Raw genomic sequence first — 57671 nt, 5'->3', positions numbered from 1 at the left:
GGCCTGGTTGCAGCGCCGTGGATCGGGGCCGGCGTCGCCAGCGGCATGGCACTCGGTTTCGTCAAGGCTGACCGGGTGGCGACGTCGTGGTCGCTCGGCGGCAAACCCAACCACTACATGAGCGGTGTGGCAGCAGCCCTGACGACTACCGGAATTACCACGGCGGCAGCCCTCTACCCGCGCTGGGTCGGGAAAGAGGACGGCGCTGACATCGCCGCGACGGCCCAGGCCCTGGGCATCCTGACCGTCATCGGTATGGCAAATCGGGCTGCCCGCAAGGAAATTCGTCGCCCCGCAAGCCGTCAGCCCCTCGCAGTGGCCGGAGCGGTACTCGCGCCGGTCGTCATGGGTGGAGTGCTGATCGGAACCGTCAAGGTCGCCCTCGACGGCGTCGCACAGTCACTCGCGCATGGCGGCAAGGCGGGTCAGTCTGGGGAGCGAGGCCGCAACATAGGATTCCACTCATGAAGTACCTCCGATCCGCGGCCGTGATCTCAGCGGTCCTGCTCATCGCTGTCGCGGTCGCGAGGTCCTTCAACCGGTTCATCCCGGCTGTCAACAACACCACGATCGCCATCGTCGATCTGTGTCTGGTCGCTCTGGCCGTCGAGGTCATCGCCGAGTGTGCACGCATGCCCGGACGCACGAAGGGGTGGCGCATCGGGCGGGCCATCGCGATCATCGCGGCGGTGGTGGTGAGCGGAGTCATAGGGTTCCTGGCCCTGCTGTGGAGCGCCTTCGAAGGTGACGGAGGCGGGTCGTTCACCAAGGACGGCGAGACCTACTACGTCATGAGGACGTTCCCCGACAACGTCGTCATGTACCGAAAGACGTCGCCGGTGACCATGGCGGAGTCTGCGTTCGCCGACGACTCCGGCCACGCCCTCGGATTCGTGCCGATGCCGGTCGCCCTGTCAATCAGTCTGGATGAGTACGGCGGGGAGTACTCACAGATCCTGGCTGATGTACGTCGTGATCATCCCGATTGGCTCACCGACCGGTAGCTCATGGTCCGGCGAACGGTTCATCTCGCATCCATCAGACCGCCCGTCGGTGGCCGTGTGGGCCGGATTCGTGGCCGGAATTCTCTTCCTCCTGGCGGCCGTCGCAACGTTGAGGAAACCCTCGACCGACGAGTAGCGATCATAGAGGACCCGGAAAAGGGCATGAAGAGAGCGGGCGACGGGAATCGAACCCGCGTGTCCAGCTTGGGAAGCTGGCGCTCTACCATTGAGCTACGCCCGCATGTCTTTCTGGAAGACTCGCCACAGTTTAGCGCACCTTGTCAGATCGGTGCGACTCATTCCACCGAGCCGGTCAGTAATGTTGCGGAACGCGGCCGTAGACGACCGGGGCATCGAGGCGGCGCGTCTCGGGCGGCTTCGGACGTTGCGAATCCATCCACCGGCGCACCGGCGGCAACCAGACGATGATTCCGGCGGCGATGAGGAATGGCATTCCGACCCACGCCACCCAGTTCAGGGTGACGGCGGCACATCCGACCACGACGCCACCGATGGCGCCCCGGCGCACCCAGGGACGTCCCAGCCAGGTATTGACCGCGAGGATCCCCGGCATGGCCACCATGGTCCCGGCGATGCACATCATCGCGGTCGCCAGCAGTACCGACGCCAACGATCCCGGCCTGGGATGGGTCCACGTCAGGAGGTGGGTCGCCTGGATGAAGGTGCGCATGTGAATGGACTGCCACCAAGCAACGAGGAGCGCGACGGTGGCACTGATCGCCGCGGCAAGGTAGAGCCCGGCGGCGCTCCTCCCCACCCTTGCCGACGATGCGACATGGACCTGAGGATCCTCGGGCGGGGGGAGCGTGGCGATGGTCTCGGCGCTGGCACGTGGTGGCGTGCTCGGTGAGACTCGTCGTGCCTCCGCATGGCGGGGTTGTGGGTGGGTGGGTTGCTCGGTCACGATCCTCCTGGCGACGTGTTGTTCCAGCCTAGACGTAACTGCTGACCAGGGGGCCCCAGGTGGGCAGGTTGTTGTGCCACCGCCGGGACATGTGCGCATGAATGCAGGACCGGCATGGCGCGACCCCGAAGGTGGTAGGACCATGACCATGACCATGAACCCATTGACCGCCCTGGAAACCTCCACCCGCATCGCCGCTGGTGACGTCGAGATCGTTGAGGTCGTCGACGCTGCCCTGGAAGCGGCACACGCCGATGAGTGCCATGCCTGGACCTGGATCGACGATGATGGCGCCCGACTCGCCGCGCGTGAGCTCCAGCGTCAACGTGATGCTGGACACATCCGTCCTGGTCCGCTGTTCGGCGTCCCCTGTCCGATCAAGGACCTCAACGCGTTAGCTGGCGCGCCCCGAGCCATCGGTAGTCGGGCCGTGGGTGGGGCTCTGCCAGACCACGAAGACGGCATTGTCACGCGGCTCAGGGCTGCCGGAGCCATCCCGATCGGGACGACCGCCGCTCCCGAGTTCGGACTTCCTTGCTACACCGAACCGGACGGACGCGAACCCACCGTCACCCCATGGGACCACACCCGAATGGCGGGAGGGTCCTCTGGCGGCGCCGCGGCTGCGGTTGGGGCTGGTGAGGTACCCATCGCCCAAGGATCCGATGGTGGCGGCTCGATTCGTATTCCGGCTTCTTGCTGCGGGGTCGTTGGTCTCAAGCCCAGCCGAGGCCGGGTCTCGGCCGGGCCTTACGGGATTGACGGTCCTGGGCTGGTGAGCGGCGGGGTACTGACCCGCACGGTCCGTGACACCGCTGCTGCCCTCGACGCACTGTCCGGACCGTGGCCCGGAGATCCCTACCATGCCCCCGCTCCGACTGAGTCTTATCTGTCGGCCTGCGACCGGGGCCTGAGACGGCTACACGTCGGGATCCTGCGCGAACCCGTCATTGCTGATACCGAGGTTGCCCCGGACATCCTGGCGGCGCTGGACCGGACGGCCGCCACCCTGGAGTCGATGGGTCACATCGTCGAACAGACAGGTGCCCCTTTCGGCCCCGAGGAGTGGGAATCCTTCCAGTGTGTGTGGGAGGTGGGCGCAGCTGCGATCCCGGTGCCTCCGGAACGTGAGGAATTGTGCACCCCGATGTCCAGGTGGTTACGTGCGCAGGGGCGAAGGCGCACCGGAGTCGAGCTGGCTGAGGCCTTGGCCGGCATCCAGATGGTGGCGCGTCACGTCGGGCAGCAGTGGCAGAGGTTTGACGTCATCGTCAGCCCCACGCTTGCTCAGCCACCCCTGCCGGTCGGAGCTTTGCGCAATGACAACGATCCATCGGCAGATTTCGACGCGCAATGCCGCTTCACCCCATGGACGAGCCTGTGGAATATCACTGGTCGTCCGGCGATGAGCTTGCCACTGCACACCACACACGTCGGCGGTGTCGAGCTGCCGGTCGGCATCATGATCGGCGGTCAGATGTACGACGAAGCCACTCTGCTGGCGCTCGGATGCGCCCTGGAAGCTGCGCGCGACGACAATCCTCGGTGAGCACACTCTCCGGGTGAACAAAACTCCCGCTTCACCCATGCTGTCAGCACCACGGTGCCTGCCCACCGGGTGAAGCGGGAGTTTTGTCACCGAGTTTGAGACGCTTGCTGCCGTACAGCGGCCTACGTGGTGGCGCCTGGCCCACACCTTGTCCGGCGTGACAAAATCGTCACCTGCTACACGCACCGCGCACAAAGATCGCCCCAGAACCACGATGGTCCCGGGGCGATCGTAGGGTCAGCGAGCTCAGCTCTCCTTCATAGTGCCGGTCTCGAGGAACCGGGTGTGCCACGAGTACGCCTCGCCGAGGAGGTGCGGGGTGTGCTTGAACTTGCAGTCACGCAGTGCACGCTCGTAGTAGTCCATCAGCATCGGACGGTAGTCCGGGTGGGCGCAGTTCTCGATGATCTTCGGGGCGCGCTGACGCGGTGCCAGACCACGCAGATCGGCGATGCCCTGCTCGGTGATGATGACCATGCCGTCGTGCTCAGTGTGGTCGACGTGAGAGACCATCGGCACGATCGCCGAGATGGCGCCGCCCTTGGCCGTCGACGGAGACACGAACGCCGAAATGTAGGCGTTGCGGGTGAAGTCGCCGGACCCACCGATGCCGTTCATCATGCGCGAGCCCATGACGTGGGTCGAGTTCACGTTGCCATAAATGTCGGCCTCGATCATGCCGTTGGCGCCGATGACACCCAGACGACGGATCACCTCGGGATGGTTCGAGATCTCCTGGGGGCGCAAGATGATGTGATCGCGGTAGAAGGCCGCGTTCTCGTTCATCTTGTGGGCGTAGTCCGGCGACAGTGAAAAGGCCGTCGCGGAGGCCACGTCGAGCTTGCCGGCGTCGATGAGGTCGATCATGCCGTCCTGAATCACCTCGGTGTAGGAGGTGAGGTGCTCCAGGTCGGAGTGCAGCAGACCGTCGAGCACGGCGTTGGGAATGTTGCCCACGCCCGACTGCAGCGGCAGCAAGTTCTTGGGCATACGTCCCTGCTTCACCTCGTTGCCGTAGAAGTCGAGCAGGAAGCCGGCAATCTTTCGGGAGTCGTCGTCGATCGGCTTGAACGGCGAGTTGCGGTCGGGGCCTTCGGTCTCGACGATCGCAACGACCTTGCTGGCGTCGATTTCCAGGAACGGGGTGCCGATGTGGTCGCCAGGATGGGTGATCGGGATGGGCTTGCGGTTGGGGGGCAGCGCGAAGCCCTGGTAGACGTCGTGCATGCCCTCGAGATCCTCGGACTGCCACGAGTTGACCTCGATGATGATCTTGTCGGCGACCTCGCAGTAGGCGGAGTTGTTGCCGACCGATGAGGTGGGGACGATCTTGCCGTCCTCGGTGATGCGGGTGGCCTCGATGACGGCGAAGTCAACCTTGCCGAAGAATCCCTGACGCACCATCATGCCGGACTCCGACAGGTGAATGTCGGTGTAGTAGCTGGTGCCGTCGTTGATCTTGCCTCGCATCTGGGGATCGGACTGGTAGGGCATGCGCCAGCCGATGCCATCAACGGCGGCAAGCTCGCCGTCGAGCTCAGGAGCGGTCGAGGCTCCGGTGAAGACGTTGACGGTGAACTTCTCGCCGCGATCGTGGGATTCCTTGATGCGCTTGGCCAGTGCACCTGGAAGTGCCTTGGGGTAGCCCGACCCAGTGAATCCACCGAAGCCGATCTGGTCACCGTTATGGATGAGGGCAGCCGCGTCGTCCGCGCTCATCACTTTCTGACGCAAGGTTGCGTTGGCAATCCGCTCTGACATCTGTCCTCCTGCCGCCGTGCGGCTGGTTGTCGGTGACGGCGCACAGCACTACCCGTGAGCCGTCGAAGAAACACTGCTTCGTTCCCGTTGAAGGCGATCCGAAACCTTGGCAACACCTTATATGGGGGTGCGTGACGGGGTACGCGACACCCCTACTTTTTCATGTTCATCAAGCACCGTTGCTCGCCCATGAATGAGGGCAGAGCACAGCTGTTCAACGTTGGGCGTCCGCATCCGTGGTCGCAAAGTCCTCAGCCAGCGGCTTACCCGATCATGATCGCAAGGACGTGACGGTGAGTGGCGCCGGCCACGACGAGGAGTGTGGGTTCCAGATCACCGTGCTGGGGATCCTGGTCATTGTTAGGGCCGCGACCACGCCACGGGGCACAGATCGGTATCCCTCCCCGGATTACCACGTCGGACTCGCCGGCGTGCTCGGTGTCGAACCAGATGCCGGTCTTGTCGTCTCCCTGCCACGTCAGCACCTGGCAGCCGTGCTCCACGACCTGTCATGCACCAGCGGTGTGGAGGGTTCGGGAGAGGTCGATCATGCCTCCATGATCGTGGTCATCGTGCCCACACCGCGCGAAGCGCGTCGATTCGCTGACAACGGATGGTGTTTCGTGCAGCCTCGACGGCGACCGGCTTGGCGCAGAAGGCGACCGCCAGCCCGGCAACGGCGAACATGTCGAGGTCGTTGGCCCCGTCTCCCACCGCGATCGTTCGCTCGAGTCCGACCCCGCATTCCTCGGCCCAGCGACGCAGCCAGGTCGCTTTGGCGGCCCGATCGACGATGTCCCCGATGACCCGACCGGTGAGGTGGTCGTCGACGATCTCGAGCTCATTGGAGGCTGAAAAATCGGCGTCGATCTGCGTGGCCAGCGGATCAACAAGAGCCGTGAACCCTCCTGACACCAACCCGACGGCTGCCCCGACCTGGTGCGCCGCAGCCATCAGTTCCGTCGCTCCCGGGGTGATGACAGTGGCCTTGCGGGCCTCCTCCAGGGCACCGACGTGCAGACCCTCCAGACACTTCACCCGCTCATGAAGGGACTCGGCGAAGTCGAGCTCCCCGGCCATCGCCCGGGCCGTCACCTCGCTGACCTCGTCGGCCTTCCCGGCGCACTCGGCGAGCAGGTCGATGGCCTCGGTGCGGGTGACCGTCGAGTCGACGTCACAGACGATGAGACCGGGCGGTTCGACGGCCAGGGCCCCGTGGGGATGCAGGACGCCCGCACCGGTCTGGGCGGCCAGCTCGCGCACCTGCGTCATGTTGCCCTCGAAGGACAGCGCGTACTCAAAGATGTGCGCGGCCCAATCACCCGTGTGTATGCCGCGCATGCAGGCGGCGGCAGGCCAGAGAGGAGTGCCGGGGGAGCGGAGACCGGAGCGATCGTCACTGACGAGGATGACGCGAGAGTTCATGACACCACGGTAGGTCGGTTTCGGCTCGTTGGGTGAGGGTCCCGCTCCTCGGCACGATCGACTATCCGCGGACGGTCCGCGTGACGGTGTACTGGCGGTTCCGCGTGACCTGGCGAGTCGTCCCGACCGTGCGCCGTAGATGGGATGCCCACGGCAGGTGATTGTTGTGGACGCACCAGAGGCTGCCGCCGGGGCGCACCACGCGAGCGGCGTCGGTCAACATGGCCAGGGTCGGGGCGTGGTCCTGGGCGGTTCCGCGATGGAAGGGCGGATTGGTGACGACGACGTCGACGCTTTGATCGGGCAGGTCCGACAGCCCGTCACACCAATGGGTGACGACATCGAGTCCATTCGCCGCGGTGGTCAGACGGGTGGAATCGACGGCTTGCCATGACACGTCGGTGGCGTGAACCCGGGCGTGGGGAAGCCGTTGCGCCAGATGGGCGGAGATGACGCCATTGCCGCACCCCAGATCGACGGCATCCGAGCTGACGTCGGCAGCAATGTCGTCGAGGTGATCGAGGAGCAAGGAGGTTCCGGCGTCGAGTCCGGTGGTATGGAAAACACCGCCGTGGGCTCGGATCGTCAGGCCGTTGACGGTGTTGGTGCGCGGCCACTCGCCGGTGATGGCAGGGCGCTTGCGAGGAGACGAGAAGTGCAGCACGCGAGCCTTGCGGACGCCAAGGCTGGCATGGACGTCATCGAACCAGCGGGCTGCGACATCGTTCATGGACCGGGTCATGTGCTTGATGCGTCCACCGGCGACGATGTGGGCCTCAGGCCCAAGGATGCGCCAGAGGTTTCCGAGCAGTTCGTCGAGCTCGTCGAGGCTGGTTGGCAGGCCCATCCACACCACGGGGTTGGTGGACACAGCGGGTGCGGCCAAGGGGTTGAGGCGGATGGCTCGGGGAATGGCGGTGAGATCGCGGCAGTCGTCGGTCCACGCCATGACCTTTCCCCCAGCCACTGGCACCAGGGACGGGCGCCCCAACACCCACACCGAGTCGGTGTGTGGTGACTCGGCGACGACAAGTTCGTCGACGGGGTCCCGGGTGGCAGCGTCCATGGCGGCAGTCTCTCAGATGAGGAGGAGTGCCTCGCACCGCAGTGGCCTTAGGATGGCGGTATGGCAGAGTCGCCCCTGGAAGTTCACGTCATCGCCGATTCGACGGGTGAGACCGCCGTTCGTCTGGCTCGGGCTGCCCGAAGCCAGTTCGAAGGGGTCCATTGGCACATCGTTCGCCATCCCATGATCGGCACCGTTCAGGACATGGTTGCGGCCTTGGAAGCCGTTTCCGAAACTCACGAGGCAGGGCAATGGGTGTGCGTTGTGCACACCTTGGTGTTGCCCGACATGCGCCGAATGGTCTCCGACGCGTGCGAGGAGATGGGCATCCGCGAGGTCAACCTCATGGGGCCGATGCTCGAGGCGATGGAGGAAGCATCTGGCCTGGACGCTGACGCGGTTCCGCGTCGCCCAGTGGGGGTCGAGGCCGACTACTTCACTCGGATTTCCGCGATGGAGTTCGCGGTCCGTAACGATGATGGTGCTATTCCCGACCGCCTCACCGAGGCTGACATCTGCCTGGTGGGTGTGAGCCGCTCAGGTAAGACCCCACTGTCGATCTATCTGGGGTACCTGGGCTACAAGACGGTCAATGTGCCGTTGGTCCCTGGAATCGCGCCACCCGCCGAACTCGATGCGGTGGATCGGTGGCGCATTGTCGGCCTGACGATCGACGCCCAGCGGCTGCTGGAGATTCGTGGACGTAGGGTGCGCGGACTCGGCGGCTTCGGTAATGAGGACGGATACGCTGACCTCGCCGCGATTTATGAGGAGCTTGACGAGGTTGGCAAGATTCAGCGCCGACTGGGATGCCCGATCATTGACACGACGGGCCTGGCCCTGGAGGAGTCGGCAACGAAAGTTATTGACGTCGTCGATCAGCGGGCCAAGACGGCCGGCACCAGACTCCGCAGGCCGGCAGGGTCATATCGCACACGTCCTTGACGACGAGCACCCCATGGTCGTGAGGTCAATTGAGTACTCTTGGATCGGGATCCGTCCTGTGACGAAACCGGGGTGACGAGACGGTCCGTCACCATCCCAGCTTGTCTGGATGCGTCACCCACGCCGTTGCGAAGCGGGAATCCTTGGTTTCGGTACTCGGTAGGTTCCTGCCGAGATTGCTGGTGCGCTCGGATGTGCTGTGCTTACGGGCGCCAGTACCATTCGTCGTGGTTGGTAGTCACTACGAGTGAAAATGCGCCGCGAGCGTGAAAGAATGGCCACACCGATCCAGTTGAGGGTTGGGCCTCGGACCCGCGGCGCAGTCGTACGGGTCCGAACGCCGTGAATCGCTGAACAGGCTGACACAGATCGAAGGAGATCCGTCATGACTGACCGTTACGTGTACGACTTGTCCGAGGGCAGCGCGCAGATGAAGTCGCTGCTCGGTGGCAAGGGCGCAGGAGTTGCCGAGATGATGCGTCTCGGCGTGCCGGTGCCTGACGGCTTCACCGTCACCACCGAAGCCTGCGTGGACACCATGACGAGGAAGGGAGAGTGGCCGGAGGGCCTCGACTCCCAGGTGTGGGATGGACTCAAGCGCCTGGAGGAGCGCACCGGCCGTGGCCTGGGCGACGTTGACAAGCCGCTTCTCATCTCGGTCCGCTCCGGCGCCGTCATCTCGATGCCCGGAATGATGGACACGATTCTCAACCTCGGTATCTCCGACGACACCGTCGAGGCCATCGCCGAGGAAGCCGGCAGCGAGCGTTTCGCATGGGACTGCTACCGCCGCTTCATCCAGATGTACGGCGAGGTCGTCGAGGGTATCGACGCTCACGTCTACGAGGATGCGCTGACCGCCCTCAAGGAGGGTAAGGGCGTCGAGGCCGACACCGACTTGACCGCCGATGACCTCAAGGGCTTGGTCGACACCTTCAAGAAGCTGTCCAACGAGCAACTTGGTGGCAACTGGACGACGGATCCGCGCGAGCAGCTGATGCGTGCTGTTGACGCTGTCTTCCGTTCCTGGCTCAATCCGCGTGCCTTCGTCTACCGCAAGGCCAACAAGATTCCGGACGACCTGGGCACCGCCGTCAACATCATGCAGATGGTGTTCGGCAACCGCGGCGACACCTCTGCCACCGGCGTCTGCTTCACCCGTAACCCCGCCACCGGCTCCAAGGAGCTCTACGGCGAGTTCCTCGTGAACGCTCAGGGTGAGGACGTCGTCGCTGGCATACGCACCCCGCGTTCCCTCGCTGAGATGGAGGAAGTGCTGCCGGACGCCTACCACGAACTCATTGACACCATGAAGAAGATGGAGGCGCACTACCGCGACATGCAGGACATGGAGTTCACCGTCGAGAACGGCAAGCTCTACCTGCTGCAGACCCGTAACGGCAAGCGCACCGCCGCTGCCGCACTCAAAGTGGCTCGCGACCTCGTCAACGAGGGTGTCATTACCAAGGAGGAGGCCCTCATGCGGATCGAGCCCGCTCAGCTCGATCAGCTGTTGCACGAGGCCATCGATCCGAGCCACACCGAGCAGCCGGTTGCCGAGGGCCTGCCCGCCTCCCCTGGTGCCGCCGTTGGTGAGGCCGTCTTCGACGCCGACGTCGCCGCCGAGTGTGGCGCCAAGGGTGAGAAGGTCGTTCTCGTCCGCTTCGAGACCACTCCTGATGACATTCACGGCGTCATCGTCAGCCAGGGCGTTCTCACCGCCCACGGGGGCATGACCTCCCATGCAGCCGTGGTCGCCCGTGGCATGGGCAAGCCCTGTGTCGCTGGTGCCCGTGGCATCAAGATTGACGCCAAGGCCGCCACCCTCACGATCGGCGACACTGTCATCCACGAGGGTGACATGATCACCCTCGATGGCTCAACCGGTGAAGTCTTCGGTGCCGGCCTGCCCCTCATCCCGCCGCAGATCAACGCTGACTTCGAGGAGGTCCTCTCCTGGGCCGACGAGATCCGCCGTCTGGGCGTCGAGGCCAACGCCGACAACGCCACCGACGCCGCCAAGGCTCGTGAGCTCGGTGCCGAGGGCATCGGTCTGTGCCGTACCGAGCACATGTTCTTCGGTGCTGATCGTCTGCCGGCCATGCACGAGATGATCACTGCGGACACCCCGGAAGAGCGCCAGGCTGCCATCGACAAGATCCTGCCCATGCAGCAGGACGACTTCGAGGGTATCTTCACCGCGATGAAGGGCCTGCCCGTCACCGTCCGTCTGCTCGACCCGCCGCTCCACGAGTTCCTGCCGAGTCTCGTCGAGCAGTCCGTCAAGGTGCAGAAGCTGGAGGATCAGGGTGCCGATCCGAACGAGCTCGACAAGGAGCGTCGTCTGCTGGCCCAGGTCAAGAAGCTGCACGAGCAGAACCCGATGCTCGGTACCCGTGGATGCCGTCTCGGCATGCTGTACCCGGAGATCCCCGACATGCAGGCCCGCGCCATCATTCGTGCCGTCCTGGCGGTGCTCAAGAAGGAGGGTGAGACCGTCCAGATCAATATCATGATTCCGCTGGTCTTCACCCCGGTCGAGCTCGCGACCCATCGTCGCATCGTCCAGCAGGCCATTGACGAGGAGTTCGAGGCCGCAGGCACCAAGGTGGACGTCAAGATCGGCACCATGATCGAGCTGCCGCGTGCCGCCCTGATCGCCGACAAGATCGCCGAGGTCGCCGACTTCTTCAGCTTCGGCACCAACGACCTGACCCAGACCACCCTGGGCATCTCCCGTGACGACGCCGAGAACGGCTTCCTCACCGAGTACCTGCGTACCAAGGTCCTCAAGGACAATCCGTTCGCGTCGATCGACCAGGAGGGTGTCGGCCAACTCGTCGCCGGAGCTGTCGAGAAGGGTCGCACGACCGACCCTCAGCTGAACCTGGGTGTCTGTGGTGAGCACGGTGGCGATCCGGAGTCGATCCACTTCTTCAACAAGACCGGGCTTGATTACGTGTCATGCTCGCCGTTCCGCGTGCCGATCGCGCGGTTCGCTGCCGCCCAGGCGGTCATCTCCCAGAAGGAGAACTGAGTCTGAGGACTCCACCACGTCACCGACGTGACTGTGCGGCCCCTCCATTGCAATGGAGGGGCCGCAGAACGTCTGTACATACTCCCCGATCCGCTTCCGATTGGGGAGTTTTGTCGACGTCAAGGCCTCGGGCGCGGAATAATGGCCGCAATCGTGCCTCGACTTCTGGAGGATCAATGTCCCAGACTTTCGGCGCCTGGCGTGCCACTTACACCCCTGGTTCCTGGGTGGTGCTGGCCGGGCCGAGTAGCCTTGTCGTGATGCAGCCAGCTGCCCCGCGTCATTCCGGATTGGTGTCGTCCATCTGGCGGCAGGTGGCCGAGGCTGATGATCCCCAGTCACTCGTGGAGACCCTGTCGATCATCGGGCTTGCGAAGATGCCGAGCCTGGGACTGTTCTTCTGGGTCGATGGCGAGATGTACTCCATGGCTCGCGGCCAGGTCGTCGTCAAGGATGCCTCCACCGGTGAGGTCGTCAACCATGGTGACGGTCTGCTGACATGGAGCGAGAAAAAGCTCGATCCTTCGACCGTCGTCGTCGAGATGGACCAGGCCGAACAGGGGCTGTCCATGCCGTTGCTGCTGGGCGTTGCCCAGGCGAGCAAGATCATCATCGACGCGACCGGCAAGGTTGAGCCTTTCGTCGTCCGGGAGGGCGGCGAGGCCCACCGTCCGCGGGTGTTGGCGAGTTCCGACGACGCCCTCGAGCCGTGGACCCCCAAGCCCCGGGAGCAGCAGGTCGACGACTCGGATACCGCCGAGGAGGCCCGCGAGCTCACTGATGAGGAACGGCGGCCAGCTGACGAGGGTGCCCCCGGATTCGTCGAGGTTCCGGCCCCGGGCGAGGTTTCTGACCCAGTTGTCGAACCGGAACTGGTTGCCGAGTCCGCGCCTACCGGAGTTCCGATTCCGACTGAATCGGTCGTGGTGGACGAGGACGTGGTGAGTGGTATTGACGGGGTCTCCCCTGATGCTGAGGAGCCTGTGAGTCCCGTTCCGGCCCGAGCTGCCGAGCCGGAATCCGTTGAGACCGTGGTCACTGATGAGGACATTGCGCCAGTGCGCGCTCGCGACGAAGACTTGAGTGGCTATCAGGTACCTGCTCGTGCTGACGGTGACGAAGCCCACACTGGTACTCAGCTGGAGGGAGTTCAGCCCGAGGCGGAAAACGTCGTGTCCGCCCTTGCCCCGGGGGCAGCGCCCCAGCAGACTCAGGGCGATTCGCGCTACGACGGGGGCTCCACATCGACGATCCGTGGACTTTCCTCGCCGTCAGATCCCGTGGCTGCGACCTTGGTCTCGACGACCGGAGAGGTCGCCCATCTCGGGGGTGCGGTCCTCGTCGGGCGTGCCCCGCGAGCCGATGATGGCGAGGACATCATGCGCGTGCCGTCGCCTGGGCAGGACATCAGCCGCACCCACGTAAAATTCGCTCCGGGCCAGTGGGGGATCGAGGTTACTGACATGCATTCCACGAACGGCACCGTCGTTCACCGCATTGGCCAGGACTCGCTGCGACTGGAGAGTGGTCAGACGATCGACCTGGCCATCGGTGATGCCGTGGACCTGGGTGACGGCGTGGTCATCACCATCGAGGCATACCAGGGTTGACGAACGAGTCCGTCAGACGGCAGGACCCCGGCGAGGAATCGTCGGGGCCCTTGCCATAGGTGTGAATGGTGATGTGCGTGACCGGGGGTCGAAAACACGAGACATCGTTGTGCTGAGGCTGGAGGCGATGTCGAAAAACAAGTCGTGACGTCACCGAGTTCGTCCTCGGCGGGTTGGTCTCCTAATGTGATCCTTTGGGTTCACCCAGGATCAGGAAGGACATCCGATGGGACACATTCTTGTTTTGTCGGGGGCTGGGCGTTATGCCGACGGCATCCACGACTTCGACGCGACCTCCGAGGCCGTCTCCCAGATCTTGACCGAGCGTGGTCATCAGGTGGAGGTGAGGCGTTCCGAGCCGGAGGCCTTGGATCACCTCGCTGACGCGGATTTGCTCATCGTCAACACCGGTGGTGGCGACCCGGAGGAAGAATGGGACTACATCCCCGAGTGGTCCCGTGCTCACAACAAGATCATCGAACACCACGAGGCTGGCAAGCCGATCCTCGGTCTACACACCGCATGCAACACCTTCTGCGACTGGGACCTGTGGCCGTCCATTCTCGGTGGCACGTGGCTGTTGGGGGTCAGCGGGCATCCAGAGCGGTCCTTCGCCGTCTTTGAGCCGGTGCCAGAGGCCGTTGACCATCCGATTCTGCGCGGCCTCGAGCAGGTGGTCGTCTACGACGAGCGCTACTCCGACTTGGACATCAACCCGCTCGCGACCCCGCTGCTCTTCCACGAGACCGGCGAGGAGTTCCACGTGATGTGCTGGGCGATGGGCAACAGCGTTGTCTACGACGGTCTGGGCCACTCGTCGAGGTCGTACTACTCGGAATCACGACGTCAGCTGCTGTGCAACGAGGTGTCCTGGTTGCTGAACTGGAAGCGTCGGGAGGACGCTGCCCAGGTGAACCCGGAGCTCCAGAAGGTCTGACGGGCTCAGATGTCGGCCCGGACGTGGCAGGGGCCGGATCCCACGGACCCGGCCCAGCCAGCAGCGCGAACACACCGCGCGTCGTCACTCCTTGGGAGCTCCGGCGATGATCGTGGCGGTCGACGAGACACCGAGACGAGTTGCACCGGCCTCGATCATGGCGCAGGCCGTCTCGTAGTCGCGGATTCCACCGGAGGCCTTGACCCCCAGACGATCACCGACGGTGTCGGCCATGAGCGTGACGGCTTCGGCACTTGCCCCACCCCTCGGATGGAATCCCGTCGAGGTCTTGACGAAGTCGGCGCCAGCCGCTTCTGCGGCCTTGCACGCACGAACGATCTCATCGGCGGTCAGCACGGCCGACTCGATGATGACCTTGAGGACCTTCGGATTCGCGACAGCCTGCTTGACGTCGGCGATGTCAGCGGTGACATCCTCCCAACGTCCCTCCTTCGCCATGCCGAGGTTGATGACCATGTCGACCTCGTCGGCACCGGCGGCAATGGCGTCACGAGCCTCGGCCACCTTCACAGCACTGGTGTGCGTGCCCGACGGGAACCCGCACACCACAGCCAGCTTCACGTCACCCATGTCGAGGTCCAGTGGCAGCATTGACGGTGAGACGCACACCGACCAGGTTCCGTACTCCTTGGCCTCGTCGACCAGCTTGGCGACGTCTTCGTGAGTGGCCTCCGGCGTGAGCAGGGTGTGGTCGATGATTCGTGCCAGGGCGGCAGCTGAGGGTTGTGCAGTCATGGTCGGTCCTTCCGGCGATGATGAGGCCAGGATACGGGGTTGCCGCTGATGCGTGTGGAGGGGTCACCATCGGCAGTGTTGACGTGATCGGCTCCCGCGCACCAGCAGATGGCCACTGTGCCCATCAAACCTATGCGGTGCTCACCCAGACGGTGGAGACGCCACAGAACACGGTGACCCACAAGGACGACAACTGAGCGGCCGCACAACCTTCGAGCACGTATTCCGTCTGGGGCGATGGATCACTGACCTGCGGCGGGCTGTTCCTCACCTGTCGTCACCCCTGTGACCATTGGTCTCGTGACTGTTCGCAACGTCACGAAGCGCACCAGGGTTGCCACGGCATTGGCCGCCAGCAGCCCACTGAGCTGGTCCCTGACCATGCCCTTCCTGGTGCGTACCCCAAAGGTGTGGCGCCGGTTCGCGCTTGTGTTCCACACCTGGGTGATGGGTAGCGACAACAGGTTGGAAGGTTGTGGGCCCATGATGAGTCGACACGCCAGGTAGAGGACGTAGTACGCGACCGTGCTCACCACTCCGACGACTCCGAAGCTCACGATCTGGTGCGACAGATCGCGAGGCGACGATGTCTGGAGTGGCCGGTCCCTGCTGGTGTCGGTGTCACGTTTCAACTCTTCACGGACGATGTCCACGGGGATCGATCCGGTGGCGAATCCCCCGAGAAGTCGGATGGTCCAGCCAGGTGGTGGGGTGATCGTCGGGTACGGCGTTGACGGGCGTGCTGATGCGGCGGGTGTGACGTCGGCGCATGGCGTCAGGCGGTGGGACGCAGCACGTAGCCGGCACCTCGCATGGTGTGGATCATCGGCTCACGATCCTTGTCGATCTTCTTGCGCAGGTAGGAGATGTAGAGCTCGACGACATTCGCCTGGCCGCCGAAGTCGTAGTTCCACACCCGGTCGAGGATCTGGGACTTCGACAGCACTCGCCTGGGGTTGCGCATGAGGTAGCGCAGCAGCTCGAACTCGGTGGCGGTCAGGTGGATCTCCTCCCCGGCGCGTCTGACCTCGTGGGAGTCCTCGTCAAGGATGAGGTCACCGACGGTCAGCGTTGAGTCGGACTGTGGTTCGGTGGCACCGGACCGTCGCATCAATGCCCGCAACCGGGCGATGAGCTCCTCTAGGGAGAAGGGTTTGGTGACGTAGTCGTCACCTCCGACGGTGAGCCCGTTGATGCGGTCCTCGACGGCATCCTTGGCGGTGAGGAAGACGACTGGCACGTCGGGTTGATCCATACGGATACGTCGCATGACCTCCAGACCGTCGAAATCCGGCAGCATCATGTCGAGGACGATGGCGTCGGGACGGGTCTGTCTGGCCGCGCGCACGGCCTGCATGCCGCTGTCGGCCGTGGTGACGTCCCAGCCCTCGTAGCGCATAGCCATCGACAGCAACTCGGTGAGATTCGGCTCGTCATCGACAGCGAGGACCCGCAATGGTGAGCCGTCGGCATGGGTGAGTCTGGGGACATGGGTTGAGGCTGTCATGGTCAAAGGATCCCACAGGAGAGTTCGTTGTCGCTGTGACTGTGCTGTGTGGACCTCGTGGGGTGGGGAAGGATCGGTGGACCGCGGCTAGCGTAGGGGCTCAGTAAACTCTTCGTGAACTTTGCTGGCACACGACATGTCGACGAGCTCCAGCTGCTGGCTGAAATGCCTGGTCAACTCCTTGTTTCTGGAGTCGAACCGGATCGTCCAAGGGGTCATGGACAGTGAGATCGTTCACCTCAACGTCACATGAGCCGGGGACGGCAAGCGAGCGGTGCCCGATGTGGCATAACGTGTCCCTTGGTCAGCAGCGCTCCCGAGCTCTGATCGTTTCCCTGCCCTTGCGTCCAGCGGTGAAGAACCAAGTTCTTCGCATCCGGAGGGGAACACCACGGTCCGCACGAAGGATCACGAAGGATTCTGCATGAGTTCAACACTGCTCATCGTCGTCATCGTCGTTGTCACGGCCCTGGCGTTCGACTTCACCAACGGCTTCCACGACTCGGCCAACGCGATGGCGACGTCAGTGGCAACCGGAGCACTCAAACCCAAGGTGGCCGTCATCATCGCTGCCGTCCTCAATGTCATTGGTGCCTGCCTGTCGACCGAGGTCGCCAAGACGATCTCCGGTGGCATCGTCAATGACCAACTCGTCACTGTTCCGATGGTCTTCGCCGGTCTGATGGGTGCGATCATCTGGAATCTTGCGACCTGGCTGTTCGGTCTGCCGTCCAGCTCTTCCCACGCTCTCTTCGGCGGTCTCATCGGTGCTGTCCTCGTCGAGGCTGGCATGAGCGGCATCCACGTCGGCAAAATCATGAGCAAGATCATCCTGCCAGCTCTCGTCGCCCCCTTCGTGGCGGGTGTTGCGGCCCTGCTGGCCACCTGGCTGGCCTACCGCATCACCGACCACACCGCCCATCACTCCTCGCGGATATTCCTCAATGGTCAACGGGTGTCGGCGTCGATGGTTGCTCTGGCTCACGGCACTTCTGACGGGCAGAAGACGATGGGCATCATCACGCTGGTTCTCATCGCTGCTGGCTACCAGGTCTCGGGTAGCGGCCCGTCATGGTGGGTGATCCTTGCCGCTGGCTGTGCCATCGGTCTGGGCACGTACTCCGGTGGCTGGCGCATCATGCGCACCATGGGCAAGGGCCTGTGTGACATCGAGTCCCCGCAGGGATTCGCTGCCGAGACGGCCTCGACGGCCGCCATCCTGGCTTCGTCCCACCTGGGCTTCGCACTGTCGACCACCCACGTCTGCTCTGGTTCGATCCTCGGTTCGGGAATCGGACGCCGCACCGAGGTGCGTTGGGCCACCGCCGGAAAGATGGTTATCGCGTGGTTGGTCACCTTGCCCGCTGCTGCCCTTGTCGGCGCCATCGCCTCGGCCATCGCCGGCGTGGGTACCTGGGGCGTCATCATCGACCTCGTCCTGCTGGGTGTGATGGCTGGCCTCATCGTCCGCCAGGGCAACCACCATAAGGTTGACCACAACAACGTAAACGACTCCACCCAGGTCGGCGTCCGCAAGGGCTCGGCCATTGCCGGAGGGACTGCAGCATGAGCATTGACTGGGCTTCACTCGGACTTGTGTCCATCGTCACCGTTGCGACCACCGTCCTCATTGTCTCTGTCGTCTCGGGTGGTGCGGTGATGCTCGATCGAGCTCATGCGCGCACTGAAGCGGGAAGCGACGGGGCTGCTGGGCTCGTCGCCCTGGGGTGGACGGCCATCGTCGTCGCAGGCCTCATCGTCTTGTATGGCCTCTACCTGCTCATTCCGTACTTCCATTGATCCTTGGCCTGCGCTGACAAATGCGGCGGAGGGTGCCGGACGGTTCCGCCGTCCGGTATTTGTCATGCCCGGACTGCTGTTCAGGGATGGTGTGCCCATGGGTGGCTGGTGTCGGGACAGTGTGGGGTGGTGGGAATAAATCCCTCCTGAGATGGGGTTGAGCCTGGTGAACTCAATCTCAGTGGACAAGGAACGAACCCCGACTTGAGCGATAGCGACTCAGGGTCTAAGGTTGAGTCGAACTCGCTCAAGGGGACGCTCTCCCAGAGTATTCATCCATCAGGAGGAAAAACCATGGCCCGTTCAGTCGGTATCGACCTGGGAACAACCAACTCGTGCGTCGCCGTCCTCGAGGGCGGCGAGCCTACCGTCATCCCGAACGCCGAGGGTGCCCGCACCACCCCTTCGGTGGTCGCGTTCACCAATTCCGGAGAGACCCTCGTTGGTGAGGTCGCCAAGCGTCAGGCCGTCACCAACGTTGATCGCACCGTCCGTTCCGTGAAGCGTCACATGGGCGAGTCCTGGACGATTGACGTCGACGACAAGACCTACAAGCCGCAGCAGATCAGTGCTTTCACCCTGCAGAAGCTGAAGAGGGATGCTGAGGCGTACCTCGGTGAGCCGGTCACCAACGCCGTCATCACCGTCCCGGCCTACTTCTCCGACGCCCAGCGTCAGGCTACCAAGGAGGCCGGTGAGATCGCCGGTCTGACCGTTGATCGCATCGTGAACGAGCCCACCGCTGCTGCCCTGGCCTACGGCCTCGACAAGGGCGACAAGGAGCAGACCGTCCTGGTCTTCGATCTCGGCGGCGGTACCTTCGACGTCTCCCTGCTCGACATCTCCGATGGTGTCTTCGAGGTGAAGGCCACCAACGGTGACAACCACCTCGGTGGTGACGACTGGGATCAGCGAATCGTCGACTGGCTGGTCACCCAGTTCAAGAACGCCAACGGCATCGACCTGTCTGCCGACAAGATGGCCAAGCAGCGTCTGCAGGAGGCCGCCGAGCGAGCCAAGATCGAGCTGTCTCAGGCTTCCGAGACGCACATCAACCTGCCGTACATCACCGCTGGCGCTGCTGGCCCGCTCCACCTCGACGAGAAGCTGACCCGCGGTGAGTTCCAGCGCCTCACGTCCGATCTTCTCGAGCGTTGCCGGACCCCGTTCAATGCCGTCATGAAGGACGCCGGCCTCAACGTCTCGCAGATCGACGAGGTCATCCTCGTCGGTGGCTCGACCCGTATGCCCGCCGTCTCCGAGCTTGTCAAGGAGCTCGCTGGCAAGGAGCCGCACAAGGGCGTCAACCCCGATGAGGTCGTGGCCCTCGGTGCCTCCCTGCAGGCTGGCGTGCTGAAGGGCGAGGTCAAGGACGTGCTACTGCTCGACGTCACCCCGCTGAGCCTTGGCATCGAGACCAAGGGTGGGGTCATGACGAAGATCATCGAGCGCAACACCACCATCCCGACCAAGCGTTCCGAGGTGTTCACCACCGCCGAGGACAACCAGCCGTCGGTCATGATCCAGGTCTTCCAGGGCGAGCGCGAGTTCGTTCGCGACAACAAGTCGCTGGGCAACTTCGAGCTGACCGGCCTGATGCCTGCACCACGCGGTATCCCGCAGATCGAGGTGTCGTTCGACATCGACGCCAACGGCATCGTCCACGTCCACGCCAAGGACATGGCGACCGGCAAGGAGCAGTCGATGACCGTCACCGGTGGCTCGGCCCTGGGCAAGGACGAGATCGACCGCATGGTCAAGGAGGCCGAGGCCAACGCCGAGGCTGACAAGAAGCGTCGCGAGGCTGTCGAGATGCGCAACGAGGCCGACGCGTTGGCCTTCCGTACCGAGAAGCTGCTCGACGAGAACTCCGACAAGATCCCCGAGGACACCAAGACCCCGGTGACCGAGGCCATCGCCAAGTTGAAGGAGACCCTCAAGGGCACCGACAACGACGACGAGGTCAAGGCGGCCATGGACGACCTGAACCAGAAGGCGTCGGCCATGGGTCAGGCGATCTACGCGGCCGCCCAGCAGGCCCAGGAGTCGCAGGGTGAGGGAGCTGAGTCGGCCAGCTCTGAGCCCGGCGACGACAACACCGTCGTGGACGCGGAGATCGTGGACGACGAGGACGACAAGCAGTGACCGGGGCCACGGCCTGATCCCAAGCCCCGCCCCGACCGCCGGGTCGCCAGTCATGACGGCCCGGCGGTCGGCATCCACGTGGAGGAAGACAGATGACTGACAAGAACGTCAATCCCGACGACAACCAGGGTGACGGGAACGCCGACGAGCGGTTCGCCGACATCGTCGATGGTTTCGACATCGACGCCGACCAGGCGACCGAGGACTCGCAGGATCCCGAGGAGATGTCCAGGCAGGCCCAGCTTGAGGCCATGCTGGCCGAGCGCACCGAGGACCTGCAGCGCCTTCAGGCCGAGTACGTCAACTACAAGAGGCGCGTCGACCGTGACCGTGCGTTGTCGCGTCAGTCCGGCGTCGACAAGGTCATCACCGATCTCATGCCGGTCCTGGACTCAATCGCAATCGCCCGGCAACACGGCGAGGTCGAGGGCGGTTTCAAGCTCGTCGTCGACGAGTTGCAGAAGGTGGCCAATACCCACGGCCTGACCAGCTTCGGTGAGGTGGGCGACGCCTTCGACCCCAACCTCCACGAGGCTCTCATGCAGATGCCGCTGGAGGGGGTCACCGTCACCTCCGTGAGCCAGGTGATGCAGCCGGGTTACAAGCTCGGTGACCGGGTCCTGCGCCCTGCCCGCGTGGCGGTCTCCGATCCGGATCCGAACGCCAAGCCCGCAAAGCCGGAGGATGAGGAGCTGGGGGAGAAGACCCCCGAGGCTGACGACGAGTGAGCCGACACCACCGACGAGGGCGGCCATGACCGCAGAGCCGAAGAATGCATGATGACCAGGGAGGGAGGAACACCATGAGCGCCAAGGACTGGGCCGAGAAGGACTACTACAAGGTTCTCGGTGTCTCGAAGGACGCGAAGCCCGAGGAGATCAAGAAGGCCTTCCGCAAGATCGCCCGGGACAACCATCCCGACTCCCACCCCGGTGACAAAGCTGCCGAAGCTCGCTTCAAGGAGGCCTCCGAGGCCAACGACGTGCTGTCGAGCCCCAAGAAGCGTAAAGAGTACGACCAGGCTCGCAGCCTGTTCGGAGCATCTGGCAGGTTCGGGTTCCCGCGCGGCGGTGCCCAGTCGAGCGTCAACGTCGAGGACGTCATCCGTACCGCCTCCAACGGGGATGGTTTCGGAGATCTCTTCGGCAACCTCTTCGGAGCCACTGGCGGACGCCGCACCACCACCAGGGCCGCCCGTCGCGGTGCTGACGTCGAGGCAGAGACCACGATCTCCTTCGATGACGCCGTTTCCGGGACGACCGTCACCATGGATATGGTCTCTCAAGCCCCCTGCCAGGCGTGCCGGGGGACCGGCGCCCGCGCCGGGACCGTGCCTCGAGTGTGCTCGACCTGTCAGGGGTCGGGAATGCACGCGACGTCTGCCGGCGGCGTCTTCGAGATGACCGAGCCGTGCCCGGATTGTCACGGGCGAGGCATGGTCGTCGAGGATCCCTGCCAGGTCTGCCACGGGTCAGGTCGCGCCAAGTCCACAAAATCCATGCAGATCCGCATCCCGGCTGGTGTGGAGGATGGCCAGCGTATCCGCATCAAGGGCAAGGGTTCCCCGGGAGAGAACGGTGGCCGCGCCGGCGACCTGTATGTCAAGGTGACCGTGCGTCCGCACAAGATCTTCGGGCGTGACGGCAACAATCTCACCCTCGATGTGCCGGTGACCTTCGCCGAGGCTGCACTCGGCGCTGAGGTTGACGTGCCAACCCTGACGGGAAGCACTGTTCGGCTTCGGATCCCCGCCGGTACCCCGAATGGCCGTACCTTCCGGGTGCGCGGCCGTGGTGTGCCGCGGTCCGACGGCAGCAAGGGAGACCTGCTCGCCACTGTCGAGATTGCCGTCCCCGAAAAGCTGGACGACGCCGCCCGACATGCCTTGGAGGGGTTCCGTGACGTTGCTCGGCAGCCCAGTCCGAGGCCGTGGGAGGTGAAGTGAGATGGCGCGGCGCAGCAGGACGCTTTCCGATGGTGTCGATGTGGCGGTGATCGACCAGGACGCCGCCATCTTCGCCATATCGGTGGCCGCTGAGCTTGCTGGGATGCATCCGCAGACCCTGCGCACCTACGATCGGCTTGGACTGGTCGTCCCGGAGCGCACCCGTGGGCGGGGCCGTCGGTACTCCATGCGTGACGTCGCTGCCCTGCGGATGGTTCAGCACCTGTCACAGGAAGAGGGAATCAACCTCAACGGGATTCGACGCATCCTCCAGATGGAGCGTCGCATCGAACAGCTGTCAGACCAGGTCGAGCAGCTCACCGGCACCGTGCGGGACATGCAGGCTGCCAGGTTCCAGGGCCGCGAGGATCCGCGGGTGTTCACCGCCGAGCCCACCGGGCGGGTCCACATGGGTAGGACGGTTGTCCACGCCCAGTTGGCATTGCCTGCACACCGCGGCTGAGGGTCCGGTCATGAGGGCAGCCGCCACCAGGCATTGTGAATCCACTGACTCAGACCAGGATTCCGCTGTGAGAGGCAGACAGTCCGGCATCGCCAAGGCATGATGAGATCGTGAAGAGAGTTCTCAGGATTCTCAGTGTCGGGATCGCCGCGGCCATCGTGGTCGGGGTCGCCCTCGGGCTGCAGCCTGAGGCGCACACTCATGGATGGGCCTTCGACCGACATCGCAAACCAAGCGTGGCCACCGCGCCAGCCCCGGCATCCTCCATCACGATGCGGTCCGCCCCAGGACCGACGGGGCATGGCGGAACCCTCGTCACCGCCGGTTTTGGTGACTCAGTGCCGCAGGGGAATGCCTGCAGCCAGTGCACCACCTTCATCGAGCGGGTCGGGACTGACGTGGCTCGCCGCGCCGGGGTACGAGCCTGTGTCGACAACGAGTCGGTGTCGGGCTACAAGACCACAGACGTCCTCACTCAACTCGAGGCTCGCAACACGAAGACACTGCTCCAGACCGTCGATCTGGCCATCGTGACGATCGGCGCCAACGATTTTGACGTCGACACGATCGTCGCCAGGTGTGCCCGCGCTGATCAGTCATGCGTCAAGGGCGACGTCGATGCGGTCACGCGACGGGTGCGCACCATCCTGCAACGCATCAAAGCCGGGATGCCGACGCCCGGGGCGACCGTCGTCGTCACCGGGTACTGGAATGTTGGGATGGACGGCAAGGTCGGACGTCAACAGGGCGACGACTACGTCCATGTCACTGACACGATCACCACGGTGTTCAACGCTCAGGTCGAGGACATCGCGGACGAGGTCGGGGCGGTCTACGTCGATGTGCGGACTCCGTTCAAGGGTGCCGACGGCACGCGCGACGACACCGGGCTCCTTGCCGACGACGGAGACCATCCGTCGCAGGAGGGGCATGCCGTGTTGGCCAAGGCCGTGGAGGCCGAGCTGTCCTGATGGCGGTGTCGCGTGCCGTCGTGATCTCTCGCGGGATGGTGACGAAATCTTAGAATGACACCGTGAACAGGCACGAGTTCTTTCAGACCAGTCTCATATCCTCTCTCATGGACGGGGTGTACGAGGACGAGCTGACGATTGGCGAGCTGTTGTCCCACGGGTCGTTTGGTCTGGGGACGTTCAACGCCCTCGACGGCGAGATGGTCATCCTTGACGGTCATTGCTACCAGTTGCGCGGTGACGGGGCGAGTCACCCTGCGCCGCTGGGGGCCAGGACCCCGTATGCGACGGTGACGAACTTCGTGCCCTCGCACCAGGTGGAGGTTGGCTCCCCGGTGACTCGCGCCGAGGTCTCCACGCTCGTCGACGAGGTGTTGCCCAGTGCGAATTACATGTATGCGCTGCGGATCACGGGGCACGTCGACTGGGTGACGACGAGGACCGTCGTCCAGCAGTCGAAGCCGTATCGGCCCATGGTGGAGGCCACTGACGGTGAGGAGGTCGTGCGAACCGAGGATGTCAGTGGGGTGTTTGCCGGGTTCCGGACGCCGGTGTACCAGCAGGGGATCTCGGTGCCGGGGTGCCACGTACACTTCATCACCGACTCGCGGGATCATGGCGGTCACGTCGTGGACTTCCAGCTCGGGAACGGACTCGTCGAGGTGTGCGTCGGGACGGACCTGCGACTGAGGCTTCCCACCAGTACCGAGTTCGCCCATGCCGAGTTGGCCCCGGAGAACCTTGCCGCTCAAGTTGCCAGGACCGAGCACGCGGTAGGGCAGTGACGGCGCACTGACATCGCTGAGCCGACACAACCACCGGCCCAGATTGCGCTCATGGCCAAACCCGTGACGTCATCACACTGATAGTGTGACATATGTCACATGATACCCCGATTTTCGGGTGCTTCCTCCTCTCATTCGTCATAGCCTGAACATCAGTAGCGTCGGCAACGAGGTCGACGCGCTGACAAGGGATCAAAGATGACAGAAACCATGCTTGCCGAACGTTTCCACGCCGCAGATCGGTCCATCACCCTCGAGGACATCCCGATCCCGCACCCAGGGCCCGGTGAGGTGCTCATCAAGGTTGCCTACTGTGGAATTTGCCATTCCGACCTGAGCCTCATCAGCGGCGCGTTCCCGGCGCAGCGTCCCGTTGTCACCCAGGGTCACGAGGCCTCCGGCACCATCGTTGAGCTCGGCGCCGGCGTCACTGGATGGAAGGAGGGTGACCGTGTGATCCCGTCCGCTGGTCGTCCCTGCCTCAAGTGCCGCAAGTGTCGCCGTGGCGCCTTCACCGACTGCCTGAGCGTGAACCTGATGGCCTTCGTCTACGACGGCGCATGGGCCGAGTACCATCTCGCCCAGGCCTCCGGAATGACGAAGATTCCGGACAACGTCCCGATGGACCAGGCCGCCCTTCTTGCTGACGCCGTCTCCACCCCGTACGCCGCCGTCGTCCGCACCGGCAAGGTACACATGGGCAATGCCGTCGCCGTCTGGGGTGTCGGTGGTGTCGGAACCCACTTGGTCCAGCTCGCCAAGCTGGCCGGTGGAGTCCCCGTCATCGCCATCGACCTCAACGATGCAGTCCTCGAGCGCGCCAAGCGACTCGGTGCCGACCACACCCTGCACAGCGACGACCCCGACCTCATGCAGAAAATCGAGGACATCACCAACGGCCGCATGATCGACGTCGCCTTCGACGCTGTCGGCATCAAGCCCACCCTGCGCGCCTGCGTTGATTCCCTCGACGTCGACGGCAAGGCGGTCTCCGTCGGTCTGTCCGCCCAGAACATCGACGCCGGCCCGTTCCTGGACTTCAACCTGCACCGTAAGCAGGTTCTCGGCCACCTCGGCTACAAGTCCCAGGACATCGCCATGCTGGCCGAGATGTTGTCGTACCACCGCCTTGACCTCTCGGAGTCGATCTCCAAGGTCATTCCGCTGACGGACGTCAAGAGCGGTATTGAGGAGCTGGAGTCCCATCAGGGCAACCCGATCCGCATCCTCGTCCAGCCCTGACGCCGTTCAGCCCTGAAATAAGGCCCCTGGACGCAGCTCACCGCACACGCTCAGCGCACGGGCTCGATACACGACTGGGTGTCGTCGTGATTTGTCGCAACGGCGGCCGTGCGTTTTCAGTGTGAGGCCACGGACGTGATCGTCCGTGTCCGAGCGAGGCCCTACAATCCAAGGGTTGAACCCCGGACCTCCCGGGACTGCTGCGCCGACGCATCCCGTCGTCGGGGCGGGATGCGTCGGCACGACGTCAGGAGTTTCATGACAGTACTGACCGACTTTCTCGCCACGCATCAGCTGCTGACGATCCTCATCGTCCTGGCCTCCGGTGCCCTGCTGGGTCAGATCAAGTTCGGCCCGCTGAGGTTCGGTGCCGCCGGAGCCCTCTTCATGGGGCTCGTCGTGGGTGCCCTCGACCCACGTTTCGGCCAGGATCTGGGCATGATCAAGGGCTTCGGCGTCGTGCTGTTCTGTTACACCGTCGGCCTGGCTGCGGGATCGACGTTCCTGTCCGACCTCAAACGTCAGTGGAGCCTCATGCTCGCAGGCGTCGTCGGGCTTGCTGCCATGGCAGCCGCTGGGCTCGGGTTGGGACGAGTGTTCGGACTGAGCCCGGCCCACGTTGCCGGCCTGTACGCCGGCGTCCTCACCTCACCGGCCATCGACGCCGCGTCGACCGCCACTCACGGTGCCGGGGACACCCTCGTCGGCTATGCGTTGTCGTACCCGGTCGGCGTCATCGTCGGACTCATCATGGTCGCCCTTGTTGCCAAGCGGCACTGGCCGTCCATCAAGGACAACACCTCCATGGCCGAGGCCGGGCTGACCTCGGTGTCGACGGTCGTCGATCGCGAGACCTCCATCCGCGAGACCCCCGGTTTCAGCGATGACCAGATCCGGATGTCCTACCTGCTGCGCGACGGCGAGATGCGGCTGGCCACCCCGGACGACGACCTCCATGTCGGCGATCAGGTTCTCGTCGTCGGCAACCCGGACGACGCCAACCGGGCCGTCGAGCACCTGGGCCACGTCTCGGATCGCGCCCTCACCGACGAGCGCCACGAGATCGACTTCCGCCGTTTCCTGGTGTCCAACCCTGCCTTGGTCGGGCACACCCTCGGCAGCATCGACGTGCGAGGCCGTACCAGTGGCAAGGTGACTCGGGTGCGTCGTGGCGACCTCGACATGCTGGCCCGCGATGACATCGTCCTGCAGGCGGGCGACCGGGTGCTGTGTGTGGTGCCGGCGAATCGACTGTCCGACGCAGCCGACCTCTTCGGTGACTCCGAGGCACGCGTCTCCCAGGTCGACGCCCTGTCCCTGGGGCTCGGCGCTGCCCTTGGTCTGCTGCTAGGAGCTCTCATGGTGGCCTTGCCCGGCGGCTTGCGCTTCGAGCTGGGAACCGCAGCCGGACCGCTCGTCATGGGCATGATCCTGGGGTCGGTGCATCGCACCGGTCCACTGCGGTGGCAGCTGCCGCGCGCCACCAACGCGATCCTGCGTCAGCTCGGTCTGATGATCTTCCTGGCCTGCGTCGGGCTGGCGTCCGGACCCGCTTTCCTGTCCCAGGCTGCCAGCTGGACGGGTCTGGCCGTCATCGGCGTCTCGGCCCTCACCCTGGTCCTCGGGGGAGCGATCGTCATTGCCTCGGCCTGGTTCATGAAACTGTCGGCCCAGCGCGCCACCGGTGCCTTCGCCGGTTTCGTGGGTCAGCCGGCCATCCTCAGCTACGCCAACTCCTTGGTCAACGACGAGCGCATCGAGTCGGCTTACGGCGCCCTGTTCGCGCTGGGAACCATCGTCAAGATCCTGCTGGTGCAGGTCATCGTCCTAGTTTGAGCGTACGGGGCCCTTCCAAGCCTGACGACGCCGTGACAGCCACCACCCGAGTGTCAGCACAGCCAGCCAGATCGGGCCGATGGCCACCGCAACCTGGTACGGCGGCATGATCGCCATGACGACGACCATGAGTGCCAGAAAGGCCAGCACGATCCAGTTGGTCACCAGTGCTCCCGGCATCTGGAACTTGAGGTGTGCGCGGATCTCGGGGTCCAGATGACGACGGAAGAGCATCTGGGTGATGATGATCGTCGCCCAGTTGATGATACCGGCGATCGTGGCGATCGACATGATGTACATGAACGCCTGTTCCGGAAGCAGCCCGACGATGACCACCGCGATGGCCGTCACCGCGCTGGAGACCAGCACGCCCACCCACGGGGATCCGGCCCTGTTGACCTTGCCGAGGATCTTGGGGGCGTCACCCTGGTGGGCCAGGGCGTGCAGCATCCGTCCGTTGGCGTAGAGGCCTGAGTTGTACGCCGATATTGCCGCGGTGAGCACGACGAGATTGAGGATGGCAGCCGCTCCCCGGATGCCGACGAGGTCGAAGATCTGGACGAAGGGGCTGGCGGTGCCGTCGATCTTGGTCCACGGGACGATGGCAAGCATGACGGCGAGGGCGCCGACGTAGAAGATGAGGATTCGCCCCACGACCCGGTTGATGGCCTTCGGGATCGAACGTTGCGGGTCCTCGGCCTCGCCGGCGGTGATGCCGATGAGCTCGGTGCCGCCGAAGGAGAACATGACGACGATGATGCCTGCGAGCATGCCGGCGACACCGTGAGGCATGAATCCACCGTTGCGCCACATGTTGCTGAATCCGGTCGCCGGGGTGGAGGGGGACCCGAAGACGATGATCCACAGTCCCAGGATGATCATCGCGACGATGGCGACGACCTTGATGATGGCGAACCAGAACTCCACCTCGCCGTAGGCGCGCACGTGGAGCAGATTGACGGTGGTGACGACGACGAGGAGGACAGCCGCCGATAGCCAGCGAGGTACGGCTGGAAACCAATAGTTGACGTAGATTCCGACCACCGACAGCTCGGCCATCGACACGAAGATGTAGTTGAACCAGTAGTTCCAGCCGGAGATGAAGCCGGGAAGGTCGCCCCACCATCGGTGCGCATACTCGCTGAAGGCACCCGAGGTCGGGTGGTGGACGCTCATCTCGCCCAGGGCACGCATGATGAGGTAGATCACCGCGCCACCCACGAGGTAACTGATGACGATGGCTGGGCCGGCGGCAGAGATCGAGTCGGCAGCTCCGTAGAACAGGCCGGTTCCGATGGCGCCACCCAGGGCGATGAGCTGGATGTGTCGGTTGCGCAGACTGCGGTGCAGTTGCTGGTTGGGTTCGGTCACGGCGGTGAGTTTAGGGGGTAGGCCGGGGGTATCGATACCTTGACCAGGTGATGTTCAACCTCTCCGCCGTGTGCCTGATGCGAAGCCGAACTTGTCTCAACGTGCGCAAGCGGGGAGCCGATCATGTCATCCTTCCCGGCGGCAAGATCGAGCCCGGCGAGACCGCTGTCGAGGCAGCCATCCGGGAGGCCAGGGAGGAGACCCGTCTCGTCCTCGACCCCGAAGACCTCACCCATCTGGGAACCTTCGACGCCCCTGCCGCCAACGGTGACGCCGACGGCATTCGCTGCGCGGTCTACGTGTGTGACTGGCAGGACTCCTGGCCCGAGCCCGTCCCCGACTCGGAGATCGTCGAGTACGAGTGGACCGACCTCGACCACTGCCACGATGACGCGAGACAGGCCCCGCTGCTGCTCGAGCGGGTCATCCCGGCTCTGCAACAGCGAGGCCTGCTGTGAACCTCGCGGTGTCGTCAGCCCTGCGAGCTCACTCCTCAGCCAGGGCGATGGCGGGTTTGATCCTCGCTCCCCGGCGACCGGGGATCACGGAGGCCAGCAATCCAGCCAGCACCGAGACGACGGCCACCACGAGCATTTGAACCCACGGCACGGACGCCTGAACGGTCATGATCGAACTGAAGAGGGCGTGGGACCCGGCGATGCCGTAACCGATACCCAGCGCGATGCCGAGGATTGCCGCGATGCCCGAGAGGATGAGCGCCTCCTTGCCGAACATCGACCGCACCTGGTTGCGCGTCAGTCCGAGGGCGCGCAGCAACCCGATCTCGCGGGTGCGCTCCACCACCGACAGGCCAAGGGTGTTGGCGACGCCGACCATTGCGATGATGACCGAAATCACCAGCAGACCGACGACCATACCGAGCAGGATGTTGATCACCTTGTCCATCTGGGCCTTCTTGTCAGCGGTCGAGGTAACCGTCACTCCTTGGTGGGCCGACATCGACGTGGACAGCGCCTGGGTGGCCTTGGACTGATCGGTGCCGTCTTTGTAGCGCACCAGCATTTGGGTGGGCTCGGCCTTAGGAGCCAGCTTGTGGACGACGCCTTGGGTGACGACGAGCCCCTCACCCTCCTCACCCTGGCGCACCAAGGTCAGCTCGGCCTTGTTCCCATTGACGGTGATGGTGACCTTGCTGCCATCGGCGACCCCAGGCAGAGCACCCACGGCGTGGTTGTCGTCGAGCCCCGTGGCGGCTGACTCGTCACGGACGGCCTTGGGAAACTCGGGGGACACTCCCCGGACGGCAACGCTGGTGGCATCTCCACCGGCCTCAACCGTGCCGGAAACCGTCGTCACAGTGGCAACCTGGGAGACCCCGGTGGAGGTCCTTGCGTCCCGGATGGTCGCCTTGTCCAGCCGGCCCTGCCCCTGCACCATGGCGTCAACCGGGAAGTGATCATTCATGAGCTTGTCGATGGAGGCACGCCCGGTGGCAGCTCCGGTTGCGACGGTGGCGATGAGAGTGACACCGATGAGCAGGGCAGACGTCGTAGTGGCGGTACGGCGCGGGTTGCGCTGGGTGTTCTCGACGGCCAACTCCCCCGGAACCCCACCGAGGTGAGCGGAACCGATGGCTCGGCTCAGCCCACCGATGAGGACTGGGGCCAGCACCAGCACACCGGCAAAACTGACGAATCCACCGACCACCCCGCACAGCACGGCGACATTGGTCTGCATGCTAGCGGTCGCGCAGACGACGACGAGGGCGGCACCGGCGATGAGGAGCAGGGCTCCGAGCACGATGCGGACACGACCGATCCTGCGGGTGGGCGTCTCGGTCATGGGCTGCAGAGCAGCGACCGGAGCCACCTTGGTGGCGCGACGTGCCGGTGTCAGGGCAGCCAACGTCGTCACGACGACTCCGACAATGAGCGGGATGATGCACGACATCACGGTGACGCTGACCGAGGTGTCGACCGGGGAACCCGCAGCCTTCAGCCCCATGAGCATGAGCTGGGTGACGCCAATACCCAGGGCCGTTCCGGCGGCTGATCCGATGAGGCCGGCGGTGAGGGCCTCGCCCAACACCGAGCGACGCACCTGTTTGCGGGTGGCACCGATACAGCGGGCCAAGGCCAGGGTGCGGGTGCGCTGGGCCACGAGGATGGTGAAGGTGTTGACGATCACCATCGCCGCGACGGCCAAGGCGATGACGGCGAAGGCACCCATGAAGGCCGTCATGGCCGCGAATCCGTCGGAGGCATGCTCGGCCTGGTGGGCCCGCTCGTCGTCGGCAGTACGGACGGTGGCGGTACCACCGATGACCTCGGAGACATCCTTGACGACCTCGGAGGCTGGGCGGTCGGAATTGACGTAAAGGACGTCGGCACCCTCCTGGCCGCTGATGCTGGCCAGGGTGGCGGCAGTCAGGTAGATCTCCGGAGAGGTTGGGGTGCTCGTGGTCCGAGCGCTCGGATTGAGCACGCCCACCACGGTCAGGGTGGTGGACTTCAGCTTCTTCCGGGAGACGTCACTGACCGTGATCCGGGAGCCGACCCCGGCCTTGTTGTCCGCAGTGGCCTGGTTGACGACGACCTCGTTCGGCCCCGACGGGGCGCGTCCCTTGACCACGTCAGGACGGGCTGGCACGAGGCGACCGGAGACATAGGCGGATTGCCCGTTGTCGGTGCGCTCCAGGAAGACGTTGCGGGTGGCCTCGACCGAGGTCACACCATCAACCTTGGTGACCTTGTCAACGGTGGCCTGGGCAATGATCGTGTCCTTGCTGGTCACGACTACGCTGGCATCCCCGACGGCTGCCGCCTGGGTACGTAACGTGGAAGCCTTGATCGAATCCATCAACATCAGGGTGCTGGCCATGAAGGCCACCCCGATGATGACGGCGATCATCGTGGGGATGAGACGACGACGCTCATGGATCATGCCGACACCCCCTGCCCACGAGCGGTGGACACCTGACCGTCGGCGACGGTGACGATGCCGTCGGCCCTGGCGGCGGCATCGCGGTCGTGGGTGACCATGACGACGCTCTGATCGAGGTCGTCGACGCAGTGGCGCAGGAAGCTGAGCAGGTCGTCGCTGGCCTGCGAGTCGAGGGCACCGGTGGGCTCGTCGGCGACGATGACGTCCGGGCGGGTCACGAGGGCGCGGGCGACGGCGACACGCTGTTGTTGGCCTCCCGACAGCTCCGACGGCTTGTGACCAAGACGCTCGGTGAGGCCGAGCATCTCGGTGATGTGGTCGAGCCACTCCTCGTCGACCTTGCGGTGGGACAGCCGCAGCGGCAACGTGATGTTGTCGGCGGCTGTCAGCGTCGGCATGAGGTTGAAGGACTGGAACACGAATCCGACGTGGTCGCGACGCAGCTGGGTGAGGGCATCGTCGTTGAGGTGGGTGATCTCGGTGTCGCCGATCCACACCCGTCCGGAGGTGGGGGAGTCCAGACCCGTTATGCAGTGCAGCAGGGTTGACTTGCCCGATCCCGACGCCCCCATGATGGCAGTGAAGCGCCCGGCAGGGATGTCAAGGGTCACCGAGCGCAGCGCCCGCACCAAGGTGGCTCCTGACCCGTAGGTCTTGGTGAGGTCAAGGGTGCGGACCGCGCTGGGGACAGTCGTCGAGGATGTGGTCGGTGCGTCCGGCACTGAGGCAGACATGGAATCTCCTGTATCGAGGTTCAACAACGCTGTTGACGCTATGGGTGTTGTTCCTCGTCACACATCAGCCCCGAGAATGGTTCCGACTCTCCTACTGCAGGAGGATCCAGGCCGTTGGTAGCCGGGTTGGCATCGCTCATTCGAATGGTCAGCGACCGGGCCGAACCAGTCCGGCGTCGTAGGCAGTGATGACCATGGAGACCCGGTCGCGCAGGCCGAGTTTGGACAGGATGTGCCCGATGTGGGTCTTGACGGTCGTCTCGGCCAGGTAGAGCCGCTCGGCGATCTCGGCGTTCGTCAGCCCCTCGCCGATACAGGTGAGCACCTCGCGCTCCCGGTCCGAGAGGGTTTCTACGAGCTCGGGATCGGTCATTGCCGGCGCACCCTCCCCGTGGCGAGGGATGAAGCGTTCGATGAGACGACGGGTGGCCGACGGGGCCACGACCGAGTCGCCGTCACGAACCGCTCGGATGGCGGTCAGCAATTCCGTCGGGCCGGCGTCCTTGAGCATGAATCCGGACGCTCCAGCACGCAGGGCAGCATGGACGTACTCGTCAAGGTCGAAGGTCGTCAGGACGAGGATCCTCGCCTCAGGGTGGTTCGTCATGATGCTCTCGGTGGCTCCCAAGCCGTCAAGAACGGGCATTCGGATATCCATGAGGACGACGTCGGGGGACAGTTCATCAACGAGGGTGACGGCTTCGGTGCCGTTGTTGGCCTCCCCGACGACGGTCATGTCGGGCTGGGCGTCGAGGACCAGACGGAATCCGGCGCGGACCATCTGCTGGTCATCGGCCAGGAGGAGTCGGATCGGATCGGTCATGGCATGGTCCTTCGGGGCTGGGACTGACGAGTACTGATGATTGATGCGTGGGGATGACGGCGTGGACTCGGAACCCGTGGCCCGGGCGACTCCCCACCTCAAGGGTGCCACCCCAAGCGGACAAGCGTTCGTGCATTCCCACCAGGCCATGCCCTGCCCCGTCGGCCCGCTCGATGCCAGCCACTCCGGCTCCTCGTCCGTCGTCGAGGACCTCCACGGTGACGTCGTCGGGACGATGACTGACGATGACCTGGGCAGTGGCGGCAGGACCGCCGTGCTTGAGGACGTTGGTGAGGGCTTCCTGGACGACGCGGTAACAGGCCAGCTGGGCGCCCTGGGACAGAGGTGCGTGGCATTCCGGGTCACCCTCAACCTTGAGGTCGATGGACAGCGCGCCCGTCAGCTCCTCGACCAGACGAGGAATGTCGTCGAGGCCTTGGGTGGGGGCCAACTCGGGGCCGGAGTCGTCGTCGCGCAGTACACCGACGAGGCGTCGGGTCTCGTCGAGGGCGTGGCGGGCGGTCGTGGCGATGGTGTCGAGAGCCTGGGCGCTGGCCGCCAGGCGGGTCTCGGTGTCGCCGACCTCCTCGTGGTGGGCGAGGTAGGAACCACCGTCGGCCTGCACCACGATGACGGCCAGGGAGTGGGCGACGATGTCGTGCATGTCGCGGGCGATCTTGGCGCGTTCTTCCTGAGTGGCCAACCTGATGCTCTGGTCACGCTCGCGTTCCAGGTCGATGGCTCGCTGACGCAGTGCCTCCATGGTTTGGCGACGATCTCGGGCCGCGCTTCCGGCGAACCAGGCTGCCAGGCAACACGCCATGCACCCGACCGCGATGATGCCGGAGCGCAGCAGCGTCGAGTGCGTGTCTGCGTTGAGTCTGGGGTCGAATCCCCAACTCACTGCGGCTGCGATGGGTGCGATGAAGCACAGTGCCAACCAGAAGCTGCGCCGTGGTCTGTCGGTCTTCAGCGAGAGCTGGTACATGATGATCGGTACCAGGGCGTTCTGGGGCCACGGGTTGGCCGTCACGGCAAGCTCGATGAGATGCGAGATGACGAGCACTGACGCCGTGATCTCCGGCTTCGATCGTGCCCAGACCCACGAGGTCGCGACCACGAGGACCAGCACGAGGATCCACATCTCATGGGCAGTGACATGGTCTTGTGGGGCCCAGGACACCACGGTGACGACAACGACGAGGAATGCGAACACCGAGTCCAGGATCATCGGACGCGCGTGCAGCCACCGGTAGCCACGACGCAGACGTCCTGGGGGACGACGGCCGGGGACGGAAGTGCTGGTCACTCTCCTGACCCTACGGCCACAACGGGTGAGGTACATCCTCCCGTCGGTGGATCTTGCAGGGATTCAGTCAGCGTGGCTGTTCAGCTTTTTTCGAAACCGGGCGCGTTGGCCGTGGAGCTGTTGGGAGGTTCTTGTCCGAGGGGACAATGATGGCGGTGTGCGGAACCATTCCCGACTGATACGCCTCATGGGACCGGCATTCGTTGCGGCTGTGGCGTACGTCGATCCCGGGAACGTTGCCGCGAACCTGTCGGCAGGGGCCGGCTATGGCTACCTGCTGGTGTGGGTGCTCGTCATCGCCAACGTCATGGCGACACTGGTGCAATATCTGTCGGCCAAGCTGGGACTCGTCACTGGCCATTCCCTTCCTGAGCTCGTCGGTGACGCTCTACCACGTCGAGGCAGTCGGCTGGCTTTCTGGTTCCAGGCCGAGCTGGTCGTGGCCGCGACGGACCTGGCCGAGGTCATCGGTGGGGCAGTGGCCTTGCAGTTGCTCTTCGGTCTACCGCTGCTCGTCGGAGGTCTCATCACTGGGGCGGCGTCCCTGGCGATCCTGGCAATCCCGTCTCGTCACGGGCAGCGCGCTTTCGAGATCGTCATCATCGGGATGCTCGTCGTCATCACCATTGGTTTCACGGCGGGACTGGCTTTCGTCCCGCTGTCGTGGAGTGGGGTTGCCTCCGGCATGGTTCCCAGGTTTGAGGGCACCGAGACGGTCATGTTGGCCACCTCGATGCTGGGGGCGACCGTCATGCCCCACGCGGTGTACATGCACTCCTCGCTGGTGCGCGATCGCCATGGGGCCGACGAGCGACCCAGCCGGATGGCCAGACTGCTCAGGGCGACGCGGTGGGACGTCGCGGTCTCCCTGGTGCTGGCTGGATCGGTGAACATCGCGATGCTGGTGCTGGCCGCGGCAAGCCTGCAGGGGGTCGAGGGGATCGACGGCATCGCTGAGGCCCACGCCGCCATCGGCAATTCGCTGGGGCCGACGATCGGATTCATCTTCGCGATCGGACTGCTCGCGTCGGGACTGGCGTCGACGTCGGTAGGTGCTTATGCCGGGGCTGAGATCATGGCAGGGCTGCTCCACGTGAGCATACCCATGGTGGTCCGCCGACTCGTGACGATCATCCCGGCCCTCGTCATCCTGGCGTTGGGGATGAATCCGACCAGGGCCCTCGTCCTCAGCCAGGTTCTCCTGAGCATGGGGTTGCCACTGGCCCTCGTGCCACTGGCTCGGTTCACGGGGGACCGAGGCCTGATGGGCCAGTGGGCGAATGGTCGCGTCATGGCCGTCATCGCATGGACGGTCGTCGTTGCGGTGTCGGCCCTCAACGTCGTTCTCGTCGTCGCGACGATCATGGGGTGAATGATCCCTCCTGACGACGACGGGTACAGCGGGGCGGAGGGCCCCGTCGTCGCAACTGAGGGGATACCCAGCACTGAGGGAGCTGCGCAGCTGAAAACCCCGGGCCCGGTTCGTACGAAATACTTCCGCAGGCTCACCTCCCCAAGCTTTGGTGGGCGGCTTTTTCGGGTACCGTGGAAGACGTCATCGAAGTCAAAGGAGATGTCGCCATGACAGGTACTGATGCGCGCGCCCAGCAGACTGAACGTATGGGGACTGCGCCCGGATTCATTGCCGCTCTGGACCAGTCTGGAGGCTCCACCCCGAAGGCTCTCAAGGCATACGGGGTGGAGCCTGGGATCTACGGCGACGACAAGGACGAGATGTTTGATCTGGTCCACGAGATGCGGGCCAGGATCATCACCAGCCCGTCGTTCACCAGCGACCGCATTCTCGCCGCGATTTTGTTCGAGATGACGATGGATCGTGAGATCGAGGGAATTCCCACCGCCGATTTCCTGTGGCAGAGGAAGGGCATTATCCCCTTCCTCAAGATCGACAAGGGCTTGGCCGACGAGGAGTCCCACGTCCGCGTCATGAAGCCGATCCCCGGTCTTGACGAGCTCCTTCATCGCGCTGCCGAGGAGAAGCACATCTTCGGCACCAAGGAGCGCTCGGTCATTCTTGATGACGACAAGGACGGCATCAAGAAGATCGTCGATCAGCAGTTCGAGCTCGGTGAACAGGTCCGCGCCGCTGGTTTGGTTCCGATCCTTGAGCCCGAGGTCGACATCCATGCCCCGAACAAGCAGAAGGCCGAGGAGAGGCTGCACAACCTCATTCGCGAGCACATCGATGCTCTGCCTCTCGACACCAAGATCATGCTCAAGCTGACGATCCCGACCACCGACGACCTGTACGCCGATGTCATCGCGGATCCGAAGGTTCTCCGTGTTGTGGCTCTGTCCGGTGGCTACTCCCGTGAGGAGGCCAACGAGAAGCTGGCTCGTAACCACGGACTGATCGCGAGCTTCTCGCGTGCTCTCGCCGAGGGGCTGAGCCACAGCCAGTCCCAGATGGAGTTCGACGAGACCCTCCGCAGCTCCATCGATTCGATTTACGCCGCTTCGGTGTCCTGACCCCTCGGTGTACGACGGGCCTGCGAGGAGACTTGCGGGCCCGTCGTCATGCCTGGGGATCCCCGGCCCCGATCTCACAGCACACGGCATCATGACGCAGTCAACATTCGTGCGTAAGCCCATCCGCCTTGTACAGTGGCCCCGTGATCCCCAAACTCGTCGCGTTCGATCTGGACGACACCCTGGCCCCCTCCAAGTCCCGGCTACCGCAGCCCATGGCGCACATCCTGGCGCGGCTGCTGGGGCGCACCAGCGTCTGTGTCATATCCGGTGGCCAGTTTGGGCAGTTCCGCACCCAGGTCGTCGAGGCCCTTGATGACGTCAATGCCTCCCACCTGGATCGTCTGCACCTGCTGCCCGCCTGTGGCACCCAGTACTACCGCTACGTTGACGGCCAGTGGCAGCGCATCTACCTCGAGGCACTGACCGAGGATGAGAAGTCCCGTGCGACCGAGACCGTTGAGGCCTGCGCCCGTGACCTGGGTTTCTGGGAGGAGCACACCTGGGGGCCGGTGCTGGAGGATCGCGAGTCCCAGATCACCTTCTCCGCCTTGGGCCAGCAGGCCCCAGTCGATGCCAAGACGGCGTGGGATCCCAGCGGTGAGAAGAAGCTCAAGCTGCGCGAACTCGTCGCGGCGAAACTTCCCGACCTCGAGGTGCGTGCTGGCGGATCCACCTCGGTCGACATCACTCGTGTCGGCCGCGACAAGTCCTTCGGGATGGGCAAGCTGCTCGAGATGACGAACCTGGCCAAGGAGGACGTCCTCTTCTATGGCGACCGTCTCGACGAGCACGGCAACGACTACCCCGTCAAGGTCATGGGCATCCCCTGTGTCGCCGTCAAGGATTGGCAGGACACGGCCGACAAACTTGAGACCCTCTTGTCTGGCTGACACGTTCCGTTCCTTCACGAAACTGTTTTCACACGAGCATCACACAGCGTCATATCGCCACATGAAGACCCCCTTGTATCGCACAAGGGGGTCGTTTCAGTGGTCGTACCAACACTGTGACACAAGAGTTCATCTTGGGGTCTCGTCGGTGTCACCTGAGTATTGGGATGACGACACCACGGCTTCCTAGTGTCCTTCCTCGGCGCTGCCTGTGAGAGGGCGGCAATGAAATCCTGAGGAGGACGGGTGAACACCGGAGTCGACGAAGCCGTGCCGGTGGGTGCGACGTCGTCTGGAGTGGTGGCGTCACCGTCACCGGATCCTGCGCTGCAGGTCAGGTCGTCACAAGTCACGTCCACGGCATGTCGAGTACCCAAACGCCGCCTGAGCCGCAGAATGCGGCGGGAGGGATTGCTCTTCCTGGCCTTCGTGGCCCCGAACGCGATCCTCATTGCGCTCTTCACCTACCGGCCGTTCTTTCTGAACATCTACTACTCGGCTCTTGATTGGACCCTCGGTTCGACCAATGCCACTTGGGTCGGGCTGCAGAACTACGTTGAGTTCTTCACTCGCGACGCCGGCACCGTCTTGACGACGACCCTCATCTTCACTGTCGCCACCGTTGGATTCTCGATGCTCATCGGCCTCGGCCTGGCCGTTGTCCTCAACCGTCAACTGGTGGGACGCAACGTTGCCCGAGCCGTCGTCTTCGCGCCTTACGTCCTTTCCGGTGTGGGTATCGGCATGGTGTGGATGTTCATCTTCGACCCCGTCACCGGCGTCCTCTCCGCGATTCTGCGGGGAATGCACCTTCCGGTGCCGCAGTGGTTCAACAACCCGCATCTGGCCCTGGTCATGGTCATCATCGTCTACGTCTGGAAGAACCTCGGCTACTGCGCGGTCATCTACCTGGCAGCCCTGCAGGGCATTCCGCGCGACCTGCTCGAGGCGGCAGCCCTCGACGGCGCCTCCCGTCGCCGCACCTTCCGCTCAGTGGTCTGGCCGTTGCTGTCCCCGACGACCTTCTTCCTCACCCTGACGACGATGTTGTCCTCCCTGCAGGCCTTCGACATCATCAAGATCATGACCCCGCTGGGTCAGGGCACCTCGACCCTCATGTACTCCTCGTACATCCAGGCTTTCGGGACGTACAACCGCGCCGGTTACTCGGCCGCTCAGTCGACGGTCCTCGTCGTCATCCTGCTCATCCTCACCGTCATCCAGATGCGCTTCCTCGAAAGGCGGGTGCACTACTCGTGAGCTTGAATGCAGCCGTTCGTCGCGCCGACATCTGCCGTTTCCACAAGGTCGACGAGTCGGTCGTGGGGGCCGAGTCCGGTGTCTCCAAGGCCTTCACGGGCTACCTGCCGATGATCCTGGCCGCCCTCATCGTCGTCCTGCCGCTGCTGTGGATGGTGCTGGGATCCTTCAAGACCCCGTCCGAGATCGTCGGCCAGGACGTCGTCTGGTGGCCTCATCACTGGAGTTTCGACGCCTACCGTCAGGCCTCCCGGACCATCGACTTCCCGCAGCTTTTCCTCAACACCGTGATCGTCACCGCCATTGGCGCGACGGTCAAGCTCGTCCTGGCCTGCACCAGCGCCTATGCCTTCGCCTTCCTGCACTTCCCGGGACGCAAGATCATCTTCATCCTGGTTCTCGTCGCCCTCATGGTTCCCGCCCAGGTCTCGTTGGTCCCGAACTACGTCCTCATCTCCCAACTCGGGGGAGTGAACACCTACTGGGGCATCATTCTCCCCGGCTTGGGTACGGCCTTCGGGACGTTCCTGTTACGTCAGCACTTCCTGTCCTTGCCGGGCGAGGTGATGGAAGCTGCCGAGGTCGATGGTGCAGGCCACATGACCCGGCTGTTCAGGATGGTCATCCCGATGTCAGCTCCCGCGATCGCGACGGTCGCCCTGGTGACGATCGTCGACGAGTGGAACAACTACATCTGGCCGTTGGTCATCACCTCGGACACCTCACGGATGGTGCTCCCGGTGGGGCTCACCGCCTTGCAGGCCGTCGACTCCGACGCCGGCGTCTATCCGATCCTCATGGCCGGTGCCGTGTTCGTCATCCTCCCAGTCCTCCTCATCTTCGTCCTACTCCAGCGATACCTCGTCGCCGGACTCACCCAGGGCGCGGTCAAGTGACCTGCGTCCGCTGACCCAGTGACGCTGCCGGTCTTCCTTCCGGCGCGAGTTCCCATCCATCCCCGTTTCACGTTCGACTCGATCCACAAGGAGAGCATCACCGTGTCCGACCTCAACCCCATCAGCCGTCGTCGGCTGTTGACCATGGCGGCCCTCGGGGCCGGAACCCTGGGCCTGGCAGCGTGCTCGGGCCCCTCTGCCGTCAGTTCATCCAGCGAGGGAACCTCCAAGACTGCCGAGAAGGTTGACTACGCCGGCGTCAAGCCCGCCAACGACATCACCTTCTGGACCAACAACCCCGGCGGATCCGGTGACGTCACCAAGAAGATCTGCGACGACTTCAAGGCCAAGGAAGGAATCTCCGTCAAGATCGTCCCGGCCGGCTCCTCCTACGAGGAGGTTGCGCAGAAGTTCCAGACCGCGCTGACCGGCAAGGACACCCCTGACGTCATCATCGGTTCCGACGTCTGGTGGTTTCGCTACTACATGCAGGACGCCATCGCTCCGCTGAACGACCTGCTCAAAGCTGCCAAGGTTGACGTCTCGGCCTACCGCAAGGGCCTCATCGACGACTACCGCTACAAGGACAACCTGTACGCCCTGCCCTTCTCCCGCTCGACCCCGCTGTTCTACTACAACAAGAACCACTTCAAGGCCGCCGGTCTGCCCGACCGCGCCCCGAAGACCTGGGACGAGTGGAGGACCTGGGCCAAGAGGTTGCAGGACACCAGGACCGGAGCTCAGCACGCCTACCAGTTCCCGTCGGTCACCGACTACGCCGGCTGGACTCTGCAGAACATCCTGTGGGGATACGGTGGCGGCTGGTCCAAGAGGGACTCCTTCGACGTCATCTGTGACTCAGACAAGTCCATTGACGCCCTCACGGTCGTTCGTGACGCGGTCCTCAAGGAGAAGTGGGCTGGAGTCTCCTCCAACGAGTCCACCGACGACTTGGCTGCCGGCGCCTGCTCGGCCACCATCGGCTCCACCGGTTCGCTCGTCGGCGTTCAGAAGGCTGTCGGTAACAAGTTCGAGGTCGGCGTCGGGTTCCTGCCCGGTGGACCTGCCGTCGAGAAACCGGTGTGTCCGACCGGTGGTGCCGGTGTGGCGATCTGCTCTCGCTCCAGCAAGGAGAAGCAGCTGGCCGCCGCCATGTTCATCGGTTTCCTCACCAATGCCGAGAACACCGTCGATTTCTCCGCTGCCACCGGTTACATGCCGGTCTGCAACGATTCCGACACCTCCGAGCTGCTCAAGGAGAACCCGCTCATCGGTGAGGCCATCAAGCAGCTCGACGCCACTCGCCCGCAGGACTACGGCCGCGTGTTCCTGCCCGGTGGCGACCAGGAGATCGCCAAGGCCATCGCCTCGGTCATTCAGCAGGGTGCCGAGCTGAAGCCGACCATGGCCACACTGCGTGCCACCCTGGAGGGCATTTACGACGCTCAGGTGAGGCCCCACCTGTGATCGCGACAAGGCGGCTCTCGAGGCGGCCACTGTTGCAGTGATGACCATCGGCGACGTCGTGCCTTCGGGTGCGGCGTCGCCATGTCGTTGTCGGTGACGAGGAGGTAGTTGTGGCAAGGTGTGGTCATCCATTGTCAGCATAGTTGAGTCGATCGGACTCAATCCACTTGACTATGCCTCGTGAAGGTTCATACTTGAGTCAGATGAACTCAACTTCAGCGAGGCAAGTAATGGACACCAATCTCACCACGATGAGCCGTGACGCGGTCACCGCCGCCACCCGGCACGCGTTGGCCCACGGGAATCCGTCCGTGGAGCCCTCGCATCTGCTTCATGCACTGTTCACCATCCCGGACAACACCGTCGGCCCGCTGGTCGCCGGCCTGGGTATCGATCCGCAACGGGTTGACGCCGTTGCCACCACGGCCATGCGCGCACTGCCGTCGAGCTCGGGGGCATCCGTCGCCCAGCCGCAGCTCTCGGGCGCTTTCGCTCGGGTGATTGCCGACGCGCAGAACCGCGCTGAGGCCATGGGTGACTCCTTCGTCGCCACCGAGCATCTCTTCATCTCCCTGACGGCTGTTCCGTCCGACGTCCAGAGCGGTCTGGCGAACCTCGGGCTCAAGCCTGATTCCCTGACGGCCGCCTTCAACGAGGGGCGGGGTGACCGTCGCGTCACTTCCGAGGAGTCCGAGGGCGGCGAGTCCGCCCTGGCAAAGTACTCCGTCGACCTCACCGAGCGCGCTCGCGCCGGAAGGCTCGACCCGGTCATCGGACGCGACCAGGAGATCCGCCGTGTCGTCCAGGTGCTGGCACGACGCACCAAGAACAATCCGGTCCTCATCGGCGACCCCGGCGTCGGCAAGACGGCTGTCGTTGAGGGATTGGCCCAGCGAGTGGTCGCCGGGGATGTCCCCGATTCCCTCAAGGGACGTCGGGTCGTCTCCCTGGACCTGTCCTCGATGGTTGCGGGCGCCAAGTACCGCGGCGAGTTCGAGGAACGCCTCAAGGCCGTCCTCAACGAGATCAAGGAGGCCGAGGGGCAGATCATCACCTTCATCGACGAGCTGCACACCGTTGTCGGCGCCGGAGCTTCCGGTGAAGGGGCGATGGATGCCGGCAACATGCTCAAGCCGATGCTCGCCCGCGGTGAACTGCGCATGATCGGCGCCACCACCCTTGACGAGTACCGAGAGCACATCGAGAAGGACCCGGCCCTGGAGCGTCGTTTCCAGCAGGTCTTCGTCGGCGAGCCCTCGGTGGAGGACACCATCGCCATCCTCCGTGGTCTGCGAGAGCGCTACGAGGCCCACCACAAGGTGCGCATCACCGACGGCGCCCTCGTTGCAGCTGCCAGCTTGTCGAACCGGTACATCACCGCTCGTCAACTTCCTGACAAGGCCATTGACCTGATTGACGAGGCCGCATCGCGACTCCGCATGGAGATCGACTCCTCCCCCGAGGAGATCGACACCCTGCGCCGCGAGGTTGACCGTATGAAGATGGAGATCTTCGCCGTCGAGAAGGAGGAGGACCCAGCCAGCAAACAGCGTCTGGAGCGGTTGCGCGCCGAAATGGCCGACAAGGAGGAGACCCTGCGCGGGCTCGAGACGCGTTGGGAGGCCGAGAAGGCCAGCCTCAACGAGGTCGGCGAGCTCAAGACCCGCATCGATCAGCTGCGCACCACCGCCGAGAAGTACCAGCGCGAGGGTGACTTCGGGAAGGCCTCCGAAATCCTCTATGGGCAGATCCCTGTCCTGGAGAAGGAGGCCGAGGCCGCTGACACGGCGGAGAATGATGGTTCTCGGATGGTCTCCGAGGAGGTCGGGACCTCCGACATCGCCGAGGTCGTGTCCTCCTGGACTGGCATCCCCGTCGGTCGGATGATGCAGGGTGAGCAGGAGAAGTTGCTCCACATGGAGGAGCGCCTGCATGAACGCCTCATCGGCCAGGACCGTGCCGTCAAGACGGTGTCGGACGCGGTGCGACGCTCCCGGGCAGGCATTTCTGACCCGAACCGTCCCACCGGTTCCTTCCTGTTCCTCGGACCGACCGGCGTCGGCAAGACCGAGCTGGCCAAGTCCCTGGCCGAGTTCCTCTTCGACGACGAGACCGCGATGGTCCGCATCGACATGAGCGAGTACATGGAGAAGCACTCCGTCTCGCGTCTGGTCGGTGCCCCTCCGGGCTACGTCGGTTACGAGGAGGGGGGCCAGCTCACCGAGGCCGTGCGGCGTCGTCCGTACTCGGTCATCCTGCTCGACGAGATGGAGAAGGCCCATCCGGACGTGTTCAACATCTTGCTGCAGGTTCTCGATGACGGTCGCCTCACCGATGGCCAGGGCCGCACGGTCGATTTCCGCAACACCATCCTGGTGCTGACGAGCAACCTCGGAAGTCAGTTCTTGTCGGATCCGAACCTCGACGGCAATGCCAAGCACGAGGCCGTCATGAATGCGGTGCGTGCAGCATTGCGTCCCGAGTTCCTCAACCGACTCGACGACGTGGTGATGTTCGACCCGCTCTCGCGTGGGGATCTGGCGCGGATCGTTGAGACGAGCCTGGCCAAGCTCAACTCGAGGCTCTCGGATCGCAGGATCACCGTCGAGACCACGGATGCCGCCAAGGAATGGCTCGCGACCACGGGATTCGATCCGGTGTACGGCGCCCGGCCGCTGCGTCGTCTGGTACAGGCCACCATTGAGGACCAGCTGGCCCGCAAGGTGCTCGCTGGCGAGGTGGTTGAGGGTGACACCGTGATCTTTGACGGCAACGAGGACAGGGACGGGATTGTCATCCTTTGAAGGTGAGCGTGACAATGTGACCGCGTCGTGACGGGTCAAGGTTCAGACCTCAACCTGCTCGGGTCCGATGTCGCTGGATCCTCCTTCTCGATCTGGCTCCCCGGCCTGTGCCGGTTCATCGCCGGAGCAGGCATCGGTGGTGGGTACTCCGCGATTCACTCAACCGGGACCGTGCTACGACTCTGCTGCCGCTCCGGAAGCGCCCTGAGTCTCAGTCGACGTCCCCATCGACGTACATCCAGCGACCAGCGCGACGCTGAAAGCGTGAGACCTCGTGGAGGACGTCATCATGTCCGCCGGAGCGGTAGGTTGCCCGGAACTCCACGACCCCTGTGGTGTCGCCTGGATGGCCGTCCTCGGTCGCGAGGATGGTCAGACCAGTCCATTCGATACCGGTGGAATCGACGACGTTCGGTCTGGTGCGCGGATGCCACGTCGCCCACAGGTGGTTCCACTGACCCAGGGCATTGGCGGTGTACCGCGATCTCATGAGGGCCACGGCCGTCTCGGCGCGACGGGGGTCGTCGAGCGCCGGGCGGCAGCACTGGTCGAGAGGGAGTCCTGATCCGCAGGGACATGATGGGGCCATGCCCCAAGCATCCCACCGTCCTGCGAGACGCCAGGAGCCGACCGACTACAGTCATGGCGTCCCCTCATGCGGGGTAGGTACGCGTCGTGGGCGCGCGAAAGGAGAATAATGTCGCACAGGATGATGGCCGGGGCGCTCTTGGCTGCTCTCATCGGGCTGGGCGCCGCAGGATGCTCCGGCACAGCCGGTGTCTACAACAACAGTGAGGATGCCACCAACGAATCGCGGTCCTCAGGCGGTGAGGGCACCCCTGAGGCCCACTCCGGTGCAACCCCGGACCAGAAGTGGACCCATTGCACGCCCGGATCACGTTCGGCGGACATCGCCTCGATGAAGCCCGACACGAACACTCATCTGACGATCGGGGCCTTCAACGGCTGGGATGAGTCCTGGGCGACCTCCGGCCTCATCAAGCAGGTGCTCGAGAAGGACGGCTACACCGTCACCATCAAGGGATTTGATGCCGGCGTCGGATACCAGGCCACTGCCGGCGGGGACATCGACCTCATCACCGATTCCTGGCTGCCGGTGACCCAGGCCGGATACATCCGCAAGTACGGCCCGAAGCTGGAGAACCTTGGATGCTGGTACGACAACGCGAAACTCACGATCGCCGTCAACAAGAACTCGCCAGCGCACTCGATCGCCGATCTGAAGACGATGGGCAACTCCTACGGCAACGTCATCTACAGCATCGAGCCGGGAGCCGAGATGACCAAGACCATTGCGAACCAGACGCTGCCGATGTACGGGCTGTCGAACATCACCCTCAAGACCTCCTCGACCCCGGCCATGCTGGCCCAACTCAAGAAGGCCACCAAGGCTGGTAACGACGTCGCCGTGACGCTGTGGCGACCGCACTGGGCCTACGACGCCTATCCGGTGCGCGATCTCGACGATCCCAAGAACGCCATCTCCAACGCCGAGCTCATCTACAGTTTCGGTCGACCCGGGTTCGAGAAGGACCATCCCAAGGCCGCCCAGCTCGTCCGAAACCTCGCGATCGATGACGCTCACCTGTCCAGCTTGGAACACCTCATGGTCGAGACCACGGACAGGGGCGGACAACAGGGCACCGCCATCGCGGCATGGATGAAGAACAACACCGACTGGGTGGATGACTGGCAGGCCGGAAGACTGGGGGATCGGTGAGCTGTCTCGTCCCGGATCGGGACACCCCAGGAGCGTGGATCGTCCGCGTCGGTGGGGCTGATCAGTCATGGATCGACCCTGACGATCCCACTCGGCTCGAATTCGACTACATGGGACGTATCGCTGATCACCTTGACGTCCACCGTCCAGCGGGGGAGAGGATGCGCGTCATTCACGTCGGTGGGGCGGGGATGTGCCTGGCACGGTACGTGGCGTCCACCCGTCCGACGAGCCCTCAGATCGTCTGTGAGCCGGACACCGAGCTCACCGAGGAAGTGCGCCTCAAGGCCCCACTTCCGCCTCGGTCCGGGATCAAGGTGCGGCCCGTCGACGGACGCTCCGGGATCGCCGCGATGCGAGAGGACTTCGCCGACGTCGTCATCCTGGACGCCTTCGACGGCGCGAGAGTGCCCGCTGACCTCGTCACCGTCGAGTTCTTCACGGATGTACTGCGCATCCTGCACGAGGACGGCGTCGTCGTGGCGAACGTGGCCGACTCGGCCCCTCTGACCTGGACCAAGAGGGTCGTAAGAGCGGCTCAGGACGTGTTCTCCCACGTCTGCCTGGCCGTGGAGTCGTCGACCCTCAAGGGGCGCCGCTACGGCAACATCATCCTGGCGGGCTCGAACGGACCGTTGCACCAGCCGGAACTGAGCCGACGTTGCAGCGGGGCGGCCTTCCCCTTCCGGCTCATCAGCGGGGACGCCCTGACGAGGCTACTCGCGGGTGCCATACCCTTCCGTGATGATGACGTCGAGCCGTCTCCCGGCCCACCCCGAGGGGCGACCTTCTTCTCCTGAGCGGCTCAGAGAACTCTCCTGCGCGTCCGTCCCAGGTGACATGATGGTGATATGGCCAATCCCAGCTCTGACAGCAAGTCCCAGTATGGCTACCTGCCGTCGCTGCCAGACATGCCGTCAGCAATCGTGGTGGCGCGGGTCATCGTCATCGGCTTCTCGGCGCTGTGGGCCGTCGTCGTCTGTGGAATGTGGGTAGCGGGCCGCAGCAAGGGCCAGACGACGCTTGGCCCGGTCCTGACGTCATTTGCCTTGGGCATGGACTCGGGGAGTTGGGTGCAATACCTGCTCATCCCGCTGGCAGGGTGCGTTCTCACCATGACGATGGGCCGGGGCCATGCCATTGACCGCTACCTGTTCACCGTGCTGTCCCTGGTGTGGATGTGGAGACTCTCTCGAGGCAGCGAGCTGGTGGGGGGTTTCGACGTCATCGGGATCATGATGGTTGCGGCAGTGCTGGTGACGGTGTGGAGCAGCCCCGTCAACACCTGGATCAAGATCATCGCCGAGCGGGACAAGGCCATTGCCAACCCTCCGGAAGGAGGTTGGCTGGAGCCAGGTCAGGGCCAGCCATGGCAGACCGCGGTACGAGGCACATGAGTTCAGTCGCGACACGAGAGCTCAACGAGTGACAGAGGGGCTGGTCAGCACCATGCGGACCAGCCCCTCGTCGTCACACTGAAGCATCACTCGACGCTGGAACGCCGTGCCGACTGAGGTCGGCTGGACTGCCCCTTGCGGCGGGCCTTGAGCCACTCGAAGAACATTGGCAGTACCGACACCACGATGATGAGGAGCAGAGCCGCCTCGAAGTTGTTGCGGATGACGGGGACCTGGCCCAGGAAGTAACCGGCCTGAACGGCAATGAGTACCCAGAGGACGCCACCAATGGCGGTGTAGGAGATGAATTTGCGGAAGTTCATCCGACCGACGCCAGCGATCATCGTCACGAAGGTACGGACGATCGGCACGAATCGGGCAAGGATGAGGGCCACGGACCCGTGCTTGCGGAAGAAGTCATGGGTGGTGTCGACGTGTTTGGGCGAGAACACCTTGCCCATGAACCCCTCTCGCTCCCGGAAGAGCTTGGGGCCCACCATGTATCCGATCCAGTAGCCGCAGATGTTTCCTGCGATCGCACAGACGATGAGGACCAGGTTGACGATGATGAGGGTCGTCGCCGGGGGTCCGTAATGGACCAGCGGGACGGAGGAGTTGACGCCTACGGCAGCGAACATTCCCAGGGCGAAGAGCAGAGAGTCCCCGGGCATGAAGAACACGGCCATTCCGCATTCCGCGAAGACGATCAGTGCGACGATCCACAGGGCTGCGGCACCGGCGCCCTGGATGATGGCTTGTGGGTCCATCCAAGCGGGGGTGAGCAGGGCGGGGAGGGCCATGAGGAAACTCGGCATGGGGTCAAGACTATCCTTGGTTCGTGTGTGCCCCGACCGACGATGACCTCGTAGAGGCCCCCTCACTGCAGATTCCTGGCCAGAAAATGACCGCAGCTGTAGGTGTCGGGCCGATGCCCGAACCCTGGCCCGATGACTCAAGACTCGATCCGGAACTGTTGGCATCAGGAGATCGACGCAATGTCGTCGATCGGTATCGGTACTGGACGATGGAGGCCATCGTCGCCGACCTCGACACCCGACGTTCCCGGTTGCACGTGGCCATCCAGAACTGGGAGCACGACTTCAACATCGGTTCCGTGGTGCGCACTGCCAATGCATTCAACGTCGCGGATGTGCACATTCTGGGGCGACGACGCTGGAACCGACGCGGTGCGATGGTCACCGATCGGTACTTGCATGTTTACCACCACCCGGACGTCCCCTCCTTCCTGGAGTGGCTTGACGAGCACGGCGTCACCCTCGTTGGCGTGGACAACCTGCCGGGATCAGTACCTCTGGAGACCGCGCGGCTCCCTCAGGACTGCTGCCTGGTCTTCGGCTCGGAAGGTCCTGGACTGACCGACGAGGTCGTCGCGCAGTGCGACCAAGTGGTGGCCATCACCCAGTACGGATCGACTCGTTCGATGAACGCTGGAGCTGCTGCGGCGATCGCCATGTATGCCTGGACGACCCAGCTGCGCGAGCCTCCAAACCCACCCACCGACTGACCAGGAGAACCGCGACCCCTAGGCTCGTGCCATGAGCACACAACCCACCGAGGCCCCAGCACGTCTGGTGGTGGCGTTCAATCCAGTGCCGAGTGCCTCCCGGGTTGCCCACCATCACGCGACGAGATTCCGGCTTGCCGTGCAGGCCCTCGTCGTGGTCATCATCGGTGGACTGCTGTGGGCATTGACTGCTGACGCCTTCGAACTGTCCACCGTGATGTGGATGTTTGGTGCCTGGGTGGTGCTGTTCCTGGTGCTCTTCGTCATTCAGAATCTGCGTCTGCACGCCGCGCGCAAGGATCTCCTCGGCGTCGGGGAAGGGCCAGCCCTCATCGTCACTCCTGAGGGTTTGAACCTTCGACGGATGCTGCGCACCGGAAAGGATGACTCGACCGCACCGTCCATGGACGAGGTCGACTGGAAGGACATGGCGTCCATCAAGGTGAGCGAGCCGTCGATCGGATCGGGCCCTGGGGTCGTCCTCCACGCTGACGACGGCCGCCAATGGGAGGTCCCGCTGTCCTGGCTGGATCACTCGTTGACAGACATCGACGCCGCGATCTCAACGGCGTCGGGTGGCCGGGTACGCCTCGAGCGGCCCGACACCGCCGACTGATGTGGGTTGCGCAGCACCTTTGAGCGCGCTGGGGTGCCGGACTGACATCGCCCGGCCGGATGAGGAAGAATAGATCTCGTCATCGCAAGTTCATACAGGAAGGCGCAATATGCCTATCGCAACACCCGAGGTCTACGGCGAGATGATCGATCGCGCGAAGAAGAAGGGCTTCGCGTACCCGGCCATCAACGTGACCTCCTCCCAGACCCTCAACGCCGCCCTTCAGGGCTTCACCGAGGCCGGTTCTGACGGCATCATCCAGATCTCCACTGGTGGCGCCGAATACGCTTCCGGTCAGACGGTGAAGGACATGGTGACCGGTGCGGTTGCTCTCGCCGAGTACGCCCACGTTGTCGCCAAGAAGTACCCCATCAACGTGGCCCTGCACACCGATCACTGCCAGAAGGAGAAGCTGGACAAGTACGTCAACCCGCTCATCGCCATCTCGCAGCAGCGCGTCGACAAGGGCCAGGACCCGCTGTTCAACTCCCACATGTGGGACGGCTCGGCCATCGAGGTCGAGGAGAACCTGCAGATCGCCGAGGAGCTGCTCTCGCGCACCTCGAAGGCCAAGCTGATCCTCGAGATCGAGGTTGGCGCTGTTGGTGGCGAGGAGGACGGCGTCACCGGCGAGATCAACGAGAAGCTGTACACCACCGTCGCCGACGGTATGCGTACCCTCGAGGTCCTCGGACTGGGCGAGAAGGGCCGCTACATCACGGCCCTCACCTTCGGTAACGTCCATGGCGCCTACAAACCCGGCTTCGTCAAGCTGCGTCCGGAGATCCTCAAGGAGATCCAGGACGAGTGCGGCAAGAAGTACGGCAAGGACAAGCCGTTCGACCTCGTCTTCCACGGCGGCTCCGGCTCCACCGCCCAGGAGATCGCCGACGCGGTGTCTTACGGCGTCGTCAAGATGAACGTCGACACCGACACTCAGTACGCCTTCTCCCGGCCGGTCGTCGATCACATGTTCTCCAACTACAATGGCATGCTGAAGATCGACGGCGAGGTCGGCAACAAGAAGATGTACGACCCGCGTTCGTGGGGTAAGAAGGCCGAGGCTGGCATGGCTGCCCGCGTCATCGAGGCCTGTGAGCGTCTTGGCTCGAAGGGCACCTCGGTCAACGCCTGAGTATGCCTGTGCAGAATCCCGGCCAGTCCTATGGTGAGGAATGGCCGGGATTCTTGCGGTCATCGGTGCGATGGCAGTGGTGGAGGTGGAGTGTCGTTGGCCCGCACTGTTGCGTTCCAGTCGACGAGCCACTTTCCATCAACGGAGGTCATGATGACGGTCATGATTGGTTCTGCTGTCGAACGTGAATAGATGTCCGCTGATCGTGTTGGAAGAGGCCCCTCGGAAATGAGTATTCCTTCGTTTGGCGCGGCTTTGTCATCGTGGTAGGCCTTGAAAATAGCTTGGCCCCACTCTTCGGCTTTCTTGGAATGACCATCCCAGCCGGTATTGGGTGCGACGAGGTCCTGAACGCGGTCGTTGTCAATAGTGTCAGGGGTTGATATGGCCTCGGCGAAGTAGGCCGCTATGGCGACGTCACTTGGCTGAAGTTCGTCATCATGATGCTGCACCAGAAGCGTGCCTCCAATCCCGGCAGCAGCGGCCACGATGGCACATATCAGATACGTTAGAACAGCTTTGATGTTCATTGATCTCTCCGGGCGGTAGCTGAATTCATGTCAAGTGAAGTGTCCATGTTGTCCGTCCCAGGTGCTTCTTTTTCCAGCTGAATTAACTCTCTTTTGAAGCGCAAAGAATGGTATGTTGTGGGTGTTGGTGCTGTGATAGGTTAGGAGCGGCTGTTTTCCGCTTCTTCCTGTGACGATCATGCTATGATAGCACGCACTATTGTATCCATATTGAACGACGTTTCCGTGCCACATGTCGTAGTAGTGCGATGCGAGCCTAGTGCGTTTATTCGCTAGCGCAAATGATCGGAATTTTCCGACGTTGACCCATGATGCTGAGGTGTACTGAGGCCATTTGAGGTAGAACCATGATCTGTCTGTATTCTTCCATACTAGGTTCCCGGTGTATCCCCAACCAGATGCCTCCATGCATTGAGAGACGAAGTTCGTGCAGTCTCCTCCCCGTCCCGAGCCATCAAAGCGGCGATAGGCGCCGTTGTAGTGCGACCAGTATTTGTTGGCGTATGCGGCTGCTTTGAAACGGCCTGATTTGCCGGCTGATCTCTCGCTTAGCTCCGGATTGGTTCGCGCCTCCATCTCGTAAAGTTCGGCAGTTGACGGTGCTGGATCGGGGAGTTCGCCGCGGTGAATGTCTTTTTGTGGTGCAAGGATCGCTTGGCGAAGAGGCTCTGGCAATGTGCCGATGTCATCGGCTGAGGGGATGATGATGTTTTGGATATGAGATCCCTGGAGCGCCAGGATGACGGGAATAGTCTCGGCCCAGGTGTGATTGTCGTCGATGGCGTACCGGAGAGTGAGTGTGACTATTTGGAAACGACCTTGGTGGGTGGAAGTATCCTGGCTTCCTGTAAGAACGACTTCGTTGAGTCCTAGGAGTTGTCCCAGAATATCCGGTGCCTCAGTGCCAATCGATGTTTGGATGGATGCATAGTCGTTAAGTGACTGTCTTGCCTCAGTTCCGAGTGGCACATCTCTGGCGAGACGATCGATAGCTCCTACGCACCCTCGAATGGCTGAAGTATCAATTGAGGTGGCGGCCGTTAGGGCGAGGAAGGTTCTTCTGTGGATGGTCACTGTTTCTCCCCTGGGGTCGAAGTGTATCCCCATGATGGATATTGGTAGTATGCAAGGAGAGATTAACATGCGCTAAGTGCCGGGTACTGCGCGATGCTATTGATATGAGGATTTGGGGGTGCGATCACACTTTCCAGCCTGATGAGATGTCGGGTGGTGCCCGAAGCGACCGTGGCGGTGACTCACTCCTCGGTGACGACCGGGGTGTCTCCGGGCCGCGCCCACTCGCTCCACGAGCCGTCGTAGATGCCGACGTCCTTGCGTCCGGCCAGGGTTGCGGCCAGCGCGATGACGCAAGCTGTCACACCGGAGCCGCACGTCGCGACGATGGGACGATCGCCCGCGGCATCGTTGACCAGCTGTTGCAACTCCTCAACGGGGCGAATCCGGCCGTCGTCGATGACCTGGGTGTAAGGCAAGTTCGTTGCCGTCGGCATGTGACCGGCACGCAGCCCGATGCGGGGTTCCGCGACTTTGCCCGCAAACCGCTCGGCGGAGCGGGCATCGACGATGCGAGGAGCGTTCGGGTCATCCGCGGCGGCAATGATGCGCAGTACCTCTTCTTGGTCGACGATGGCGCCAGGAATCGCAGTCAGGGTGACATTGCCAGGCTCCGACGTCGGGGTGATGTCAGTCGTCAGGTGTCCGCCAGCGGCCACCCAGCCGGCATTTCCACCCTCCAGGATCGACACATTGTCGAAGCCACAGGCGTGCATCATCCACCACGGCCGGGCGGATGCGAAAAGGAAGTCGTCCTCGGTGACGATGACGTGGGAGTCATTATTGACGCCCAGCTCGCGCAGTCGTGCCTGGAACTGGGGCACCGATGGCATCGTGTGGGGAAGTCCGGTCGACTGGTCGCTCATGGGGCCGTCGAGATCGAAGGGAAGGGCTCCAGGGACATGCGGCACGCCAGGGCGGCAAGGGGACACGTCGACGATGACGATGCGGACGGCGTCAGAGCTCTCGAGTAGTTCCATGAGGGCCTGCGGATGGACCATGGGAGTGGGGCACAAGGTCTCAGCCATAGTTGCATCATGTCACCGACGATTCCACCCAGAGATATCCTCAACGGGCAATTGATCAGTTGAACACAGTTCAAGTGTGAAAAAGGGGCCCACCTGTCCCAAACGCTCTCGGCAAGTGGAATCATGGAGCCATGAGTCCGCGAAAGATTGGCGTTACCGAGCTCGTGCTCCGCGACGCGCATCAGAGCCTGCTTGCCACCCGCATGGCCATGGAGGACATGGTTGATGCCTGTGCCGACATTGATGCGGCAGGTTTCTGGTCCGTTGAGTGCTGGGGTGGAGCTACCTTCGATTCCTGTATCCGATTCCTCAACGAAGACCCGTGGGAGCGTCTGCGCACCTTCCGCAAGCTGCTGCCGAATTCACGGCTGCAGATGCTGCTGCGTGGCCAGAACCTCCTGGGCTACCGTCACTACAACGATGAGGTCGTCGACAAGTTCGTCGAGAAGTCGGCCGAGAACGGCATGGATGTGTTCCGTGTCTTCGACGCACTGAACGACCCGCGTAACCTCGAGCATGCGATGGCTGCCGTCAAGAAGACCGGCAAACATGCTCAGGGCACCATCTGCTACACCACCTCCCCGATTCACACCCCGGAGAGCTTCATCAAGCAGGCCGATCGCCTGATCGACATGGGTGCCGATTCGATCGCCTTCAAGGACATGGCGGCCCTCCTCAAGCCGCAGCCCGCCTTTGACATCATCAAGGGCATCAAGGAGAACCACCCCGACGTGCAGATCAACCTGCACTGCCACTCCACCACGGGTGTCACCCTGGTCACCCTGCAGAAGGCCATCGAGGCTGGCGTCGACGTCGTCGACACTGCCATCTCCTCGATGTCGCTGGGGCCGGGCCACAACCCGACCGAGTCCCTCGTCGAGATGCTCGAGGGCACCGAGTACACCACTGGCCTCGACATGGATCGCCTCCTCAAGATCCGTGACCACTTCAAGACGGTTCGTCCGAAGTACAAGAAGTTCGAGTCGAAGACGCTGGTCAACACCAACATCTTCCAGTCCCAGATCCCCGGCGGGATGCTCTCCAACATGGAGTCCCAGCTCGAGGCTCAGGGCGCTGGCCATCGCATGGACGAGGTCATGAAGGAGGTGCCGCGCGTCCGCAAGGATGCCGGCTTCCCGCCGCTGGTCACCCCGTCGTCCCAGATCGTCGGAACCCAGGCCGTGTTCAACGTCCTCATGGGCAATGGCGAGTACAAGAACCTCACCGCTGAGTTCGCCGACCTCATGCTCGGCTACTACGGCAAGCCGATTGGTGAGCTCAACCCCGACATCGTCGAGATGGCCAAGAAGCAGACCGGCAAGGAGCCGATCGACTGCCGTCCCGCTGACCTGCTCGAGCCCGAGTGGGATGATCTGGTTGAGCAGGCCAAGGGCCTCGAGGGCTTCGACGGCACCGACGAGGACGTCCTCACCAACGCCCTGTTCCCGGGAGTTGCCCCGAAGTTCTTCAAGGAGCGCCCGGAGGGCCCGAAGAGCGTCGCGATGACCGAGGCACAGCTGAAGGCCGAGAAGGAAGGCACCGGCGCTGCTGGTATCGCCGGACCGGTCAACTACAACGTGACGGTCGGTGGCAACAGCCACCAGGTGACCGTCGAGCCTGCGTGAGGATGATCGCCAACTATGGCTGAGAAGAAACCAATCAAGCTGGCCGACACGATGGCCGGCCGAATCGAGCAGCTTGCTGACCAGCGCCACAAGATGGAGCTGGGTGGCGGCGAGGCTCGACTCGAGAAGCAGCGTGAGAAGGGCAAGCAGACTGCCCGTGAGCGCATCGACAACCTCGTTGACGCCTACTCCTTCGACGAGGTCGGTGCCTTCCGTGAGCATCGCACCACCCTCTTCGGCATGGACAAGGCCGAGGTTCCCGCCGACGGTGTCGTCACCGGTCGTGCGACCATTCATGGTCGCCCGGTGCACGTCGCCTCCCAGGACTTCACCGTCATGGGTGGTTCTGCCGGCGAGACCCAGTCGACCAAGGTCGTCGAGACCATGGAGCAGTCTCTGCTCACCGGCACCCCGTTCCTGTTCTTCTACGACTCGGGCGGCGCCCGAATCCAGGAGGGCATCGACTCTCTGTCCGGGTACGGCAAGATGTTCTACGCGAACGTCAAGCTGTCGGGCGTCGTGCCACAGATCGCCATCATCGCTGGCCCCTGCGCCGGTGGTGCCTCCTATTCCCCGGCTCTGACCGACTTCATCATCATGACGAAGAAGGCCCACATGTTCATCACGGGCCCTGGAGTCATCAAGTCGGTCACCGGTGAGGAGGTCACCGCTGACGACCTGGGTGGCGCCGATGCGCACATGTCCACCTCGGGCAACATCCATTTCGTGGCCGAGGACGACGACGCCGCGGTGCTCATCGCACAGAAGTTGCTGAGCTTCCTGCCGCAGAACAACACCGAGGACGCCCAGATCACCAGCCCCAACAACGACGTCTCCCCGCAGCCTGAACTGCGCGAGATCGTCCCGTTGGATGGCAAGAAGGGCTACGACGTCCGTGACGTCATCTCCAAGATCGTCGACTGGGGCGACTACCTCGAGGTCAAGGCTGGCTGGGCGACCAACATCGTCACCGCCTTCGCCCGAGTCAACGGTCGTACCGTCGGCATCGTGGCCAACCAGCCGAAGGTCATGTCGGGCTGCCTCGACATTGACGCCTCCGACAAGGCTGCCGAGTTCATCACCTTCTGCGACTCCTTCAACATCCCGTTGGTGCAGTTGGTTGACGTTCCTGGCTTCCTGCCTGGTGTCCAGCAGGAGTACGGCGGCATCATCCGCCACGGCGCGAAGATGCTGTACGCCTATTCCGAGGCCACCGTCCCGAAGATCACCGTGGTGCTGCGCAAGGCATACGGCGGCTCCTACCTGGCCATGTGCAACCGTGACCTGGGTGCCGACGCCGTCTACGCCTGGCCGAGTGCGGAGATCGCGGTGATGGGTGCCGATGGCGCCGCCAACGTCATCTTCCGTCGTGAGATCAAGAACTCTGAGGATCCCGCAGCCACTCGCGCTGCCAAGATCGAGGAGTACCGCAACGCCTTCAACACGCCTTACGTGGCTGCCGCCCGTGGACAGGTTGATGACGTGATCGATCCCGCCGACACTCGTCGCAAGATCACCGCCGCACTGGAGACCTACGCCACCAAGCGCCAGTCCCGTCCGGCCAAGAAGCACGGCGTCATGCCGTGCTGAGTGAAGAAGGCTGATGGGAGGACAAGATGAGTGAGAACAATGAACTCGTCATCGAGACGCTGAACAAGCGACTCGCGGCGCTGGAGGCCGAGGTTTCCCGGCTCAAGAAGACCAGCAAGGACGTTCCTGAGGACGTGCTTACCGTCATCTGCGCCGCCGTTTCGGCTTACCTGGGCAACGACGGAAAGGTTCAGGCCGTCCGTTTCGCCCCGAGTGAGACCTGGGTCCGTCAGGGACGCAGGTCTCAGCAGAACCATTCGATTCGTTGACCTGGAGAAACTGACATGAAGCTCAAGGTGACCGTCAATGACGTCGCATATGACGTGGACGTTGACGTTGACAAGACCCCCAACGCGCCGATGGCGCCGATCCTTTTCGGTGGCGGCTCCGGCGGCCCGATGAAGGCGTCTGGTGGTGGCGCCGGTAAGGCTGGCGAGGGCGAGGTTCCCGCCCCGTTGGCCGGCACCGTTGCCAAGATCCTCGTGGCCGAGGGTGACGCCGTCAAGGCTGGTCAGGTGCTCATGACCCTCGAGGCCATGAAGATGGAGACCGAGATCAACGCCCCGGCGGATGGAACCGTCAAGGGCATCTTGGTCGCCGTCGGTGACGCCGTCCAGGGTGGCCAGGGCCTGGTGGCTCTGGGCTGATCCCCGGCACGCAGACCGCAGTGGGGGGGGGGGGGGGGGGGGGGGGGGGGGGGGGGGGGGGGGGGGGGGGGGTTGGGGGGGGGGGGGGGGGGGGGGGGGGGAG

General features: G+C 63.7%; 52 protein-coding genes, 1 tRNA gene and 1 pseudogene (1 of these 54 cut by a window edge). 35 read left to right on the top strand and 19 right to left on the bottom strand.

Features of this window, described 5'->3' with window-relative positions; all coding sequences use genetic code 11:
* Together ACSJJT_RS11680 and ACSJJT_RS11675 are read left to right on the top strand one after the other, a co-directional pair.
* Positions 1-468: the 3' portion of a DUF5808 domain-containing protein gene (locus tag ACSJJT_RS11680; protein WP_435918435.1), read on the top strand. It extends 252 nt beyond the left edge of the window; the window shows 468 of its 720 coding nt (coding positions 253-720); the start codon falls outside the window, past its left edge; its stop codon occupies positions 466-468.
* The gene (locus tag ACSJJT_RS11675; protein ID WP_435918434.1) at positions 465-1004 is read left to right on the top strand and encodes a hypothetical protein; all 540 of its coding nucleotides are present in this window, start codon (positions 465-467) and stop codon (positions 1002-1004) included. The genes ACSJJT_RS11680 and ACSJJT_RS11675 overlap by 4 nt, the downstream gene beginning before the upstream one ends.
* Before the next feature lie 170 nt (positions 1005-1174).
* Here the strand turns inward: ACSJJT_RS11675 and ACSJJT_RS11670 are convergent.
* Together ACSJJT_RS11670 and ACSJJT_RS11665 are read right to left on the bottom strand one after the other, a co-directional pair.
* Positions 1175-1245 (bottom strand) — tRNA-Gly (locus ACSJJT_RS11670).
* Between the two features lie 72 nt (positions 1246-1317).
* A complete protein-coding gene (locus ACSJJT_RS11665) occupies positions 1318-1929 on the bottom strand; it encodes a hypothetical protein (RefSeq protein ID WP_435918433.1) in 612 nt (203 codons plus the stop codon).
* Between the two features lie 148 nt (positions 1930-2077).
* Here ACSJJT_RS11665 and ACSJJT_RS11660 point away from each other — a divergent pair, with 148 nt between their 5' ends.
* Positions 2078-3478, top strand: coding sequence for an amidase (locus tag ACSJJT_RS11660; protein ID WP_065673553.1), 1401 nt, complete (start codon positions 2078-2080; stop codon positions 3476-3478).
* A gap of 246 nt (positions 3479-3724) precedes the next feature.
* Here the strand turns inward: ACSJJT_RS11660 and scpC are convergent, their stop codons facing one another.
* From scpC to ACSJJT_RS11640, 4 genes and pseudogenes are all read right to left on the bottom strand, one after another.
* Positions 3725-5239, bottom strand: a complete 1515-nt coding sequence (scpC, locus tag ACSJJT_RS11655; protein ID WP_435918432.1) for a succinyl-CoA:acetate CoA-transferase ScpC — start codon at positions 5237-5239, stop codon at positions 3725-3727.
* A gap of 335 nt (positions 5240-5574) precedes the next feature.
* Positions 5575-5742: pseudogene (locus tag ACSJJT_RS11650) on the bottom strand (aldose epimerase family protein); the annotation flags it as partial.
* A 64-nt stretch (positions 5743-5806) separates the two neighbouring features.
* Entirely contained in the window at positions 5807-6664 is an 858-nt protein-coding gene (serB, locus tag ACSJJT_RS11645) for a phosphoserine phosphatase SerB (protein ID WP_435918431.1), read from the bottom strand.
* Positions 6665-6725: 61 nt separating this feature from the next.
* Positions 6726-7730, bottom strand: coding sequence for a class I SAM-dependent methyltransferase (locus ACSJJT_RS11640; RefSeq protein WP_435918430.1), 1005 nt, complete (start codon positions 7728-7730; stop codon positions 6726-6728).
* Positions 7731-7790: 60 nt separating this feature from the next.
* On the opposite strand from ACSJJT_RS11640, the gene ACSJJT_RS11635 reads away from it, so the two are divergent.
* The 4 genes from ACSJJT_RS11635 to ACSJJT_RS11620 all read left to right on the top strand — a co-directional run bounded on the left by ACSJJT_RS11635 (position 7791) and on the right by ACSJJT_RS11620 (position 14259).
* Positions 7791-8675: a pyruvate, water dikinase regulatory protein gene (locus ACSJJT_RS11635; RefSeq protein ID WP_435918429.1), complete on the top strand. Its 885-nt coding sequence runs from the start codon at positions 7791-7793 to the stop codon at positions 8673-8675.
* Positions 8676-9060: 385 nt separating this feature from the next.
* Entirely contained in the window at positions 9061-11712 is a 2652-nt protein-coding gene (gene ppdK, locus ACSJJT_RS11630) for a pyruvate, phosphate dikinase (RefSeq protein ID WP_435918428.1), read from the top strand.
* Positions 11713-11888: 176 nt separating this feature from the next.
* Positions 11889-13322, top strand: coding sequence for an FHA domain-containing protein (locus ACSJJT_RS11625; protein ID WP_435918427.1), 1434 nt, complete (start codon positions 11889-11891; stop codon positions 13320-13322).
* 226 nt (positions 13323-13548) lie between these two features.
* Positions 13549-14259 (top strand): ThuA domain-containing protein, encoded by a 711-nt coding sequence (locus ACSJJT_RS11620; RefSeq protein ID WP_435918426.1) that lies wholly within the window; start codon positions 13549-13551, stop codon positions 14257-14259.
* Between the two features lie 84 nt (positions 14260-14343).
* Here the strand turns inward: ACSJJT_RS11620 and deoC are convergent, their stop codons facing one another.
* From deoC to ACSJJT_RS11605, 3 genes are all read right to left on the bottom strand, one after another.
* Positions 14344-15015 (bottom strand): deoxyribose-phosphate aldolase, encoded by a 672-nt coding sequence (gene deoC / locus ACSJJT_RS11615; RefSeq protein WP_435918425.1) that lies wholly within the window; start codon positions 15013-15015, stop codon positions 14344-14346.
* Between the two features lie 242 nt (positions 15016-15257).
* Positions 15258-15668 (bottom strand): GtrA family protein, encoded by a 411-nt coding sequence (locus ACSJJT_RS11610; protein WP_435918424.1) that lies wholly within the window; start codon positions 15666-15668, stop codon positions 15258-15260.
* Between the two features lie 122 nt (positions 15669-15790).
* The gene (locus tag ACSJJT_RS11605; protein ID WP_435918423.1) at positions 15791-16522 is read right to left on the bottom strand and encodes a response regulator transcription factor; all 732 of its coding nucleotides are present in this window, start codon (positions 16520-16522) and stop codon (positions 15791-15793) included.
* A 424-nt stretch (positions 16523-16946) separates the two neighbouring features.
* Between ACSJJT_RS11605 and ACSJJT_RS11600 the strand changes: the two genes are divergently transcribed.
* The 10 genes from ACSJJT_RS11600 to ACSJJT_RS11555 all read left to right on the top strand — a co-directional run bounded on the left by ACSJJT_RS11600 (position 16947) and on the right by ACSJJT_RS11555 (position 27709).
* A complete protein-coding gene (locus ACSJJT_RS11600) occupies positions 16947-18092 on the top strand; it encodes an inorganic phosphate transporter (RefSeq protein WP_435918422.1) in 1146 nt (381 codons plus the stop codon).
* A complete protein-coding gene (locus ACSJJT_RS11595) occupies positions 18089-18322 on the top strand; it encodes a hypothetical protein (RefSeq protein WP_435918421.1) in 234 nt (77 codons plus the stop codon). Before ACSJJT_RS11600 ends, ACSJJT_RS11595 begins: the two co-directional genes overlap by 4 nt.
* Before the next feature lie 294 nt (positions 18323-18616).
* Entirely contained in the window at positions 18617-20467 is a 1851-nt protein-coding gene (gene dnaK, locus ACSJJT_RS11590) for a molecular chaperone DnaK (protein WP_435918420.1), read from the top strand.
* A 92-nt stretch (positions 20468-20559) separates the two neighbouring features.
* Positions 20560-21195: a nucleotide exchange factor GrpE gene (gene grpE / locus ACSJJT_RS11585; RefSeq protein WP_435918419.1), complete on the top strand. Its 636-nt coding sequence runs from the start codon at positions 20560-20562 to the stop codon at positions 21193-21195.
* Positions 21196-21269: 74 nt separating this feature from the next.
* On the top strand, positions 21270-22412 hold the full coding sequence (gene dnaJ, locus ACSJJT_RS11580) for a molecular chaperone DnaJ (protein ID WP_435918418.1): 1143 nt from the start codon (positions 21270-21272) through the stop codon (positions 22410-22412).
* Position 22413: 1 nt separating this feature from the next.
* Complete coding sequence (locus ACSJJT_RS11575; RefSeq protein ID WP_435918417.1) at positions 22414-22875, top strand: heat shock protein transcriptional repressor HspR; 462 nt, start codon at positions 22414-22416, stop codon at positions 22873-22875.
* A gap of 110 nt (positions 22876-22985) precedes the next feature.
* The gene (locus ACSJJT_RS11570) at positions 22986-23846 is read left to right on the top strand and encodes an SGNH/GDSL hydrolase family protein (protein ID WP_435918416.1); all 861 of its coding nucleotides are present in this window, start codon (positions 22986-22988) and stop codon (positions 23844-23846) included.
* A 62-nt stretch (positions 23847-23908) separates the two neighbouring features.
* Positions 23909-24631, top strand: coding sequence for an acetolactate decarboxylase (gene budA, locus ACSJJT_RS11565; protein ID WP_435918415.1), 723 nt, complete (start codon positions 23909-23911; stop codon positions 24629-24631).
* Positions 24632-24829: 198 nt separating this feature from the next.
* Positions 24830-25873 carry a zinc-binding dehydrogenase gene (locus ACSJJT_RS11560; protein WP_435918414.1) on the top strand — a complete coding sequence of 348 codons (1044 nt, stop codon included), beginning with the start codon at positions 24830-24832 and terminating at the stop codon, positions 25871-25873.
* A gap of 258 nt (positions 25874-26131) precedes the next feature.
* Positions 26132-27709 (top strand): aspartate:alanine exchanger family transporter, encoded by a 1578-nt coding sequence (locus ACSJJT_RS11555; protein ID WP_435918413.1) that lies wholly within the window; start codon positions 26132-26134, stop codon positions 27707-27709.
* Here ACSJJT_RS11555 and ACSJJT_RS11550 read toward each other — a convergent pair.
* A complete protein-coding gene (locus tag ACSJJT_RS11550) occupies positions 27701-29080 on the bottom strand; it encodes an amino acid permease (protein WP_435918412.1) in 1380 nt (459 codons plus the stop codon). The genes ACSJJT_RS11555 and ACSJJT_RS11550 overlap by 9 nt on opposite strands.
* A gap of 77 nt (positions 29081-29157) precedes the next feature.
* Between ACSJJT_RS11550 and ACSJJT_RS11545 the strand changes: the two genes are divergently transcribed.
* Positions 29158-29538: an NUDIX hydrolase gene (locus tag ACSJJT_RS11545; protein ID WP_435918450.1), complete on the top strand. Its 381-nt coding sequence runs from the start codon at positions 29158-29160 to the stop codon at positions 29536-29538.
* A gap of 28 nt (positions 29539-29566) precedes the next feature.
* On the opposite strand, the gene ACSJJT_RS11540 is transcribed toward ACSJJT_RS11545, so the two are convergent.
* The 4 genes from ACSJJT_RS11540 to ACSJJT_RS11525 all read right to left on the bottom strand — a co-directional run bounded on the left by ACSJJT_RS11540 (position 29567) and on the right by ACSJJT_RS11525 (position 34772).
* Positions 29567-31984: an ABC transporter permease gene (locus tag ACSJJT_RS11540; protein WP_435918411.1), complete on the bottom strand. Its 2418-nt coding sequence runs from the start codon at positions 31982-31984 to the stop codon at positions 29567-29569.
* Positions 31981-32718 (bottom strand): ABC transporter ATP-binding protein, encoded by a 738-nt coding sequence (locus ACSJJT_RS11535; protein WP_435918410.1) that lies wholly within the window; start codon positions 32716-32718, stop codon positions 31981-31983. The genes ACSJJT_RS11540 and ACSJJT_RS11535 overlap by 4 nt, the downstream gene beginning before the upstream one ends.
* Before the next feature lie 148 nt (positions 32719-32866).
* Entirely contained in the window at positions 32867-33541 is a 675-nt protein-coding gene (locus ACSJJT_RS11530; protein WP_435918409.1) for a response regulator, read from the bottom strand.
* Positions 33507-34772 (bottom strand): sensor histidine kinase, encoded by a 1266-nt coding sequence (locus ACSJJT_RS11525; protein WP_435918449.1) that lies wholly within the window; start codon positions 34770-34772, stop codon positions 33507-33509. Before ACSJJT_RS11525 ends, ACSJJT_RS11530 begins: the two co-directional genes overlap by 35 nt.
* A 235-nt stretch (positions 34773-35007) precedes the next feature.
* Between ACSJJT_RS11525 and ACSJJT_RS11520 the strand changes: the two genes are divergently transcribed.
* The 7 genes from ACSJJT_RS11520 to clpB all read left to right on the top strand — a co-directional run bounded on the left by ACSJJT_RS11520 (position 35008) and on the right by clpB (position 44660).
* Positions 35008-36222 (top strand): Nramp family divalent metal transporter, encoded by a 1215-nt coding sequence (locus ACSJJT_RS11520; RefSeq protein ID WP_435918408.1) that lies wholly within the window; start codon positions 35008-35010, stop codon positions 36220-36222.
* A 173-nt stretch (positions 36223-36395) separates the two neighbouring features.
* On the top strand, positions 36396-37340 hold the full coding sequence (locus tag ACSJJT_RS11515) for a fructose bisphosphate aldolase (RefSeq protein ID WP_435918407.1): 945 nt from the start codon (positions 36396-36398) through the stop codon (positions 37338-37340).
* A gap of 143 nt (positions 37341-37483) precedes the next feature.
* Complete coding sequence (locus tag ACSJJT_RS11510; RefSeq protein ID WP_435918406.1) at positions 37484-38233, top strand: HAD-IIB family hydrolase; 750 nt, start codon at positions 37484-37486, stop codon at positions 38231-38233.
* A 246-nt stretch (positions 38234-38479) separates the two neighbouring features.
* Positions 38480-39493 carry a carbohydrate ABC transporter permease gene (locus ACSJJT_RS11505; RefSeq protein WP_435918405.1) on the top strand — a complete coding sequence of 338 codons (1014 nt, stop codon included), beginning with the start codon at positions 38480-38482 and terminating at the stop codon, positions 39491-39493.
* Positions 39490-40389 (top strand): carbohydrate ABC transporter permease, encoded by a 900-nt coding sequence (locus ACSJJT_RS11500; RefSeq protein WP_435918404.1) that lies wholly within the window; start codon positions 39490-39492, stop codon positions 40387-40389. Before ACSJJT_RS11505 ends, ACSJJT_RS11500 begins: the two co-directional genes overlap by 4 nt.
* Before the next feature lie 18 nt (positions 40390-40407).
* The gene (locus tag ACSJJT_RS11495; RefSeq protein ID WP_435918403.1) at positions 40408-41856 is read left to right on the top strand and encodes an ABC transporter substrate-binding protein; all 1449 of its coding nucleotides are present in this window, start codon (positions 40408-40410) and stop codon (positions 41854-41856) included.
* 230 nt (positions 41857-42086) lie between these two features.
* Positions 42087-44660 carry an ATP-dependent chaperone ClpB gene (clpB, locus tag ACSJJT_RS11490; RefSeq protein ID WP_435918448.1) on the top strand — a complete coding sequence of 858 codons (2574 nt, stop codon included), beginning with the start codon at positions 42087-42089 and terminating at the stop codon, positions 44658-44660.
* Between the two features lie 211 nt (positions 44661-44871).
* Here the strand turns inward: clpB and ACSJJT_RS11485 are convergent, their stop codons facing one another.
* On the bottom strand, positions 44872-45249 hold the full coding sequence (locus ACSJJT_RS11485; protein WP_435918402.1) for a YchJ family protein: 378 nt from the start codon (positions 45247-45249) through the stop codon (positions 44872-44874).
* 108 nt (positions 45250-45357) lie between these two features.
* Between ACSJJT_RS11485 and ACSJJT_RS11480 the strand changes: the two genes are divergently transcribed.
* From ACSJJT_RS11480 to ACSJJT_RS11470, 3 genes are all read left to right on the top strand, one after another.
* Entirely contained in the window at positions 45358-46401 is a 1044-nt protein-coding gene (locus tag ACSJJT_RS11480) for a glycine betaine ABC transporter substrate-binding protein (protein WP_435918401.1), read from the top strand.
* Positions 46398-47201, top strand: a complete 804-nt coding sequence (locus ACSJJT_RS11475; RefSeq protein WP_435918400.1) for a spermidine synthase — start codon at positions 46398-46400, stop codon at positions 47199-47201. The genes ACSJJT_RS11480 and ACSJJT_RS11475 overlap by 4 nt, the downstream gene beginning before the upstream one ends.
* A 111-nt stretch (positions 47202-47312) precedes the next feature.
* Positions 47313-47798, top strand: a complete 486-nt coding sequence (locus ACSJJT_RS11470; protein ID WP_435918447.1) for a hypothetical protein — start codon at positions 47313-47315, stop codon at positions 47796-47798.
* An 86-nt stretch (positions 47799-47884) separates the two neighbouring features.
* On the opposite strand, the gene ACSJJT_RS11465 is transcribed toward ACSJJT_RS11470, so the two are convergent.
* A complete protein-coding gene (locus ACSJJT_RS11465) occupies positions 47885-48613 on the bottom strand; it encodes a DedA family protein (RefSeq protein ID WP_435918399.1) in 729 nt (242 codons plus the stop codon).
* Between the two features lie 113 nt (positions 48614-48726).
* Between ACSJJT_RS11465 and ACSJJT_RS11460 the strand changes: the two genes are divergently transcribed.
* From ACSJJT_RS11460 to fbaA, 3 genes are all read left to right on the top strand, one after another.
* Positions 48727-49323 (top strand): TrmH family RNA methyltransferase, encoded by a 597-nt coding sequence (locus ACSJJT_RS11460; protein ID WP_435918398.1) that lies wholly within the window; start codon positions 48727-48729, stop codon positions 49321-49323.
* Between the two features lie 139 nt (positions 49324-49462).
* Positions 49463-49939: a hypothetical protein gene (locus ACSJJT_RS11455; RefSeq protein ID WP_435918446.1), complete on the top strand. Its 477-nt coding sequence runs from the start codon at positions 49463-49465 to the stop codon at positions 49937-49939.
* 109 nt (positions 49940-50048) lie between these two features.
* Positions 50049-51074: a class II fructose-bisphosphate aldolase gene (fbaA, locus tag ACSJJT_RS11450; RefSeq protein ID WP_435918397.1), complete on the top strand. Its 1026-nt coding sequence runs from the start codon at positions 50049-50051 to the stop codon at positions 51072-51074.
* Positions 51075-51133: 59 nt separating this feature from the next.
* Here fbaA and ACSJJT_RS11445 read toward each other — a convergent pair whose 3' ends face one another.
* The 3 genes from ACSJJT_RS11445 to ACSJJT_RS11435 all read right to left on the bottom strand — a co-directional run bounded on the left by ACSJJT_RS11445 (position 51134) and on the right by ACSJJT_RS11435 (position 53706).
* Positions 51134-51565, bottom strand: a complete 432-nt coding sequence (locus ACSJJT_RS11445) for a hypothetical protein (protein ID WP_435918445.1) — start codon at positions 51563-51565, stop codon at positions 51134-51136.
* Between the two features lie 69 nt (positions 51566-51634).
* A complete protein-coding gene (locus ACSJJT_RS11440) occupies positions 51635-52711 on the bottom strand; it encodes an amidase domain-containing protein (protein WP_435918396.1) in 1077 nt (358 codons plus the stop codon).
* A 149-nt stretch (positions 52712-52860) separates the two neighbouring features.
* On the bottom strand, positions 52861-53706 hold the full coding sequence (locus tag ACSJJT_RS11435) for a sulfurtransferase (RefSeq protein WP_435918395.1): 846 nt from the start codon (positions 53704-53706) through the stop codon (positions 52861-52863).
* 131 nt (positions 53707-53837) lie between these two features.
* Here ACSJJT_RS11435 and ACSJJT_RS11430 point away from each other — a divergent pair, with 131 nt between their 5' ends.
* Genes ACSJJT_RS11430 through ACSJJT_RS11415 form a run of 4 tightly spaced genes read left to right on the top strand, consistent with a single transcriptional unit; the run spans position 53838 to position 57568 of the window.
* Positions 53838-55331 carry a methylmalonyl-CoA carboxytransferase subunit 5S gene (locus tag ACSJJT_RS11430; protein WP_435918394.1) on the top strand — a complete coding sequence of 498 codons (1494 nt, stop codon included), beginning with the start codon at positions 53838-53840 and terminating at the stop codon, positions 55329-55331.
* A 15-nt stretch (positions 55332-55346) separates the two neighbouring features.
* The gene (locus ACSJJT_RS11425) at positions 55347-56921 is read left to right on the top strand and encodes an acyl-CoA carboxylase subunit beta (RefSeq protein ID WP_435918393.1); all 1575 of its coding nucleotides are present in this window, start codon (positions 55347-55349) and stop codon (positions 56919-56921) included.
* A 26-nt stretch (positions 56922-56947) separates the two neighbouring features.
* On the top strand, positions 56948-57190 hold the full coding sequence (locus ACSJJT_RS11420) for a hypothetical protein (RefSeq protein ID WP_435918392.1): 243 nt from the start codon (positions 56948-56950) through the stop codon (positions 57188-57190).
* Between the two features lie 15 nt (positions 57191-57205).
* The gene (locus tag ACSJJT_RS11415; protein ID WP_435918391.1) at positions 57206-57568 is read left to right on the top strand and encodes a biotin/lipoyl-containing protein; all 363 of its coding nucleotides are present in this window, start codon (positions 57206-57208) and stop codon (positions 57566-57568) included.
* The last annotated feature ends 103 nt before the right edge of the window (positions 57569-57671 follow it).

This window comes from Cutibacterium nasicola (genome assembly GCF_051303185.1).
Classification (GTDB): Bacteria; Actinomycetota; Actinomycetes; order Propionibacteriales; family Propionibacteriaceae; genus Cutibacterium.
Note: the sequence above shows the minus strand (reverse complement) of the source record. Positions and strands in the feature narration are given on the sequence as shown.

Excerpts from the sequence above, each read along its gene's own strand:
- serB (WP_435918431.1), bottom strand. The coding sequence starts at position 6,664 with ATGAACTCTCGCGTCATCCTCGTCAGTGACGATCGCTCCGGTCTCCGC.
- ACSJJT_RS11605 (WP_435918423.1), bottom strand. The coding sequence starts at position 16,522 with ATGACAGCCTCAACCCATGTCCCCAGACTCACCCATGCCGACGGCTCA.
- ACSJJT_RS11640 (WP_435918430.1), bottom strand. The coding sequence starts at position 7,730 with ATGGACGCTGCCACCCGGGACCCCGTCGACGAACTTGTCGTCGCCGAG.
- ACSJJT_RS11535 (WP_435918410.1), bottom strand. The coding sequence starts at position 32,718 with ATGTCTGCCTCAGTGCCGGACGCACCGACCACATCCTCGACGACTGTC.
- ACSJJT_RS11525 (WP_435918449.1), bottom strand. The coding sequence starts at position 34,772 with ATGATCCTGGACTCGGTGTTCGCATTCCTCGTCGTTGTCGTCACCGTG.
- ACSJJT_RS11530 (WP_435918409.1), bottom strand. The coding sequence starts at position 33,541 with ATGACCGATCCGATCCGACTCCTCCTGGCCGATGACCAGCAGATGGTC.
- ACSJJT_RS11625 (WP_435918427.1), top strand. The coding sequence starts at position 11,889 with ATGTCCCAGACTTTCGGCGCCTGGCGTGCCACTTACACCCCTGGTTCC.
- fbaA (WP_435918397.1), top strand. The coding sequence starts at position 50,049 with ATGCCTATCGCAACACCCGAGGTCTACGGCGAGATGATCGATCGCGCG.
- deoC (WP_435918425.1), bottom strand. The coding sequence starts at position 15,015 with ATGACTGCACAACCCTCAGCTGCCGCCCTGGCACGAATCATCGACCAC.
- dnaK (WP_435918420.1), top strand. The coding sequence starts at position 18,617 with ATGGCCCGTTCAGTCGGTATCGACCTGGGAACAACCAACTCGTGCGTC.
- grpE (WP_435918419.1), top strand. The coding sequence starts at position 20,560 with ATGACTGACAAGAACGTCAATCCCGACGACAACCAGGGTGACGGGAAC.
- ACSJJT_RS11415 (WP_435918391.1), top strand. The coding sequence starts at position 57,206 with ATGAAGCTCAAGGTGACCGTCAATGACGTCGCATATGACGTGGACGTT.
- ACSJJT_RS11465 (WP_435918399.1), bottom strand. The coding sequence starts at position 48,613 with ATGCCGAGTTTCCTCATGGCCCTCCCCGCCCTGCTCACCCCCGCTTGG.
- ACSJJT_RS11600 (WP_435918422.1), top strand. The coding sequence starts at position 16,947 with ATGAGTTCAACACTGCTCATCGTCGTCATCGTCGTTGTCACGGCCCTG.
- ACSJJT_RS11575 (WP_435918417.1), top strand. The coding sequence starts at position 22,414 with ATGGCGCGGCGCAGCAGGACGCTTTCCGATGGTGTCGATGTGGCGGTG.
- scpC (WP_435918432.1), bottom strand. The coding sequence starts at position 5,239 with ATGTCAGAGCGGATTGCCAACGCAACCTTGCGTCAGAAAGTGATGAGC.
- clpB (WP_435918448.1), top strand. The coding sequence starts at position 42,087 with ATGGACACCAATCTCACCACGATGAGCCGTGACGCGGTCACCGCCGCC.
- ACSJJT_RS11635 (WP_435918429.1), top strand. The coding sequence starts at position 7,791 with ATGGCAGAGTCGCCCCTGGAAGTTCACGTCATCGCCGATTCGACGGGT.
- ACSJJT_RS11460 (WP_435918398.1), top strand. The coding sequence starts at position 48,727 with ATGCCCGAACCCTGGCCCGATGACTCAAGACTCGATCCGGAACTGTTG.
- dnaJ (WP_435918418.1), top strand. The coding sequence starts at position 21,270 with ATGAGCGCCAAGGACTGGGCCGAGAAGGACTACTACAAGGTTCTCGGT.
- ACSJJT_RS11660 (WP_065673553.1), top strand. The coding sequence starts at position 2,078 with ATGACCATGAACCCATTGACCGCCCTGGAAACCTCCACCCGCATCGCC.
- ACSJJT_RS11545 (WP_435918450.1), top strand. The coding sequence starts at position 29,158 with ATGCGAAGCCGAACTTGTCTCAACGTGCGCAAGCGGGGAGCCGATCAT.
- ACSJJT_RS11555 (WP_435918413.1), top strand. The coding sequence starts at position 26,132 with ATGACAGTACTGACCGACTTTCTCGCCACGCATCAGCTGCTGACGATC.
- ppdK (WP_435918428.1), top strand. The coding sequence starts at position 9,061 with ATGACTGACCGTTACGTGTACGACTTGTCCGAGGGCAGCGCGCAGATG.
- ACSJJT_RS11485 (WP_435918402.1), bottom strand. The coding sequence starts at position 45,249 with ATGGCCCCATCATGTCCCTGCGGATCAGGACTCCCTCTCGACCAGTGC.
- ACSJJT_RS11430 (WP_435918394.1), top strand. The coding sequence starts at position 53,838 with ATGAGTCCGCGAAAGATTGGCGTTACCGAGCTCGTGCTCCGCGACGCG.
- ACSJJT_RS11435 (WP_435918395.1), bottom strand. The coding sequence starts at position 53,706 with ATGGCTGAGACCTTGTGCCCCACTCCCATGGTCCATCCGCAGGCCCTC.
- ACSJJT_RS11540 (WP_435918411.1), bottom strand. The coding sequence starts at position 31,984 with ATGATCCATGAGCGTCGTCGTCTCATCCCCACGATGATCGCCGTCATC.
- ACSJJT_RS11480 (WP_435918401.1), top strand. The coding sequence starts at position 45,358 with ATGTCGCACAGGATGATGGCCGGGGCGCTCTTGGCTGCTCTCATCGGG.
- ACSJJT_RS11595 (WP_435918421.1), top strand. The coding sequence starts at position 18,089 with ATGAGCATTGACTGGGCTTCACTCGGACTTGTGTCCATCGTCACCGTT.
- ACSJJT_RS11420 (WP_435918392.1), top strand. The coding sequence starts at position 56,948 with ATGAGTGAGAACAATGAACTCGTCATCGAGACGCTGAACAAGCGACTC.
- ACSJJT_RS11470 (WP_435918447.1), top strand. The coding sequence starts at position 47,313 with ATGCCGTCAGCAATCGTGGTGGCGCGGGTCATCGTCATCGGCTTCTCG.
- ACSJJT_RS11675 (WP_435918434.1), top strand. The coding sequence starts at position 465 with ATGAAGTACCTCCGATCCGCGGCCGTGATCTCAGCGGTCCTGCTCATC.
- ACSJJT_RS11425 (WP_435918393.1), top strand. The coding sequence starts at position 55,347 with ATGGCTGAGAAGAAACCAATCAAGCTGGCCGACACGATGGCCGGCCGA.
- ACSJJT_RS11620 (WP_435918426.1), top strand. The coding sequence starts at position 13,549 with ATGGGACACATTCTTGTTTTGTCGGGGGCTGGGCGTTATGCCGACGGC.
- ACSJJT_RS11440 (WP_435918396.1), bottom strand. The coding sequence starts at position 52,711 with ATGGGGATACACTTCGACCCCAGGGGAGAAACAGTGACCATCCACAGA.
- ACSJJT_RS11560 (WP_435918414.1), top strand. The coding sequence starts at position 24,830 with ATGACAGAAACCATGCTTGCCGAACGTTTCCACGCCGCAGATCGGTCC.